48 protein-coding genes (2 of these 48 running past the window's edge) are annotated in these 57,671 nt (G+C 70.0%); 30 read left to right on the top strand and 18 right to left on the bottom strand.

Annotated elements, in window-relative coordinates:
- Positions 1–138: the 3' portion of a hypothetical protein gene (locus ABD810_RS28755; protein ID WP_344947244.1), read on the top strand. 198 nt of this gene lie to the left of the window's left edge; 138 of the gene's 336 nt are visible here — the last part of the coding sequence; its start codon lies off the left edge, out of view; its stop codon occupies positions 136–138.
- A 79-nt stretch (positions 139–217) separates the two neighbouring features.
- On the opposite strand, the gene ABD810_RS28750 is transcribed toward ABD810_RS28755, so the two are convergent.
- On the bottom strand, positions 218–1,318 hold the full coding sequence (locus ABD810_RS28750) for a S1C family serine protease (RefSeq protein ID WP_344947241.1): 1,101 nt from the start codon (positions 1,316–1,318) through the stop codon (positions 218–220).
- 310 nt (positions 1,319–1,628) lie between these two features.
- On the opposite strand from ABD810_RS28750, the gene ABD810_RS28745 reads away from it, so the two are divergent.
- From ABD810_RS28745 to pgfA (ABD810_RS28715), 7 genes are all read left to right on the top strand, one after another.
- Complete coding sequence (locus ABD810_RS28745) at positions 1,629–2,792, top strand: hypothetical protein (protein WP_344947238.1); 1,164 nt, start codon at positions 1,629–1,631, stop codon at positions 2,790–2,792.
- 147 nt (positions 2,793–2,939) lie between these two features.
- Positions 2,940–5,138 (top strand): acyl-CoA dehydrogenase family protein, encoded by a 2,199-nt coding sequence (locus ABD810_RS28740; RefSeq protein ID WP_344947235.1) that lies wholly within the window; start codon positions 2,940–2,942, stop codon positions 5,136–5,138.
- A gap of 48 nt (positions 5,139–5,186) precedes the next feature.
- Positions 5,187–6,809: an MmpA family trehalose lipid delivery protein gene (locus ABD810_RS28735; RefSeq protein WP_344947232.1), complete on the top strand. Its 1,623-nt coding sequence runs from the start codon at positions 5,187–5,189 to the stop codon at positions 6,807–6,809.
- A 139-nt stretch (positions 6,810–6,948) separates the two neighbouring features.
- Positions 6,949–7,080: a hypothetical protein gene (locus ABD810_RS28730; protein WP_344947229.1), complete on the top strand. Its 132-nt coding sequence runs from the start codon at positions 6,949–6,951 to the stop codon at positions 7,078–7,080.
- Between the two features lie 184 nt (positions 7,081–7,264).
- Positions 7,265–8,572: a glycosyltransferase family 4 protein gene (locus tag ABD810_RS28725; RefSeq protein ID WP_344947226.1), complete on the top strand. Its 1,308-nt coding sequence runs from the start codon at positions 7,265–7,267 to the stop codon at positions 8,570–8,572.
- Positions 8,573–8,589: 17 nt separating this feature from the next.
- Positions 8,590–12,747, top strand: a complete 4,158-nt coding sequence (locus ABD810_RS28720; RefSeq protein ID WP_344947223.1) for an alpha-(1->3)-arabinofuranosyltransferase domain-containing protein — start codon at positions 8,590–8,592, stop codon at positions 12,745–12,747.
- Positions 12,748–12,752: 5 nt separating this feature from the next.
- The gene (gene pgfA / locus ABD810_RS28715) at positions 12,753–13,739 is read left to right on the top strand and encodes a cell envelope lipid trafficking protein PgfA (protein WP_344947846.1); all 987 of its coding nucleotides are present in this window, start codon (positions 12,753–12,755) and stop codon (positions 13,737–13,739) included.
- Here pgfA (ABD810_RS28715) and ABD810_RS28710 read toward each other — a convergent pair.
- Both ABD810_RS28710 and ABD810_RS28705 read right to left on the bottom strand, forming a co-directional pair.
- Positions 13,680–14,435, bottom strand: coding sequence for a class I SAM-dependent methyltransferase (locus ABD810_RS28710; RefSeq protein WP_425566969.1), 756 nt, complete (start codon positions 14,433–14,435; stop codon positions 13,680–13,682). The two genes, pgfA (ABD810_RS28715) and ABD810_RS28710, sit on opposite strands and share 60 nt — an antisense overlap.
- Before the next feature lie 1,958 nt (positions 14,436–16,393).
- The gene (locus ABD810_RS28705; protein ID WP_344947217.1) at positions 16,394–17,788 is read right to left on the bottom strand and encodes an acyltransferase family protein; all 1,395 of its coding nucleotides are present in this window, start codon (positions 17,786–17,788) and stop codon (positions 16,394–16,396) included.
- Positions 17,789–17,965: 177 nt separating this feature from the next.
- On the opposite strand from ABD810_RS28705, the gene pgfA (ABD810_RS28700) reads away from it, so the two are divergent.
- The 4 genes from pgfA (ABD810_RS28700) to dprE2 are packed head-to-tail and all read left to right on the top strand — an operon-like array spanning position 17,966 to position 21,892.
- A complete protein-coding gene (gene pgfA, locus ABD810_RS28700) occupies positions 17,966–18,910 on the top strand; it encodes a cell envelope lipid trafficking protein PgfA (RefSeq protein WP_344947214.1) in 945 nt (314 codons plus the stop codon).
- Entirely contained in the window at positions 18,907–19,824 is a 918-nt protein-coding gene (locus ABD810_RS28695; RefSeq protein ID WP_425566968.1) for a decaprenyl-phosphate phosphoribosyltransferase, read from the top strand. Before pgfA (ABD810_RS28700) ends, ABD810_RS28695 begins: the two co-directional genes overlap by 4 nt.
- Complete coding sequence (gene dprE1 / locus ABD810_RS28690; RefSeq protein WP_344947211.1) at positions 19,821–21,143, top strand: FAD-binding oxidoreductase; 1,323 nt, start codon at positions 19,821–19,823, stop codon at positions 21,141–21,143. The genes ABD810_RS28695 and dprE1 overlap by 4 nt, the downstream gene beginning before the upstream one ends.
- On the top strand, positions 21,140–21,892 hold the full coding sequence (dprE2, locus tag ABD810_RS28685; protein ID WP_344947207.1) for a decaprenylphospho-beta-D-erythro-pentofuranosid-2-ulose 2-reductase: 753 nt from the start codon (positions 21,140–21,142) through the stop codon (positions 21,890–21,892). The genes dprE1 and dprE2 overlap by 4 nt, the downstream gene beginning before the upstream one ends.
- A gap of 218 nt (positions 21,893–22,110) precedes the next feature.
- On the opposite strand, the gene ABD810_RS28680 is transcribed toward dprE2, so the two are convergent.
- Positions 22,111–22,866 (bottom strand): Clp protease N-terminal domain-containing protein, encoded by a 756-nt coding sequence (locus ABD810_RS28680; RefSeq protein WP_344947205.1) that lies wholly within the window; start codon positions 22,864–22,866, stop codon positions 22,111–22,113.
- A 173-nt stretch (positions 22,867–23,039) separates the two neighbouring features.
- Here ABD810_RS28680 and ABD810_RS28675 point away from each other — a divergent pair, with 173 nt between their 5' ends.
- Positions 23,040–23,429: a hypothetical protein gene (locus ABD810_RS28675; protein WP_344947203.1), complete on the top strand. Its 390-nt coding sequence runs from the start codon at positions 23,040–23,042 to the stop codon at positions 23,427–23,429.
- Positions 23,422–26,046: a maltose alpha-D-glucosyltransferase gene (gene treS / locus ABD810_RS28670; protein WP_344947199.1), complete on the top strand. Its 2,625-nt coding sequence runs from the start codon at positions 23,422–23,424 to the stop codon at positions 26,044–26,046. Before ABD810_RS28675 ends, treS begins: the two co-directional genes overlap by 8 nt.
- A gap of 119 nt (positions 26,047–26,165) precedes the next feature.
- On the opposite strand, the gene ABD810_RS28665 is transcribed toward treS, so the two are convergent.
- Positions 26,166–27,320 (bottom strand): S1 family peptidase, encoded by a 1,155-nt coding sequence (locus ABD810_RS28665; RefSeq protein ID WP_344947196.1) that lies wholly within the window; start codon positions 27,318–27,320, stop codon positions 26,166–26,168.
- Between the two features lie 345 nt (positions 27,321–27,665).
- On the opposite strand from ABD810_RS28665, the gene ABD810_RS28660 reads away from it, so the two are divergent.
- The gene (locus ABD810_RS28660) at positions 27,666–28,184 is read left to right on the top strand and encodes a hypothetical protein (protein WP_344947193.1); all 519 of its coding nucleotides are present in this window, start codon (positions 27,666–27,668) and stop codon (positions 28,182–28,184) included.
- 70 nt (positions 28,185–28,254) lie between these two features.
- On the opposite strand, the gene ABD810_RS28655 is transcribed toward ABD810_RS28660, so the two are convergent.
- Both ABD810_RS28655 and ABD810_RS28650 read right to left on the bottom strand, forming a co-directional pair.
- Complete coding sequence (locus tag ABD810_RS28655; RefSeq protein WP_344947190.1) at positions 28,255–29,742, bottom strand: S1 family peptidase; 1,488 nt, start codon at positions 29,740–29,742, stop codon at positions 28,255–28,257.
- Between the two features lie 85 nt (positions 29,743–29,827).
- The gene (locus ABD810_RS28650; RefSeq protein ID WP_344947187.1) at positions 29,828–30,787 is read right to left on the bottom strand and encodes a LysR family transcriptional regulator; all 960 of its coding nucleotides are present in this window, start codon (positions 30,785–30,787) and stop codon (positions 29,828–29,830) included.
- Positions 30,788–31,038: 251 nt separating this feature from the next.
- Here ABD810_RS28650 and ABD810_RS28645 point away from each other — a divergent pair, with 251 nt between their 5' ends.
- Entirely contained in the window at positions 31,039–32,154 is a 1,116-nt protein-coding gene (locus ABD810_RS28645) for an NAD(P)H-dependent flavin oxidoreductase (RefSeq protein ID WP_344947184.1), read from the top strand.
- A 69-nt stretch (positions 32,155–32,223) separates the two neighbouring features.
- Complete coding sequence (locus ABD810_RS28640; RefSeq protein ID WP_344947182.1) at positions 32,224–33,390, top strand: damage-control phosphatase ARMT1 family protein; 1,167 nt, start codon at positions 32,224–32,226, stop codon at positions 33,388–33,390.
- A gap of 33 nt (positions 33,391–33,423) precedes the next feature.
- Here the strand turns inward: ABD810_RS28640 and ABD810_RS28635 are convergent, their stop codons facing one another.
- On the bottom strand, positions 33,424–34,239 hold the full coding sequence (locus ABD810_RS28635; RefSeq protein WP_344947180.1) for a crotonase/enoyl-CoA hydratase family protein: 816 nt from the start codon (positions 34,237–34,239) through the stop codon (positions 33,424–33,426).
- A gap of 239 nt (positions 34,240–34,478) precedes the next feature.
- Between ABD810_RS28635 and ABD810_RS28630 the strand changes: the two genes are divergently transcribed.
- The 5 genes from ABD810_RS28630 to ABD810_RS28610 are packed head-to-tail and all read left to right on the top strand — an operon-like array spanning position 34,479 to position 40,719.
- A complete protein-coding gene (locus ABD810_RS28630) occupies positions 34,479–36,023 on the top strand; it encodes an acyl-CoA synthetase (protein WP_344947178.1) in 1,545 nt (514 codons plus the stop codon).
- Entirely contained in the window at positions 36,013–36,915 is a 903-nt protein-coding gene (locus tag ABD810_RS28625; protein ID WP_344947176.1) for a Zn-ribbon domain-containing OB-fold protein, read from the top strand. Before ABD810_RS28630 ends, ABD810_RS28625 begins: the two co-directional genes overlap by 11 nt.
- A gap of 9 nt (positions 36,916–36,924) precedes the next feature.
- On the top strand, positions 36,925–37,944 hold the full coding sequence (locus ABD810_RS28620; protein WP_344947174.1) for a thiolase domain-containing protein: 1,020 nt from the start codon (positions 36,925–36,927) through the stop codon (positions 37,942–37,944).
- Between the two features lies 1 nt (position 37,945).
- Positions 37,946–39,094: a thiolase domain-containing protein gene (locus tag ABD810_RS28615; RefSeq protein ID WP_344947172.1), complete on the top strand. Its 1,149-nt coding sequence runs from the start codon at positions 37,946–37,948 to the stop codon at positions 39,092–39,094.
- Positions 39,095–39,129: 35 nt separating this feature from the next.
- Positions 39,130–40,719 (top strand): acyl-CoA synthetase, encoded by a 1,590-nt coding sequence (locus ABD810_RS28610; RefSeq protein ID WP_344947170.1) that lies wholly within the window; start codon positions 39,130–39,132, stop codon positions 40,717–40,719.
- A gap of 49 nt (positions 40,720–40,768) precedes the next feature.
- Here the strand turns inward: ABD810_RS28610 and ABD810_RS28605 are convergent, their stop codons facing one another.
- The 3 genes from ABD810_RS28605 to ABD810_RS28595 form a co-directional block, all read right to left on the bottom strand.
- Positions 40,769–41,803, bottom strand: a complete 1,035-nt coding sequence (locus ABD810_RS28605) for a hypothetical protein (RefSeq protein ID WP_344947168.1) — start codon at positions 41,801–41,803, stop codon at positions 40,769–40,771.
- A 535-nt stretch (positions 41,804–42,338) separates the two neighbouring features.
- Complete coding sequence (locus tag ABD810_RS28600) at positions 42,339–42,545, bottom strand: DUF397 domain-containing protein (protein WP_344947166.1); 207 nt, start codon at positions 42,543–42,545, stop codon at positions 42,339–42,341.
- Positions 42,535–43,359 (bottom strand): helix-turn-helix domain-containing protein, encoded by an 825-nt coding sequence (locus ABD810_RS28595; protein ID WP_344947164.1) that lies wholly within the window; start codon positions 43,357–43,359, stop codon positions 42,535–42,537. Before ABD810_RS28595 ends, ABD810_RS28600 begins: the two co-directional genes overlap by 11 nt.
- A gap of 173 nt (positions 43,360–43,532) precedes the next feature.
- Between ABD810_RS28595 and ABD810_RS28590 the strand changes: the two genes are divergently transcribed.
- Positions 43,533–43,742 (top strand): hypothetical protein, encoded by a 210-nt coding sequence (locus ABD810_RS28590; RefSeq protein WP_344947162.1) that lies wholly within the window; start codon positions 43,533–43,535, stop codon positions 43,740–43,742.
- Between the two features lie 554 nt (positions 43,743–44,296).
- Here the strand turns inward: ABD810_RS28590 and ABD810_RS28585 are convergent.
- The 4 genes from ABD810_RS28585 to ABD810_RS28570 form a co-directional block, all read right to left on the bottom strand.
- Positions 44,297–44,935: a LysE family translocator gene (locus ABD810_RS28585; protein ID WP_344947160.1), complete on the bottom strand. Its 639-nt coding sequence runs from the start codon at positions 44,933–44,935 to the stop codon at positions 44,297–44,299.
- A 115-nt stretch (positions 44,936–45,050) separates the two neighbouring features.
- Positions 45,051–45,374: a hypothetical protein gene (locus ABD810_RS28580; protein WP_344947158.1), complete on the bottom strand. Its 324-nt coding sequence runs from the start codon at positions 45,372–45,374 to the stop codon at positions 45,051–45,053.
- A 70-nt stretch (positions 45,375–45,444) separates the two neighbouring features.
- Complete coding sequence (locus ABD810_RS28575; RefSeq protein ID WP_344947156.1) at positions 45,445–46,317, bottom strand: WXG100-like domain-containing protein; 873 nt, start codon at positions 46,315–46,317, stop codon at positions 45,445–45,447.
- Complete coding sequence (locus tag ABD810_RS28570) at positions 46,308–46,661, bottom strand: hypothetical protein (protein ID WP_344947154.1); 354 nt, start codon at positions 46,659–46,661, stop codon at positions 46,308–46,310. Before ABD810_RS28570 ends, ABD810_RS28575 begins: the two co-directional genes overlap by 10 nt.
- A gap of 132 nt (positions 46,662–46,793) precedes the next feature.
- Here ABD810_RS28570 and ABD810_RS28565 point away from each other — a divergent pair, with 132 nt between their 5' ends.
- Both ABD810_RS28565 and ABD810_RS28560 read left to right on the top strand, forming a co-directional pair.
- Positions 46,794–47,192 (top strand): YbaB/EbfC family nucleoid-associated protein, encoded by a 399-nt coding sequence (locus ABD810_RS28565; protein ID WP_344947152.1) that lies wholly within the window; start codon positions 46,794–46,796, stop codon positions 47,190–47,192.
- A gap of 81 nt (positions 47,193–47,273) precedes the next feature.
- Complete coding sequence (locus ABD810_RS28560; protein ID WP_344947150.1) at positions 47,274–47,675, top strand: YbaB/EbfC family nucleoid-associated protein; 402 nt, start codon at positions 47,274–47,276, stop codon at positions 47,673–47,675.
- Here ABD810_RS28560 and ABD810_RS28555 read toward each other — a convergent pair.
- Complete coding sequence (locus ABD810_RS28555; RefSeq protein WP_344947147.1) at positions 47,567–48,589, bottom strand: LysR family transcriptional regulator; 1,023 nt, start codon at positions 48,587–48,589, stop codon at positions 47,567–47,569. The genes ABD810_RS28560 and ABD810_RS28555 overlap by 109 nt on opposite strands.
- Positions 48,590–48,665: 76 nt before the next feature.
- Between ABD810_RS28555 and ABD810_RS28550 the strand changes: the two genes are divergently transcribed.
- From ABD810_RS28550 to ABD810_RS28540, 3 genes are all read left to right on the top strand, one after another.
- Positions 48,666–49,637, top strand: a complete 972-nt coding sequence (locus ABD810_RS28550; RefSeq protein ID WP_344947145.1) for a threonine ammonia-lyase — start codon at positions 48,666–48,668, stop codon at positions 49,635–49,637.
- A gap of 297 nt (positions 49,638–49,934) precedes the next feature.
- Positions 49,935–50,936, top strand: a complete 1,002-nt coding sequence (locus ABD810_RS28545; RefSeq protein WP_344947143.1) for a pectate lyase family protein — start codon at positions 49,935–49,937, stop codon at positions 50,934–50,936.
- Positions 50,937–50,984: 48 nt separating this feature from the next.
- Entirely contained in the window at positions 50,985–51,380 is a 396-nt protein-coding gene (locus ABD810_RS28540) for a hypothetical protein (protein ID WP_344947141.1), read from the top strand.
- Positions 51,381–51,558: 178 nt separating this feature from the next.
- On the opposite strand, the gene ABD810_RS28535 is transcribed toward ABD810_RS28540, so the two are convergent.
- Complete coding sequence (locus ABD810_RS28535) at positions 51,559–52,899, bottom strand: dipeptidase (protein WP_344947138.1); 1,341 nt, start codon at positions 52,897–52,899, stop codon at positions 51,559–51,561.
- A gap of 285 nt (positions 52,900–53,184) precedes the next feature.
- Between ABD810_RS28535 and ABD810_RS28530 the strand changes: the two genes are divergently transcribed.
- Both ABD810_RS28530 and ald read left to right on the top strand, forming a co-directional pair.
- On the top strand, positions 53,185–54,576 hold the full coding sequence (locus tag ABD810_RS28530) for an aspartate aminotransferase family protein (RefSeq protein WP_344947134.1): 1,392 nt from the start codon (positions 53,185–53,187) through the stop codon (positions 54,574–54,576).
- A gap of 80 nt (positions 54,577–54,656) precedes the next feature.
- Positions 54,657–55,769 carry an alanine dehydrogenase gene (gene ald / locus ABD810_RS28525; protein ID WP_344947131.1) on the top strand — a complete coding sequence of 371 codons (1,113 nt, stop codon included), beginning with the start codon at positions 54,657–54,659 and terminating at the stop codon, positions 55,767–55,769.
- 7 nt (positions 55,770–55,776) lie between these two features.
- On the opposite strand, the gene ABD810_RS28520 is transcribed toward ald, so the two are convergent.
- On the bottom strand, positions 55,777–57,671 hold the 3' portion of the coding sequence (locus ABD810_RS28520; protein WP_344947128.1) for a glycosyl hydrolase family 28-related protein. The gene runs 112 nt beyond the window's last position; 1,895 of the gene's 2,007 nt are visible here — the last part of the coding sequence; its start codon lies beyond the right edge, outside the window; its stop codon occupies positions 55,777–55,779.

The raw sequence follows: 57,671 nt of genomic DNA, 5'->3' as shown, positions 1-57,671 counted from the left end.
ATGGTGAGCGGACTGGGCATGGGCGGCTTCTTCGCCCTCGCCGGCGCGGCCGACATCCAGGTCGCGGCCGTGTTGTGGCTGGTGCTCGCGGTGGCCACGATCGCCTTCCTGCTCGGGAGATGGCGGTCCAAGTCCTGAGGGACCTGCTCGGGAGGGGTGAAGTCCATGATCCGGTTGATCGCCTCGGATCTCTGCGGTGCGGGGTCTGATCGCCGGTCTAGCTGCCCGAGAGGGTGCCCAGGGTCACGGTGACGGTGCTGGTCTTGCCGTTGGGGTGGAGAAGCTCCACCTTCGCCTGGGTGCCAGGTCTGAGGCCGGCGAGGACCTCCGAGAGCGCCGCGGCCGTGGGGGTCGGCTTTCCGTTGACGCTCAGGATGATGTCGCCGGGCTTGATGCCGGCCCTGGCGGCACCGCTGCCGGGGTCGACCATGGCGACGCCGACGCCGACCGGCTGCCCGTCGGATCCGACGACGGTGTTGACGCGAACGCCCAGGGCGGCGCGACGGGTGTTGACGACCTTGCCGTTCTTGATGATCTGGTCGGCGACGTCCTTGGCGGTGGCACTCGGGATGGCGAAGCCGATGCCCGGAGCCGCGCCCCCGCCCAGGTCGGGATTTATCGCGGCCAGCGTCGGCACGCCGATGACCTCGCCGGAGAGGTTGGTGAGCGCCCCACCGCTGTTTCCCGGGTTGATCGCGGCCGAGGTCTGGATGGCGTTGGTGATCGTGGCGCCGGGCGATCCCTCGCCCTGGGGTTCGGTGACCGTGCGGCCGAGCGCGGAGACGATGCCGTTGGTCACGCTGCCGGACAGGCCGAGCGGATTGCCCATGGCGAGCACGATCTGGCCCACCTTGAGCTTGCTGGAGTCGCCGAAGGTGGCGGGGGTCAGCCCTGACCGGTCGCTGACGCGGATGATGGCGAGGTCGCCCAGGGGATACGACGCGACGAGCTTGGCCTTGCGGGGTTTGCCGCCGGTGGCGAGGGTGACCTCGAAACTCGTGGACTTGCCCACTACATGGGCATTTGTCACGATATGACCGTCCGTGTCGTACACGACGCCCGAGCCCAGCCCTCCCGATGTGGTGATCTGCACGATCGACGGCAGGACCTGCGCGATGACCCGCTCGTACGCCTGCTCCTCGGCGATCAACGTGTTGCCCGGTGAGGTCGTGTCGGCATGCCGGGAGGCCGTGCTCGTCGAAGCGGGTGATCCGCTGAGGCCGCAGCCGCTGAACATCACCAGGACCCCGACCGCCCCCGCGGCGATGACGTGCCGGTTGAAATGTCCGGTCAGTCGATTACCTGGTGTCGTTCCCATGGACAAGGTGATTCCCGACCACGCGGAAGATACTCACTCACCGTCACCGAGACGCCGGTCCTGTGAACCGGCGACCGGTGGGCTCACTCCATGGGGAAGGTGATTTCTTCGAGCGGGCCTCAGGCTTCTCACCTGCGAAAACGGGCTGATGGCCGGTGAAATGACGGTTACCGGGCCGCATGGATCACGAATTGTGACGTAGTCTGCCGACATGGCGGACGGCGCTGGAAACTCCCCCAGCCGCCCTGGGTCGGGGCGGCCTCCGACGTATGTTCCTTCCTACGAAGCGCCGACGACCCCGATGCCCCGGGTGAGCCCTGAGCAGGCCCTGGCGATGGCCGAGGCCGCGAAGGCGGAGGCGGCCAAGGAGCGAGCGGCGAAGGGCCAGGCATCCAAGGGCCAGGCATCGAAGGGCCAGGCATCGAAGGGTCAGGCATCGAAGGGGCAGGCCGCGCGAGCGGCCAAGGGCGCGCGGACCTCGTCCCCGGATGCCGACACCTACGCGCCTTTCGGCGCTTCGGGCGTCGCCTCCGACTCCTCGGCGGCCACCGCCCACGCCAGGGCCGCCGCGGACGGCACGGCGCCGCCGGAGATCGAAGACGTCGAAGTGACGGCCAATGTCCGAAGGCCGGCTGGACCGTTCCTCCACCCGGACCGGCCCGTCGCTCGCGGCGATTGGTCGTCGCGCTCCCCGGCCTCCCCCGCCCCCGCCCCCCGGAGTGGGCGGTCGCGCTGGCTGGCGTCGGCGGTCATGCGCGTCGGGGACATCCCCATAAGAGCGGTGTACGGCATCGGCGCGGCCATCGTCACAGGCATCGTCGTGGTGCTGATCTTCATGCTGTTCGGCGGCGACGCACCCAGTGAGCCCGTACGCGTGGACCCGGTGCAGGCGGGCGGACCCGCCGCGACCAGCGCGGCTCCCAAGCCGACCCCGATCGCCGTCCCCCCGGTCCCCGCGGCCAGGGCCATGACGGTGTTCCCTGGCACGGGCACTCCGATCGCCGCCTACACGGTCGACCGCACCTCCGGCATCAGCTACGCCCAGTACGGCGCTCCCTGGGTCAAGACGTCACGCGATCCGTTCGCGTTCGCGCAGAAGGCCGGTCCGTCCAAGCAGTCGCAGGCGTTGATCGGGTCGGCGCCGGTGCCCGTGGCCGTGCGGAGCACCCCGGCGACGTTCGCGGACTTCCGCAAGCTGGCGGCCAAGGCGGCGAAGTGGACGCTGCGCTACCAGCCCGCCGGGGCGAAGTTCACCTGGACCGTGTCGCAGCAGGCGCGGTACAACCCCGGGTGGCTGCTCGGCTACAAGGTGAGCTACGTCCAGGGCGGTAAGAAGCACAGCTCGCAGGCCTACGTCATGGTCATCTCCACGGCCAGGAAGAAGCCCGCGATGCTGTTCGCCAACGTCCCCGACACCCGCAAGGCCCTCTACCGCGACCTGAACATGCTGTTCTGGACCGCCCGCGCGATCTAGCGCCCCCCACCGCGGTTCCGGCACGCTCGCCGGGCGCGATGGATAGCTTGGAGAGCAAGCCGGTCCGCCCCGGCCTTGGCTCGCGTTGGAAGCATCTTCTAGAATATGGTTCTGTACGTCATGAGGTCGAACCGCACGGAGGGTGTTATGGCGATCGGGTTGAGCGAGGAGCACGAGGCGCTCCACGAGTCCGTTGGCGGCTGGGCGGAGCGCAACATTCCCGCCGAGGTGATCCGATCGGCCGTCGGGGCGCAGGCCGAGGAGCGGCCCGGCTTCTGGGCCGGCCTCGCCGACCAGGGACTCCTCGGCCTGCACCTTCCCGAGGAGTACGGCGGTAGCGGCTTTGGGCTTCTGGAGACGGCCGTCGCCGTGGAGGCGCTCGGCGAGCGTGCCGCGCCCGGCCCGTACGTGCCCACCGTGCTCGCCTCCGCCGCGATCCTCGCCTCCGACGGCAAGGCCCGTGCCGACCTCCTGCCCGGCCTCGCCGAGGGGACGCTGACCGGTGCCGTGGCGCTCGCCGGCACGCTCACCGGCACGCGCGGGGACGACGGCGTCCTGACCGTCAGCGGCACGGCCGAGCCGGTGCTCGGCGCCGCCCTGGCCGACGTGCTCGTGCTCCCGGTGAGCGTCGGCGGCGGCGAGGAATGGGTCGTCCTGTCCGGCGACAGCGTGACGGTCACCCCGCTCAAGAGCCTGGACCTCACCAGGGGCGTGGCCAGGGTCGAGGCCGACGCGGTCGCGGTGCCCGGGGAGCGGGTACTCGACGGGCTCAAGAGCACCGACGTCCGCGATCTCGCCGCGATCCTGCTCGGCGCGGAGGCGGCCGGCGTCGCCTCGTGGTGCGTGCGCGCCGCCGCCGAGTACGCCAAGGTACGCGTGCAGTTCGGCCGCCCGATCGGCCAGTTCCAGGGCATCAAGCACAAGGCCGCCCGCATGCTGGTCGCGCTGGAGCAGGCCCGCGCCACCGTCTGGGACGCCACCCGCGCCACCGGCGACGAGCTTCGCTACGCCGCCGCGATCGCCGGGGTCATGGCCCCCGACGCCGCCGTGCAGTGTGCCAAGGACGCCATCCAGATCTTCGGGGGCATCGGCTACACCTTCGAGCACGACGCGCACCTCTACTTCCGCCGCGCGCTGACCCTTCGCGCGCTGCTCGGCGCCTCCTCCGAGTGGGCCGAGTCGGTGGCCTCGCACGCCCTCGCCGGAGTCGCCCGCGAGATGGAGCTCGACCTTCCCGAGGACGCCGAGGCGCTGCGCTCCTCGCTCCGCGAGGAGATCGCCGAGATCGCCAAGCTGGAGGGCAAGGAGCAGAAGCGGGCACTCGCCGGCAAGGGTTTCGTGATGCCCCATCTGCCCTCGCCGTGGGGCCGCGGCGCCTCACCGCTTGAGCAGGTGCTCATCTACCAGGAGCTGAAGGCCGCGCGCGTGCGGCTGCCGCAGATGATCATCGGCGCCTGGGTCGTGCCGTCCATCGCGGCGTACGGCACGGTCGAGCAGCAGGAGCGGTTCCTGCCCGCCACCCTCGCCGGGGAGATGATCTGGTGCCAGCTCTTCAGCGAGCCCGGGGCGGGTTCCGATCTCGCGTCGCTGCAGATGAAGGCCGAGAAGGTCGAGGGCGGCTGGAAGCTCAACGGGCAGAAGATCTGGACCTCCGTCGCGCACGTCGCCGAGTGGGGCATCTGCATCGCCCGCACGGATACCTCCAAGCCCAAGCACGACGGCATCACCTACTTCATCGTGGACATGAAGGCCCCTGGGGTCACCGTGCGGCCGCTCACCGAGATGACCGGTGAGAACCTGTTCAACGAGGTCTTCTTCGACGACGCGTTCGTCCCGGACGACCTGGTGGTGGGCGAGATCAACGAGGGCTGGCGGGTCGCGCGCAACACCCTGTCCAACGAGCGCGTGTCCCTGTCGTCCGGATCCGGTGGCACGGGGTCGTCGGTCTCCGACCTGCTCGGCCTGGTGTCCCGCCTCGGCCGCGAGCTGACCGCGGCCGAGCGGCTCGAACTGGCCCACGTGGTCTGCGAGGGCCACTCGATCAACGCGCTGAGCCTGCGGGTCACGCTGAAGCAGCTCGCCGGTTCCGAGCCCGGCGCCGACGCCTCGGTGCGCAAGCTCCTGTCCACCTCACACGCGCAGCACGTGTCCGAGTGCGCGGTGAGCCTGCTCGGCGCGTCGGCGACGGTGGCCGCCGACATGAAGCTGGGCGACGCCGGCTACTGGAACCGTGCGGTCCTCGCCACCCGGGCGATGACGATCTACGGCGGGACGACGGAGGTCCAGCTCAACATCATCGGGGAGCGCATGCTCGGCCTTCCTCGCGACCCGGAACCCGGCAAATAGCCGAATAACCACCATCCGCCCTGTTCCGGTAGCTTTGCGGAAATCACGGTGTCGGCCGACCGGGGGTGGGGCGAGGCCATGCGCGTTCACCAGTGGGCACGGTGGGCACCCGCGCCGGCGGGGCTGGTCGTGGGCGCGCTGGCCCTCGGCCCCGCGCTCGGGCCCGGATTCGTGCTGCGGTACGACATGGTGTTCGTGCCCGACCCTCCGGTGACGTGGCCGGTGGGCGGCTTTCCTCGCGCGGTGCCGAGCGATCTGGTGGTCGCGCTGCTCGCGCATGTCATGCCGGCCCTGGCCCTGCAGAAACTGATCCTGATCGGGATCTTCGTGCTCGCCGGGTGCGGTGCGGCGGCGCTGGTGCCGGGGGACCGCCTGGTTCCCCGGCTGGCGGCGGCGGTGTTCTACGCGTGGAACGCCTACCTGGCGCAGCGGCTGCTGCTGGGGCAGTGGGCGCTGCTTCTCGGCTTCGCCGGCCTGCCGTGGGCGGTGCGCGCGGCGGCGCGAGGAGGGCCCTGGCGGCTCGCCCTGGCGCTCGTCCCGGCGGCCGTGGGGGGGTTCCAGGCCATGCTCGTCTCCGCGCTGGCCGTGCTCCCCGTGGCCGCCACGCGGCCCTCCCGACGGCTGCGCGGAGTGCTGGAGGCGCTGGCCGTGCTCGGGACACTGAGCCTGCCCTGGGCGGTTCCTGCGCTGCTCAGCCAGGCCGCGACCGATCCCGCGGGCGTGGACGCCTTCGCGGCCAGGGCGGACGGGCCGTTCGGCACGCTGGGCAGCCTGGTGAGCCTCGGCGGGATCTGGAACGCCGAGGCCGAGGTCCCCGGCCAGGCCGCTTGGCCGCTCGCCACGGCGCGCCTGCTCCTCGCCGCGGTGGCGGTCGTCACGTTCGTACGGCTGCCCTGGACCCGGGACAGGGCAGGCGAGACCACGGATGACGGCGGCGTGGGGACGCCGTTCTGGCGGGGCCTGCTGATCGCGGCCGCCGTGGGTCTGGCGATCGCGTCGACCGGCGCCTACGCGCCGGGCGTGCTCAAGGCGATGATCGGCTTCTGGCCGGGCTTCGGGCCGTTGCGCGACGGGCAGTTGTACGTCGCTCCGCTGGTCCTGGTGCAGGCCATCGGGTTCGGTGTGTTCGCCGGCCGGTGCTCCCGCCCGAGCCCACGGGGCGGCAGAGCGGCGGTGGTCGTGCCCGGTGTCGTCGCCGTGCTCGTTCCCCTGCTCGTGCTGCCCGCCTTCGCGTGGGGCGCGTCAGGGCGGCTGGCGGCGGTGGAGTATCCGGACGAATGGCGGCGGGTACAGGCGATCGTCAACCGTGACCCCCGCCCCGGGGCGCTGATCTCCCTGCCGTGGGGAGCGCACCGCGCGTTCGCCTGGAACGGTGGCCGGGTGATCCTCGACCCGGCGACCAAGTCGTTCGCGCGGCGGGTGATCTGGAACGACGCGCTCGTGGTCGGGCTGGGGAGGCGGGGGAGCCTCCGGCTGCGCGGGGAGGACTTCCTGGGCCGGCGGATCGGGATGGTGATCACCGCGCGCAACGGCCCGCTGACCCAGGTGTTACGTGCGGCGGGAATACGCTACGTGCTCATCACTGGACGCAACGAGAACAGGTTCCGTTCTCGGCTGCCCGGCGCCGTCCCCGCCTTCGTGGGCAATGAGGTGCTCTTGCTGCGGTTGTGACCTAGTCAAAGCCCCGCAAGCCGTCCATACTGGACGGTAAGTCCATTTATCACGTTTTGACCAAGCTTCTGGCTTAGGACCTGTATCACGTTCTACTCTCGGTAAGCCCACAGCGTCCGTACTTGGAGGGAGAAGCCCAATGGTGCGAGTGCTCGCCGCGCTCGTCGTTGGGGTGGTTCTGGCGATCGGCGCGTCAGTCGGCGTCGTCAACGTTGTCGCCCCCAGCCCTCAGCCACCCAACAAGCCGCTGTACAACTACGGCAACAGGTGATCTTCAACGGGCGGGCCTCACACCGCGAAGGGTGAGCCCGTCCGGTCCCACCTCCACTGAGCAGGAGAGGTGGCTTCGCCATGCCCGCATATAACGCTCGACACCGTGCCCATGCTCGAAACCATGCCAGGAAACGCGGGTGGTAGCGCGTAGCCAGGGGGGCTCGAGAGAAGAAGGAGTGGTCGTGGTCGCACAGCAGGTGGGCCGGGTGCCGCACGATCCCGAGGACGTGCCGCCCCTTCGGCCCAGGCCTGACGGCCCGCCCCGGCTCACGGTCGAGACGGAGCGCGTTCCTGATCGGCTCCTGCCGGACGTCCGGGTGGCGCTGCTCAACTTCAGGGAGCCGTTGCAGTCGGTCGCCGGAGGAGCGGAGGAGTACGCCTGGCAGGTGGGCCGTTACATGGCCGGCCAGGGCGCCTCGGTGCACTTCCTCACCAGCCGCGAGCCGGGACAGCCCGCCAGGGAGCGGCGCGAGGGCATCGAGCTGCGGCGCATGGGCAACAGATACCTGGTCTACCTGCTCGTCCCCCTGTGGATCCTGCTACGGCGCCGCCGCTTCGACGTCGTCATCGACTGCATGAACGGCATCCCCTTCTTCGCCCCCCTGGTCACCGGCAGGCGCACGACGGTCATCTCCCTGGTCCACCACGTGCACGACCGGCAGTTCTACGCGTTCTTCCCGCGCTGGCTCGCCCGGATCGGCTGCTTCGTCGAAGGGCCGGTCGCCCGGTTGCTCTACCGCCACCGGACCACCGTGACCGTGTCGGAATCCTCGCGTGCCGAGCTGCGCGAACGGCTGGGCTGGCTCGCGCCCATCGAGGTCATCCCCAACGGCAGCCCGGTCGCACGTCCGGTGGCCACCCACGTCGGCGGTCGCGAGGTCGCAGGGAACCCGGTCATCGCCTACGTGGGACGGCTGGTCGGCCACAAGCGCGTCGAGCGCGTCGTGGAACTGGTGTCGGAGCTGGGGGAGACCTGGCCGGGGCTCACCATCCACGTCGTCGGGCGCGGCCCCGAGTACGAGCCGCTGGAACGCCGGGCCGTGGCGCTCGGGGTGACCGGCAAGGTCCACCTGCACGGCTTCCTGTCCGAGCCCGAGAAGAACGCGGTGCTCGGCGCCGCGCGGCTCAACGTCACGGCCTCGGAGTTCGAGGGGTGGGGGCTCACGGTCATCGAGGCCGCCGCCCTCGGGGTGCCGACGGTCGCCTACGACGTCGCGGGCCTGCGTGACTCGGTACAGCACGGGGTCACCGGCTGGCTCGTCCAGGACGGCGAGTCGCTGGCCGACGTGGTCGGCCGGGCGCTGAAGGAACTGGAAGACCCGGCCCGGCGCACCGAGATCCAGAAGGCGTGCCGGAGCTGGGCGGCGGAGTTCTCGTGGGGCAGGACGGGCGCTAGGATGACCGGACTCATTGCGGCCGAACTCCAGCAAAAGGGACACCCCAGTTCCCTGAGCCTCCGTCTTGTCACAGGTGAGAGCCATATTCCCTGAGCCTCCAAGAGCGCGTCTTGACCGTTGATGCCTGGTTCCGCCGCCTGCAGGTCGGCCACGCCGGGTCCGATGCCCCGGGATCCCGGTTGCGCCGGCGGCTCCGCCTGCTGGCGAGCTGCCTGCTCCTTGGAGCGATCGCCTTCAACACCTCGCCCGGTGAGGTGATCGCCGAGACAAAGCTGGACATGGCGGTCAACCCGATCGGTTTCCTCGAACGGGCCGCGCACCTGTGGGACGACGCCTTCTTCGGCCACCTCCAGAACCAGGCGTACGGCTACCTGTTCCCGATGGGCCCCTTCTACGCGCTGTTCAACTGGCTCGACATGCCGCCGTGGAACATCCAGCGGCTGTGGATGACCCTGGTGCTGTGCGCGGCCTTCCTCGGCACCGAGCGGATCGCGCGTGCGCTGGGGATCGGCACCCCGAACACCAGGATCCTGGGCGGCCTCGTCTACGCCCTGGCGCCGCACGCGCTCGCGCTCATCGGCGTCAACTCCTCGGAGTTCCAGCCCAGCGCGGTGCTGCCCTGGATCCTGCTGCCGCTCGTGCGCGGCACCCAGGAGAGCATCAGCCCCCGCCGCGCCGCCGCGCTGTCGGCCCTGGCGTTCCTGTTCGCCGGGGGCATCAACGCCGCCGCCGAACTCGCCGTCCTCGTCGTGCCGCTGCTGTACCTGCTCACCCGCCGGAACGGTCCGCGCAAACGGCGGCTGCTGATCTGGTGGCTCGTCTGCGTCGCGGCCGTCTCGATGTGGTGGCTGGTCCCGCTGGTGCTGCTCGGCCGCTACATCTTCTCCTTCCTGCCCTTCATCGAGACGGCGAACGCGACCACGGGCGTGACGTCTCTGCTCAACACGCTGAGGGGCACCTCCAGCTGGATCTCCTTCCTCCCCGTCGACGGCAGGCCGTGGCTGCCCGCCGCCTACGACCAGGCGACCCGGCCGTGGCTGATCCTCGTCACCGCCGCGATCGCCGCCCTCGGCCTCGCGGGGCTGATCCGCCGCTCCACGCCCGAGCGGACGTTCCTGGTGCTGTCCGTGCTCGCCGGAGTGGTGATCGTCACCGCGGGGCACGCGGGCGCGCTCACGTTCCCCTGGACCGAGCAGGTCAAGGGCCTGCTCGACGGCCCGCTCGCCCCCTTCCGCAACCTCCACAAGTTCGACGCCCTGCTGCGGCTTCCGCTCGCGCTCGGCCTGGCCGCCCTCCCGGCGTGGCGCCCGCAAGGGGCCCGGCTGCGGCTGGCGGCCGCGAGCGCCGGGCTGGCCGGGCTCGCCGTGCTGCCCGTCGCCACCTCCGGGATCACCCCGGCGGGCGCGTTCACCGACCTGCCCTCCTACTGGCGCGACGCCGCCACCTGGCTGAACGGCAACACCGGTCAGGGGATGGTGCTCGCGGTTCCCGGCTCCAAACGTGGCGAGTACCTGTGGGGACGGCCGCTGGACGAGCCCATGCAGTCGCTGCTGACCGTCCGCTGGGCCACGCACTCCAACGTGCCGTGGGGCTCGGCAGGGCTGGCGCGCCTGCTGCAGGCGGTGGACGAACGCTTCTCCAACGGCGAGGGATCGAAGGGGCTCACCCTCGCCCTGCGCCGCATCGGGGTGAAGTACCTGCTCGTCCGCAACGACCTGGCCCGGGACACCATCGGCTCGGCCTGGCCGGCCCGCGTCCACCAGACCCTGGAGGACTCCGAGGGGCTCCTACGGGTGGCGCAGTTCGGCCCCCTGGTCGGGCAGATCTCCAACACGACGGCCTCGAACTGGTTCGACCAGGCCTACCCGGCCCTCGAGGTCTACGCGGTGCCCGATCCCGCGCCGATCGTAGGGACCGTTCCCGCCGACGCCACGCTCCGGATGGCGGGCGCCCCCGAAGGCGTGCTGGCCATGGCCGAGCAGGGGGTGCTCGACGACGACGCGCCGGTCCTGGTCGGGGACGAGCCCGGAGCCTCGTCGGTGCCCGTCAAGAGGACGGTGGTCACCGACACGCTGCGGCGGCGGCAGATGGTCTTCGGCGACGTCCGCCGCAGCACCGGCCCCACCCTGTCCGAGAACGGGAGACTGGACCAGACCACGGACCTGCTCGACCCGGCCTGGGCCTCCGCCACCGCCTCCGCGCGCTACCTGGGCATCACCGACGTCCGGGCGTCCTCCTCGGACGCGGACACCACCGCCGCGTCGGGGGAGCGCGACCCGGGACGGCTGCCGTACGCGGCGTTCGACGGCGACGCGCGCACCGGCTGGCGGTCGGACGGGTGGAACGGCGCGCTCGGCGAGTGGCTGGAGGCGCGCTTCGTCGAGCCGATCCCGATGAAGGACATCACCCTCGCCTTCGAGCAGGGCCCGATCGGCCCGCCCGTCGCCGAGGTGGAGCTTTCGACCGCGACGGGAACCCGGCGCGTGCCCGTACGGCAGACCACCGATCCGCAGCTGTTCACCCCGCCGTCGGGGGACACCACGTGGCTGCGCATCAAGATCACCAAGCTGGCCTACCAGCCGGAGAACGCGTTCGGCAGCCGCGTGGGCATCACCGAGGTCGCCGTCCCGGGCGTTCAGCCCGCCCGGGCCATCGCCGCCCCCGGCCTGCCCGAGGGGCGCGCCGACGCGGGCACCGTGCTGCTCACCTCGCAGGGGAAGGCGCCGGCCTGCATGCGTGGCTCGTCCGCCTGGACCTGCTCGCGCCGGCTGGAGATCCTCGGTGAGGACGGCTACAGCTTCGAGCGGCTGTTCGCGGTCAACACCAACCAGACGCGCACGCTGAGCGGCACGGCGGTGCTCACCGATCCGCGGTCGGCCGACCTGCTCACCACGCTGCCGCACGCCTACCCCCACGTGACCGCGTCCTCCACCATCACCGACTATCCGGCCGTACTCGGGCGGTCGGCCATGGACGGTGACGTGCGGACGCTGTGGTACGCCCAGCCGTTCGACCGGCGCCCCACGCTGTCGATAGACCTCGGCAGGAACGTGCGGTTCAAGCAGATCAAGGTGCTGTTCCCCGACTCGTTCCTCGGCAAGCCGCCGGTGAAGATCACGATCCGCACGGGCGCGCGCACGGTCCAGGCGTGGGTGGGCGGCGACGGGCGCGTGGCGTTCCCGGCGATCACGGCACGGCGGTTCAGCATCGAGTTCACCGCGCCTGCCTCCAGGTCCATCGAGGTCACCGAGATCACCATCCCGGGCGTACGGTCGCTCGGTCAGCTCGGCGGCTTCCCGCTGCGGCTGCCCTGCGGTTACGGGCCGACACTGGAGGTCGACGGGAACACCGTGCCGACCCGCATCGTCGGCGGGACGCTCAACGACGTGCTCAGCGGCCGCCCGCTCACCTACGCCGGGTGCTCGCCGGTGCGGCTCATCCCGGGGATGACCTGGGTGAGCTCGGGCTTCAACGACGCCTTCCGCGTCAGGTCGGTCGTGCTGCGAGGGGAGTCCGCCGCCGACGACGGCACCACCAAGGTGCGGCCGGCCAGGGTCGACGCCTGGGGCGCGGAGGAGCGGAAGCTCACCGTCTCGCCGGGTGAGCGCTCCTACCTGGTCGTCAACGAGAACTACAACTCCGGCTGGCACGCCTACCTGAAGGGAGCCGAGCTGGCGCCGGCGCGCCTGGACGGCTGGCGGCAGGCGTGGGTCGTGCCCGCCGGAGGCGGGAGCGTGACGCTCCGCTACGAGCCCGACGCGCCCTACCGGACGGCCCTGCTGGTCGGGCTCGCCCTCATCCTGGCCGTCGCCGTGGCGGCGCTGATACGTGGCAGAGCCGGGCGCCGCCCGCCGGCGGTGGGCCCCGGAGGGCTCAGGGCCCGCTGGGTCCTGCTCGCCGCGCCGCTGATCGGGCTGTGGATCGGCGGGCCGGCCGGGGCCGTGCTGCTGTCGGCGCTGGGTCTGGTGGGGGTGTGGCTTCCCCGCGTGCTCGCCGCCCAGCACGCCGGCGGCAGCCGGTCCCGGCGCGTGGCCAGGGTGGCCCTGTCTCCCTGGGTGCCCGCGTCGGCGCTCGTGCTTGCGGGGCTGTGCGCCGCGCTGGGAACCGCGTTCCAGATCGAGCAGCTCACCGGCCCGGTGCCCCAGATCTGCTGCCTCGTGGTGGTCGCCCGGCTGCTGGTCGCCGTACCCGATGCCCAGCGTCTCCCGACCCCGCGGACCGCCGTCAAGCGGCCCCATGAACCCACGCTGAGCGAGGTGGGCGCGTGACGCCCATGCAGGCGCTCAGGGTCGTCCCCTACGTCGTGGTGGCGTTCCTGCTGACGATGGCGGTGCTGCTGCGGTACTACGTCTACGGCGACGGGCTGGTGCTGCCCCTGGAGCAGCGCAGGATCTCGCACCTCGCGGCCCCCGCCGCCACCTACCTGGACACCGCGACGCTCCAGGTGCGCACCGGCGTGCCCGTGACCAGCACCGTCTCGCTGTACGGGGACCCGGCGGCCGGTGACGCGCGTACCGCGGTGTGGGTGGAGTTCTCCTCGCTGGAGACGGGATACGGCCAGCGGATCGACTACCACGAGCGCCGCACCGCCTTCGACCGGCGCACCGGGCTGGCGGTCGACTGCTGCAACGGGTACATCGACGACGACACCGCGATCAAGCAGACGGGCCTGGCGTTCCGCCTGCCGTACGGGGCTGAGCCGCGTGGGTACCCCATCTTCGACCCGGTGCTCAAGCGCCAGGTCACCCTGCGCTACGAGCGGGAGGAGGCGGTCGAGGGCCTGCCAGCCTACCGCTACTCCTACACCGTCGGCCCGGCCAAGGTGGAGGACCTGCCCGACCAGATCCCGGGCACGGTGCTCGGCCTGCCGGAGAGGGGCCTGGTCGCCGTGGCCAGGTACGTGCGGATCACACGGACCCTGTGGGTGGAGCCCGAGAGCGGCCTGCCGGTCCGGGTCCGGGAGCAGCGGGTGGACACCCTGCGCACCCCCGACCAGGTCGACCGCGTGGTCAGCTTCCAGGCCGACCAGGTCACCGAGCCGGGGGACGTGGACGCGCAGGTGGCCGAGGCCGCCGGGTTCCGGCGGTGGGCCATCCTGATCCGTGACGTGTTCCCGGTCGTCTGCCTCGTCCTTGGGTTCCTGGTCATCCCGGTCACCGTGGCGGTGCGGATGCGCCGCCGCCGCGCGCGGGCGAAGAGGTCAGCGGCGGCGCAGGACGAGAAGCAGGTTCCAGGACACGATCTCGCGGATGCCGGGTAGCCGGACCACGCCCGTGGCCCACTCCGGGTGGTAGCGGGGCCGGGCGTCGAGCACCTCGGCGTCGGTGCGCGATCGGGCCCAGCGAAGGGCGCCGGCCACCGAGACGGGGTAGAGGCTCTCCCCGTACACGTTCTTGGGACGGTGGCCCTCGCGGCGCGTGTAGCGGCGCGCTGCCCTGTGCCCCCCGAGGTAGTGCCAGGGCGAGGTCTCGTGGCCGCCCCACGGCGAGAGCCAGTTGGTGAACGACAGGTAGATGACGCCACCCGGCCGGGTGACCCGGACCATCTCGGCCGCCATGCGCCAGGGGTCGGGGACGTGCTCCAGCACGTTGGAGGAGAAGCAGACGTCCACCGAGGCGTCCTTCAGCGGGATGTCCAGGGCGCTTCCGAGTACCGCGCCCTCGGGGACGGCGCCGTCCCGCGCCATCATCTCCCCGGCGTCGCAGTCGACGCACAGCGTCCTCGCGCCGTGCGCCCGCAGGACCTCGGTGAAGTACCCGGGGCCGCCTCCCACGTCGGCCACGAGCGCGCCCGAGAGGTCGGTGTAGGTGGACAGCTGGGCGGCCGTGTCCCGGGCGAGCATGCCGTAGAAGAAGTCCGGATCCGTCTGCTCTTTGCGGAAGGCGGCCAGCAGCCGGACCGACCGGGCGAGCGAGGCGCGGAAGGGCGCGTTCGAGGTCTCCACGTCTGCTTCCATTCGCCGGATTGGTGAATGTCCGGGAGCATAACACTGCGTTGCGCCTGATTTGCGTGGCTCGTAGGGTGTTCGTTACTCGGGGGTAGCAACCGAGACGTGATCGGAGGAACCGTTGCCGCGGACCATGGAGGTCGAGCAGCCGGAGCGACCGACCGTACGCAACGCCTACCCGGCATGGCCGGCACGCCTGGGGAACCCCGTGCTGCTGCTCGGCACGCTTCTGGTGGCCGCTTCGATGGCCCTGCGCGTTCCCATCCTGCGCAGTGCCTACTTCATCGAGGACGACCTGCTGTTCGTCGGCGACGCCTACGAGCACGACCTGACGTTCAACTTCCTGTTCCGCGTCCACAAGGGCCATCTGATGCCCGGAGCGCTCGGGCTGACGTGGGTGGAGTCCCGGCTCGCCGCCTACGACTGGCTGCTGGTCGCGTCGGTGACGTTCCTCCTCCAGGCGCTGGTCGCGGTGCTGATGTTCCGCCTGCTGTGGTCGATGTTCGGCCCGAGGGCCGGCATCCTGCTGCCGCTCGCGGTGTACCTGTTCTGCCCGCTCACGATCCCGGCCTTCAGCTGGTGGTCGGCGGCGATCAACGCGGTCCCGCTGCAGCTGGCGATGGTGCTCGCGTTGTCGGCGCAGCTCCGCCACGTGCGGGGCGAGGGCACCAGGCACGCCTGGAAGGCCCTGGCCTGGGTGGTGTTCGGCATGGCGTTCAGCACCAAGGGCGTCTTCCTGCCCCTGCTGCTGTTCGCGTTCACCACCGCCTACCTGCGGCCACGGCGTACGGACGAGGCAGGCTGGTTCACCTCCATGGCGCGGGAACTCCGTGAGCGCTGGCAGCTGTGGGCCGTCCACGTCCTGCTGATGGGCGGCTACACGGCGCTCTACCTGTCGCGCCAGTACACCGCGCCGGGAGAGGGCGCGGCCGTTCCCAAGCCGGGCGTCACCGCCGATCTGCTCGGCACGCTGCTGGGCCGTACCCTCCCCGCGGGCGTGGTGGGCGGTCCGCTGTCGTGGGGGCCGGTACCCCTGCCGTCCACGGGCGGCATGGCCGATCCCTCCCCGTTCCTCGTCGTCGCCGCCTGGGTGGTGATCGCCGTCCTGGTGGCCGCCACGCTCCTCTACCGCCGCCGGGCGGCGCGTGCGTGGATCATCGTCGCGGCCTACCTGCTGTTCGTCGACGCCATCCCCACGGTGATCGCCCGGGGCAGCGCGCTCGGGCTGGTCGGGGCGGAGACCCGCTACGTGGCCGACGCGGTGGTGGTGTTCGCGATCTGCCTCGGCGCCGCTCTGCTGCCGATGCGCGATGAGCCCGACGCGTACCGGAGGCCCTGGCCGGCCGGGAGCGCCGTTCCCGTCGTGGCCGGGCTGGCCGCCGGGGCGTTTCTGGTCATGTCGGTGGTCTCCATCGAGAACTTCCGCCAGACGCTGTCCGGAGACAAGGTCGAGAACTACCTCGGGAACGTGCGGACGGCGCTGGCCAAGGCCCCGGCGGACACGGTGATCTTCTCGCGGCCCCTGCCGGATGCCATCGTGCTGCCCTGGAACGGGGCGCGCCGCCTCAGCCACCGCCTGCTCGCCCCGCTCGCCTCGCCCGCGCTCCGCGCCGGGATGCGCGTGCCGGAGCCCTCGGACCACGCGATGGTCTTCGACGACTCCGGCCGGCTCGTCCCGGTGAGCGTCGCCCCCAGCTTCGCCCAGGTGCCCCCGCCGAAGAGAAAGTGCCTGCCGACCCTGGACGGCGCGGTCTACTACCCGGAGGCCGTGAGCTGGGGCGGTCCTGATGGCGTGGCGGGGCTCGCCTACTCGGCCAGGCGCCCGACCTCGGTCTCCATCGAGGTCAGCGGCCAGAGCCAGCAGCTCAACCTCTCGGCGACATCGGGACGGCTGGTGCACTTCCCGATCCTGACCCCGGGCAAGGGGCTGCTCCTCAGGATCGACGACCCCTCGGCGGGGGTCTGCCTCAGAGGGTTCGCCCTTGGGGCAGCGGTTCCGGTGAACGCGCCGCCGCCGCCGCAGGGGACGACGGCGACGACGGTACCGCCGACGACGGCACCGACGACGGCACCGACGACGGCGCCGCCACGGACGACGGCGCCGCCACGGACGACGGCGCCGCCACGGACGACTCCGACGCCGACGAGGAGCCCGGGCGCAGGAAGCGGATGAGGCCGCGTGCCGGCTCCTCGATGTACCGGTAGGTGAGCGCGGCGAGCCCGGTCGTCAGCGCCGCGACCATGACGAGGTTGACCAGGAAGTTCCCCGAGAACGGCCGCTGCTCGGTGAGGTCGTACCACAGGTAGAGCGCGACGAACTGCCAGAGGAAGACCCCGTACGAGATGCGCCCGAAGAAGCGCATCACCGGATTGCCGAGCAGGCGGCCGACGGGAGCGTCCGCGCGCGACAGCAGGGCGCACGGCGCCACCAGGCACGCGGCGATCGTGCTGTAGAGCACAAGCTCGAACAAGCCGCTCCAGACCCCGTCGACGCCGGAGAACCTGGTGCCGGTCACCGGGGAGGCCGCGACCGCGTACGCCAGGCCGGCGACCAGCCACAGCGTGCCGGGCGAGGCGTTCACGGCGCGGACGAAGCGCCCGGCAGGCCCGTCCTGCTCCTGCCGCGCCCACACAGACACCACGGCCAGGGCCATGCCGGGCGCGAAGAACGTCCACGCGCGCGGCAGCCAGGTGTTCATGTACGGCCGGTACTCGGGGTAGTAGCTCAGCACCGTCCACAGGTAGGAGATCGCGGCGAGCGCGGCGAGCCCGAGCAGCAGCCGCTTGGCCCGGCGCCCGGCGTCGGCCCCGCCCCGGCGCGCGAACATGGCGAGCCCGGCCGCCACGAGGGGAAGCACGATGTAGAACGCCGCCTCCACGCACAGGCTCCACATCTGCGCGAGCCCCTTGGGACCGAGACCGAACCACCAGGGGTTCGTCTCGTAGTTGTGGGCGAGGAACACCATCTGCAGCCAGGTCTTGACGTCACCGAGGTGGTCGCGCGACCACAGCAGCATGGCGACGACGACGACCAGCCAGTAGGCGGGCAGGATGCGCAGTGCCCGCTTGATCAGGTAGGTCCTGGTGCCGGGCGGCCGGGTCCCCTCCAGCACGGCTCTGGCGTAGGGCCTGTAGAGAAGCAGCCCGGAGAGCGTGAAGAAGATCGGGACGGCCACGTCACCGCGTGAGAGCAGGGCGCCGAGGAAATTGTTCTCCAGGGCGGTGGCCGACTCGATGGCGACGTGGAAGATCAGGACCGCGAAGGCGGCGACGGCGCGCATCCCGTCGAGCGCGTCGAGGTGTCCCGACGTCGACGGTGGTCCATCCGCGCGGGCGCCCAATGTAGAACCTGTTTCTGTCACTTTTCAGCATCCCTCGTGACGTGGGGTCACTCGCCCAACTAACATATCCCGAAATAGAACTTTGTTTCAGGACATATCGCCGCGCGGCCCGCCCCCGCGCGTACCGTCACATTGTCGTGATCAAGCACATCCCCGCCGGCCGGACCCACCGTCCGGCGGGCACCCCCAGGAGGAACGATGGGCCGCGTCGTCGGAATTGTTCTCTTAGGAGTCGGTACGTTCCTCATCGCCCTGGCTCCGCTCGTCCGGTTCCAGGTGGCAGAGAAGCTCATCGCCGCTCCCGCAGACCAGTACGGCATCACGAAGCTGACCGCCGACAACGCCCAGTACTTCAGTGCTGGTGATCTGAAGGTGCTCAACGCAACCCTGGAGATCACCGTCACGACCCGCGGGGACGTCACGGACGCCAAGGACGACAGGGTCGTCTGGGATCAGTTCACCTCGGTCAGTGACGTGACCAACAGCAGGCCCGGCATCTCCATGACGGAGTTCCGCAGCGCGTTCAACAAGTACACCGGTGCGGCGGTCAACTGCTGCGGGGCCAGCATCGACAAGCAGCCGGTGACGCTGGAGGGGCAGATCTTCCTGTTCCCGTTCGGCGCCGAGAAGAAGACCTACCGCGTGTTCAACTCCAGCACGGGCAAGGCCTACGACGCCAGGTTCGTCAGCGAGGACACGGTCAACGGCCTCGCGGTCTACAAGTACGAGCAGGCCGTTCCCCCCACCAAGACCCAGACCCTGACCGCTCCGGCCTCCGTGATGGGAATGACGGAGGCCGGTGACGTGCAGGTCGACCGCTGGTACGACGGCACGACCACCTACTGGGTGGAGCCGACCAGCGGCGTGCCCGTCAGGCAGGAGCAGCAGCGTCACGAGGTGCTGAAGACGCAGGACGGCGTCGAGCGCAAGCCCGCCCTGATCGCCACCGCCAGGTTCACCCCCGAGACCACCGCCGACCTGGTGAAGAAGGCCACCGACTCCAAGAACCAGATCGCCCTCATCAAGACCACCGTCCCGCTGGTCCTGTTCGTCGTCGGGTTGCTGGTCGTCCTCGCCGGAGCCTTCCTCGTCGTACGGAGGCGTCCCGCGCCGGCGCGGCGTGGGAGCGCCGAGGATTCGTGACGACGGGACACGCCGAAGTGCGGCCGCCGGACACCGTTCCGGCGGCCGTGGGCGTGGGTGCCCGGATCCGGGGATTCGCGCGCGCGTGCCGCCCGCGGCAGTGGCTGAAGAACGTCCTGGTCTTCGCCGCCCCGGCCGCCGCCGGGGTGCTGACCACCCCGGCCGGGCTGCTCGACGCCATGGTGGCGTTCATCGCGTTCTGCATGGCGGCCAGCGGGGCGTACCTGCTCAACGACGCCGCCGACGCCGAGGCGGACCGGCGCCATCCGCGTAAGCGCCTGCGCCCCATCGCCGCCGGCATCGTGCCGGTGAGGGTGGCGCGGGTGGCGGGCGCCCTGTTCATCGTCGCGGCGCCCGCGTTCGCGGCGCTCGCCGGGGGCTGGCGCCTGCCGGCGGTCGTGGCCGGATACCTGGTCCTGACGCTGTCCTACACCTACTGGCTCAAGCACGAGGTGATCGTCGACCTCGTCGCCGTCGCGGGATGCCATCTGATCCGGGCCTTCGCCGGCGCGATCGCGGTGAACGTGCCCGTGACGAGCTGGTTCCTCGTGGTGGTCTCGCTCGGCTCGCTGCAGGTGGTGGTGGGCAAGCGGGAGGCCGAGATGCGCAACCAGGGGACGAACGGCACCCGCGCGACCCTGGTGACCTACACCACCAGCTACCTCGCCCACGTCCGCTCCATGGCCTCGGGAGCCATGATCGTCACGTACTGCCTGTGGGCGCTCCAGATCCACGCCGACACCCTCTATGGTGTGAGCATCGTCCCGTTCGTCCTCATCGTGCTCCGGCACAACCTGCTGGTCGACCGGGGTATCGGGGAGGAGCCGGAGGAGCTCGCGCTGCGCGACCGCCCGCTGCAGCTCTACACCGCCCTGCTCATCGTCCTGCTCGTCGTCGGAATCTACGTGCAATGACCTTCCTGACCGGCTGGGGGCGTACCGCACCCACGCCCGCCACGCTCGCCACGCCCCGCACGCCCTCCGAACTGGCGGCCCTGGTCAGCGGAGCCCCCGCACGCGGCCTGATCGCGCGAGGGCTCGGCCGGGCCTATGGCGACGCCGCGCAGAACGCGGGCGGCCTGGTGGTGGACGTCTCGCGGATGGAGCAGCGCTGGTCGCTCGATCCCGCCACGGGCGTGGTGACCGCGTCCGCCGGGATGAGCCTGCACGACCTGATGGGCGCGCTGATCCCCCTGGGCTGGTTCGTCCCTGTCACCCCCGGGACCCGTTACGTCACCGTGGGCGGAGCCGTCGCCGCCGACGTGCACGGCAAGAACCACCACGTGGACTCGTCCCTCGGCGCGCACCTGCGGTCGTTGACGCTGGTCATGGCCGACGGGGCCATTCGCACGCTGCTGCCCGGCGACGAGCTGTTCTGGGCCACCGTGGGCGGCATGGGGCTCACCGGCCTCATCACCGAGGCGAGCTTCACCTGCGTTCCCATCGAGACCTCGCGCGTCCGCGTGGACGTCGAGCGCACCCGCGACCTGGACCACACGCTGGAGCTCATGACGGCCACCGACGCCGGGTACCGCTACACCGTGGCCTGGATCGACCTGCTCGCCCGGGGATCGCGGATGGGGCGCAGCGTGCTGACGCGCGGTGACCACGCCCGGCGCGACGAGGTCCCCGCCGGTGACCCGCTGGCATTCGCCCCCGCCTCGCGGCTGTCCGCCCCGCCCTGGGCGCCGAACGGCCTGCTCAACCGGCTGACCGTACGCGCCTTCAACGAGGCCTGGTACGCCAAGTCCCGCGAACGGCGCATGATCCAGGACCTCGCCCCCTTCTTCCACCCGCTGGACTTCGTCGCGGGATGGAACCGCGTCTACGGGTCGCGGGGGTTCGTGCAGTACCAGTTCGTCGTGCCGTTCGGCCAGGAGGCGACGCTGCGGCGGATCGTGTCGCGGCTCTCGGCGCGGGGGGTGGTGTCCTTCCTGACCGTACTCAAGCGGTTCGGCGCGGGCACGCCGGGCATGCTGTCCTTCCCGCTTCCTGGGTGGACGCTGGCGCTGGACATCCCCGCCGGTCAGGCGGGCCTGTCCGGGCTGCTGCGCGTGTTCGACGAGTGGGTTGCCGAGGCCGGAGGGCGCCTCTACCTCGCCAAGGACTCGCGGATGCGGGCCGAGTTGCTGCCCGCGATGTACCCGCGCCTGTCCGAATGGCGCAAGATACGCGAGAGCGCCGACCCCGGCGAGGTCTTCCGCTCCGACCTGGCAAGGAGACTGTCCCTGTGAAGAACGCCCTGGGCTCGGTGGATTCGGTGCTGCTGCTCGGTGGGCGCAGCGAGATCGGCCTGGCCATCGTCGAGCGGCTCGTCCGCGACGGGGCCAGGCGGGTCGTGCTCGCCGCGCGCGGGGAGGCCGAGGCGGCGTCCGTACGGCTGAAGGGCCTCGGCGCCGACGTGCACGTGCTCGAGTTCGACGCGGCGCGGCCGGAGACGCACGGCCAGGTCATCGCCGCCGCGGCCGACCTGGCGGGGGACCTCGACGTCGTGATCTCGGCCTTCGGCGTGCTGGGGAAGCAGTCCGCCTACGAGGACGATCCGGTGGCGGCGGCCGAGTCGGTGGCGGTCAACTTCGGCGGGCACGTCTCCACCGGCCTGTTCGCCGCCCGCCGCCTGCGCGAGCAGGGCCACGGGACGCTCGTCGTGCTGTCCTCGGTGGCGGGCGTGCGCGTGCGGAGGGCCAACTTCGTGTACGGCGCGGCCAAGGCGGGGCTGGACGGCTTCGCCCAGGGGCTGGGAGACGCTCTGCACGGCTCCGGCGCGCGGGTGATGGTGGTGCGCCCGGGGTTCGTCTCGGGGCGGATGACGGCGGGTATGGCGCCGGGGCCCATGGCCACGACGCCGGGCGTGGTCGCCGATGCCGTCATCGCCGGACTGCGTGCCGGCAGTGAGACCGTCTGGGCGCCGGGGAAGCTCCGCCCGGTGTTCACGGTGATGCGGGCGCTGCCCCGGTCGATCTGGCGCCGCATGCCTCGCTAGAACCTGTTCTCCTATGCGTCGCACGACGGGTTACTCGTGAGTAGACCGGTGCTCTCCCGGGGTCTCGCGACCGCTCAGGGTAGAACGTGTTCTACCTTGGAAACGGGGCTGTGCGGGGCCTTGGTGGTCTGGTGTCCATGGCCGGTCCACAGCCATCCGATGAAGACGCTCGCGCCGATGAGCGCGAGAAGGTACCTCCGCGGCCGGCGCAACGGGGATCAGCTCCCCGGCGCCGCGTCGAGGCGCTCCTCGATGCGCTCGATGCGCTGGGTGAGGGGCTGGAGCTCCTGGCGGACCACCGCCGCCAGCGCCTTGGCCGTGTCCGCCGGTACCGCGCCGGCGGCCTGGCCCTGCGCCCGCAGGTGGACGTAGCCGGCGAGCGCGGCCATGACCGCGCGCCGGGTCAGCCGGGGCTCGGCGCCGAGGGCGCGCAGCACCTGTCCGGCGGTGCCGTCGGGCTCGGTGACCAGGCCCAGCAGCAGGTGCTCGCAGCCGACGTAGTTGTGGCCGAGCGCGGTGGCCTCCGTCACCGCGAGCTCCAGGGCGCCGGCGGCGGGGACGCTGAAGTGCCGCGTCCCGCTCTCGTCGCCGGCCATCGGCTCTGACGTCTGGCGGGCGAGATCGCGGGCCACCTGCTCCGGCTCGATCTCCACGGCCCTGAGCACATGCAGGGCCAGGTTGCCGCCTTCGGCCAGCATGCCGCCGAGCAGGTGCTCGGTGCCCACGCGGGGAGCCCCGCCGGCCCGTGCCTGCTCGATGGCGAGCCTGAGCACCGTCCGCGTCCGCTGGGTGAAGTGCGTCAGGTGCCCGGCCGGGTCGTCCACGTCGAGATCGCCCAGGGCGGTCTCCCGGATGGCGGTGATCCGGCGCACCGCCTGCTCCAGAGCACGCTGGCAGATGGCCGAGACCGGCACCCCCGCCTCCTTGACCGCCTCGGCCAGCTCGTCCGGCAGATAAACGTTGATCTTCGGCATCACTAACGCCCTCCTTTGGGGTTAGCAAGGGGTTATGCCTCCTGTATACTCCCATTGGGGTTATGTTTGCAAGCACTGGTCGACCGCGACGATGCCGTGGCAGATCACATATCGCTACCTGCCCATGTCGAACGGGTACCCGGTCGGGGATGGTTTCGGGCAGAATTTCATTCATGGAGCCCCAGCCACTCATCGTCCGGCTCGAATCCATCGACCCCGTCGAGACCGAGGCCCTCGCGGAGAACGCGCGCCGCCTGCGTGACGAAATCCTGCAAGTCGAGGGAGTCGTCGGCGCGGAGCCGGTTCCCTCCACCGAGACGGCCGCCGGCACTCGTTCCCCGACGCTGCTGCAAGACGGCGCACTGGCCATTTCCATCTATATCTGGCTGGTGCGGCCGGCGATCGCGGTAATCCGCGACTTCCTCCGGCGAAACGCGGGGAACCGCGCGCAACTCGAATTCCCCAACGGCCAGAAGGTCACGATAGAGGGGCATTCCGAGGAGTCCGCCGAGCGGCTCGTGGCCATCCTCAAGGAATACGAGGACAGAGCCGACCGTGGTTGAAGCGCTTGGCGACGATCTCCGCCAGGGCGGGCAGCGGCGCGCCCTGGCCGTCGCCACCGGCCACTACCGCCACGAGTCCCTCCCCAACCTCGAATCACCCGCCAAGGACGCCGCGCTCATGCAACGGGTGCTCGCCGACCCGGCGCTCGGCGGCTTCGACCCGGTCGGCATCCTGTACGACGCCGATCTGCTGACGGTGCGGGAGCGCATCTACGACTTCTTCGCCACGGCCGAGCCCGACGCCTTCCTGTTCGCGTACTTCTCCGGGCACGGAGCCAAGGACGCCGACGGTCGGCTCCACCTCGCCACGATCGAGACCGACCCCGAGCGGCTGCTGCCCTCGGCCATCCCCGCCGAGTACATCCGCGACTGCCTCGACAGGTGCCGGGCGCGCCGGGTCGCCATCGTCCTCGACTGCTGTTACGCCGGGGCCTTCCCCCGCAGCCGGCAGCAGCGCGGAGACCTCGAACGTGTGATCATCGTCGCGGCGAGCGCGATCCAGCGGGCGCACGAGGCCGAGGACGAGTCGGGCCGGCCGCTCCCGTCGGTCTTCGGAAGCGCCTTCTTCGAGGGCATCGAGACCGGCGCGGCCGACGGTGACGGCAACGGGTGGATCAGCGTGCGCGAGGCCTTCGACCACGCGCGCGAGCGGCTCGGCTACAGCGGCCGCAACCAGACGCCCACGATCGACAGCAGGGTGGGCGGCGACCTGTGGATCGCCCGTGCCCCGGTCCGTCCCGGCGTGCTTCCGCCCGACGTGGCCGCGCTGATGCACAGCGGGCGCGTCGCCGCCCGCCTCCTGGCGGTCGAGGAGATCAGCCCGTGGCTCTCCTCGGCCGACGCGATCGAGACCGCGACGGCCGAGCGCGCGCTCACCGACCTGCGCGCCGATCCGGCCGAGGAGGTCGCGCTGGCCGCGCGCCGGGCGCTCGCCCGGCACCGGAGCACACCGGCCGGCGGCTTCGCCCCGGACACCGTGCGGGCGCCGCTCCGCGACCCCCTGTGGTACAAGAAGGCCGTCTTCTACGAGGTCCGGGTGCGGAGCTTCTCCGACTCCAACGGGGACGGCATCGGTGACCTGCGGGGTCTGATCGACAAGCTCGACTACCTGAGCTGGCTGGGCATCACGTGCCTGACCCTGTCCCCGGTCTTCGGCTCACCGCTCGACGACGACGGCTACGACATCGATGACTTCCTCGCCATAAATCCTGATTTGGGGACCAAGCAGGACTTCATCGAGCTGATCGACGCCGCCCACCGGAAGGACATCCGCGTCGTCCTCGACCTGGTCCTCAACCACACGAGCGACCGGCACGAATGGTTCCGCCTCTCGCGCGCCGACCCCGCCGGGCCGTACGGGGACTTCTACGTCTGGCGCGACACGCTGGAGTCCGACGTCCCCTACGCGCAGGGAGGCGGTGACACGCAGGGCTGGACCTACGACCCGGTCCGCCGCCGGCACTACTGGCACCGCTTCCTGGCCAACGAGCCCGACCTGAACTTCGACAATCCCGCCGTCCAGGAGGCCATGCTCGACGTCATGCGCCACTGGCTCGACCTGGGCGTCGACGGCTACCGCCTGGTCTCCGCGCCCTACCTCTACGAGCGCGAAGGCACCACGGGGGAGGGGCTCGCCGAGACACACGACTACCTGAAGACGCTGCGGGCCGAGGTCGAGAAGGTCTATCCCGGCCGCATCCTGATGGCGGACGCCAACCGCTGGCCGACCGACGCCGCGCCCTACTTCGGCGACGACGCGACCGGCGACGAATGCCACATGGTGCTCTACACCTCGCTGATCCCGCGTATCTTCCTGGCCATTCGCCGGGAGAACCACCAGCCCATCTCCGAGGTGCTCACGCGGCTGCCGGCCATCCCGCCGAGCTCCCAGTGGGGCGTCTTCCTGCGCAACAGCGACGAGCTCTCCCTGGCCTCGCTCGACGAGCGCGAGCGCGCGTACCTGTTCCGCGAGTACGCCCCGGCGCCGCGCATGCGCACCGAGACCGGCATCCGGCGGCGCCTCGCGCCCCTGGCCGACAACGAGCGCAGCCTGCTGGAGCTGTGCATGGCGCTCATGATGTCGCTGCCCGGCTCGCCGGTGCTCTACTACGGCGACGAGATCGGCATGGGCGACAACCTGATGCTGCGCGGCGGCGATAGCGTGCGTACGCCGATGCAGTGGTCTCCCGATCGCAACGCCGGGTTCTCGCACAGCGAGCCCGACCGGCTCATCCTCCCCGTCCTGATGGACTCGGTCTACGGCTACCAGGCGACCAACGTCGAGGCCCAGCGGCGGAGCCGTTCGCTGCTGCACTTCACGCGGCGCATCATCGAGCTGCGCCGGCACAATCCGGCCTTCGCCGTCGGAAGGTTCACAGAGGTCGCCTCCACCAACCCCGCGGTGTTCGCCTACGTCCGCTCCCACCAGGCCGACCAGGTGCTGTGCGTGGTGAACTTCTCCAGGTTCGCCCAGACGGCCCTGCTCGACCTGGCGGGCTACGCCAACCGGACCCCCGTGGAGGCCTTCGGCGGATCGCGCTTCCTGCCGATCGGCCACGAGCCCTATCCCCTCAACCTGGCCGGTCACGGCTTCTACTGGCTGAACCTGCCCGCCTGAGGCGGCGGCGCACACGGGCGAGCGCCGCCGTCCCGATGGGGACGGCGGCGCCGGGGGGTGCCTGACGGGCGGGCCGACCGGTCAGGAGGGAGGTCGCCGACCGGTCGATGGGACCGGCGTCAGCCGGTCACCAGTGTGAGGCCGTACACCGACAGGGCCTCATTGACGGGCTGGAAGAACGTCGTGCCGCCGGTGCTGCAGTTGCCGGACCCGCCGGAGGTCATGCCCTGGGCCTGGCTGCCGGAGATGTAGGAGCCGCCGGAGTCGCCGGGCTCGGCGCAGACGTTGGTGCGGGTGACGCCGCTGACGGTGCCCTGCGAGTAGCGGACGCTGGTGTTGAGCTGCTGGACGGTGCCGCAGTGCCAGCCGGTGGTGGAGCCGGAACGGCAGATCGAGGAGCCGACGCCGGCGACGGAGGAGCCGCTGACGGTCACGTTGCCGCTGCTGCCGCGCACCCATGGCCTGGGGGTCCAGTTGCTGTTGACCGCGACCCACGAGTAGTCGTTGCCCGGGAAGGACGAGCCCTGGAAGGTGCCCTGGGCGACCCGGTTGAAGCCGGTGGTGCTGTTGCCCGCCCTGCCGCAGTGGCCGGCGCTGACGAAGCCGGGCGTGGTGCCGCGCCGGACGGAGAATCCGATCGAGCAGCGTGCGCTGTTGTTGATGTAGTACGCGTCGCCACCGCGCAGGTCGTAGAAGGTCTGCGGCTGCTCGCTGGACAGCTCGACCCGGACCAGGCCCTTGTCCACGCCACTGGCCGCGATGAAGGACTCGGCCTCGGCGGGCTGGGAGGACTGGACGACGACACTGTTGGTCCGCGTGTCGGTGTACCACACGGGCACCGATACGGGGGCCTGGGCGGAGGCGTCGTCGAGGGCCTTCTTGGCGGCTTCGAGCGTCGCGAGACTGTGGGCGACCACCTTGACCTGGACACCGGTGCCGGTCACGGACGAAGCGGCGGAGGCGTCCGTGGTGGCGACGGTGAGCGTTCCCGAGGTCGGCCCGCTGAGCCACGAACCGGCGAAGCTGTCGCCGAGCCGCTCACGGGCGCTCGTCTCGACACCCATGAAGCGTGCCTCGTTGAGCAGGCGGGACTCGGCCTGCTCTCTGGTGATGCCGAGGTCGCGGCTCATGGCGTCGAGCATGGTGGGCGCGGGCTGGGTGGCGGACCCGGTCGCGGCGGCTGAGACGCGGTCTGCGGAAGCCGGGGCGGCCATGAGGGTGATGACGCTGATTGCGAGAGCGCATCCGGTGGTAACCGTGCGTCTGCGGAGCATGGGATCTCCTAGGTCTCGGGGGGGTGCCGCCACCGTAACTGCGCTCACGCCAGACGCGGAGCTATCGTTTAGCCCCTATCGCGGCGTTATGGAACCCGCGACCGCGTCATGGAACCCCGGCCGGCGCTAAGGGCGGTGGCGGCCGAAGCCGGTCGGCGGCGGGGGTGACGGCGCCGGTCTGCCGGAGAACTTCGGTGAATTTCATTCGTGACTTGCGTAGTGAATGCGTTTATGTCGCGAATCTGATCGTTGCCAGTGCGGAGGGTCGGCGGACACAATGTTCTGCCGCCGTAGAACGAAAGGCGGCCTCTCCCTCCGCATCCCCTCTCCCTATTTGGAGGAGAAATGTCAGGGTTCTCGCTCCGTCGTCGATCTGCCACGACCGCGCTGGTCATCGCCTTCCTGGGGGTATCGATTGCCATCGTTCCGCCCGATATGGCGTCGGCGTCGCCATTGGCGTCGACGTCCACATCCACGCCCGCCCCGAAGCGTAAGTCGACCGAGCTCATTTTCTACGCGGACAAGGTGGTCAACACCCAGCCCGGACAGATCAAAGCGGGCGATTCCTGGGTAACCTACCTCTCCCTTTTCGACGTGAAAAAGAAGAGGGCCGGAGACGGCAGCGCCCGCTGCTCGGCGGTCCAGGCCACCCCGCAGGGCGTCATCGCGCAGTGCACGCACGTGCTGCGCACCAAGCGCGGCCAGATCACGCTGCTCGGCATGGACGACTGGGCGGGCAACCCACCGTGGACGAGCAGTGCCGCGATCACCGGCGGCACCGATCACTACGCCGGCATGACCGGCTCGGCACGCATCACGGTCTCGGCGCAGCACGTCATCATCAAGATCCGCCCGATTGGCTGAGATCACGCTTCACGGCGCCGCCGTCCACGTCGGCCGGCGGCGCCACGCGCCGCTGTACGGGCGCCGGTGCTTACGGCCGGCTCAGACCCAGGGTGTAGGAGCCGGAGCCGCTGTAGGCGTGGACGCGGTAGCGGTAGTAACCGGCCGCGCCGGAGTAGCTGACGGTCTCGTCCGGGCCGGACGACGTGCCGCTCGCCACGTTGACCCAGGCAGAGCCGTTCCACTGCTGCAGGTAGAGATCGAAGTCGACCCCGTTGGGGCCGTCGAGACAGCCGGTGTGGGTGCCGGAGACGGTCGACTGGTAGTACGAGTTGTTCGGCTGGTAGGCGCTCGCGCCGCTGGTCAGGCTGCCGGTGAAGCTCTGCTGGGAACCGCTGCAGCCGGTGGGCGGCGGGGTGGTGCCGCTGGTCCTCAGCGTGAGGCCGTAGACCGACAGGATCTCGTTGACCGGCTGGAAGTAGGTGGTGCCGCCGGAGGAGCAGTTGCCCGATCCGCCGGAGGTGACGCCCTGGGCCTGGCTGCCGGAGATGAAGGAGCCGCCGGAGTCGCCGGGCTCGGCGCAGACGCTGGTGCGGGTGACCTCGTAGACGGTGCCCTGCGAGTAGGTGACGCTGGTGTTGCGCTGCTGCACCGTGCCGCAGTGCCAGCCGGTGGTGGAGCCGGACCGGCAGATCGAGGCGCCCTCGACCGCCACCGTGGAGCCGCTGACATTCACGTTGCCGCCGCTGCCGTTGTTGACCCACGGCTGCGGCGTCCAGTTGGTGTTGACCGCGATCCATGAGTAGTCGTTGGTCGGGAACGAGGATCCCTGGAAGGATCCCTGCGCGACCCGGTTGAACCCGCTCGTGCTGCTGCCCGTGCTGCCGCAGTGGCCGGCGCTGACGAAGCCGCCCTGGGTGCCCCTCGTCACCGAGAAGCCGACCGAGCATCGGGACGAGCCGATGTAGTACGCGTCACCGCCGCGCACGTCGTAGTAGGTCTGGGGCCGCTCGCTCGACTGCTCGACCCGCACCGCGGCCCTGTCAACGCCGCTGGCCGCGATGAACGACTCGGCCTCGGCGGGCTGGGAGGACAGGACGACGACGCTGTTGGTGCGCACGTCGACGTACCACACAGGGGTCGACGCGGGTGCCTGGGCGGCGGCCTGGTCGAGGGTCTGCTTGGCGGCGTCCAGCGCGCCGAGCGTGCGGGCGACGACCTTGGCCTGGACTCCGGAGCCGGTGATGGCGGAGGCCGCGGAGGCGTCGGTGGTGGCGACTGTGAGGGTGGCGGATGTCGGTCCGCTGAGCCACGAGCCGGCGAAGGTGCCGGTGAGCTTCTTGCGGACCTGCACTTCGACGCCGCCGAGGCGTGCCTCGTTGAGCAGGCGCGACTCGGCCTGCTCGGCGGTGATGTCCAGGTCCCTCTGCATGGCCTCGACCATGCCGGGCGGGGGCTTGAGTGCGGAGGTTCCGGTCGCGCCCGCCGGTTCGCGTTCCGCGATGGCGGGGGCGGTCATGAGGGTGAGGGCGCTGATGGCCAGAGCGCATCCGGCGGTGACCGTGCGTCTGCGGAGCATGGGCTCTCCTCGGTGTCGGGGGGTGCCGTCACCGTAGTCGGGCCCATGCCGGTCGCGGACATATTGGTTCGTCCCTACCGCAGTGTTATGGAATCGCCCCGAACTGGGGGTTGGCCACCAGCCAGTCGACGTAGCGTGTGCTGCGCCGTATGGCGTCGGCGTAGGCGTCCCGAGCATGATCCGCCACCAAGGGTGCCGCACGGGCGGCGACGGAGTCCGCATGCCAGCCCAGCAGGTGCCTCCAGCGCAGCGGAGCCCCGATGATCGGCATCATCACCAGCCCGGCGGTCAGCTCGAACGTCGCCTGGCACAGCGCCACGGCCTTGCCGACCTTCACCAGGTGCAGGCCCGTGGCCACGTCGGACTCGTACACGGTCTTCGGGACGAAGCCCGCCCGCGCACAGGCGCCGGCGAAGCAGTCGGCGAAGCAGCCGTCCCCGGGCGCGGCCGCCCATTCCTCGTCGGCGAGGGCGGAAAGCTCCAGTTCCTTCTCTCCGGCCAGTGGATGGTCCTCACCGAGCAGCGCGAAGACCGGGTCGGAGCCCACGGTGGTCCAGGTCATGACCTCGGCGGCCGGCGGCGGGGTGTCCCCGCAGGTGCCGATGAGCGCGAAGTCGAGCCGTCCGGCGCTCACCATCGTGGTGAGCTCCCGCGCCGACCACGATGTACGGGTGCTGATGGGCGTGGCCGGGTGGACGGCGATGAGGCGCTCGACAAGGCCGCCCAGGATCGGCCCGTGGGTGGCGCCGATCCGGAAACCGGGAATTCCTTCATAGGTGTTGGCGAACCGGACCGCCTCTTCCTGGAGGTTGCGTACGGCTGGTAGCAGAACACGCGCTCGGGTCAGGACGAGCTCCCCGAGGGGGGTGGGGCGGGCGCCGTTGCGGTCGCGCTCGAAGAGAGCGCCACCGAGCGTGCGCTCGATCCGTTTCAGCTGCGCGGTCAGCGATGGCTGGGCCAGCCCGAGTTGGGTGGCTGCCTTGGTGACGCTCCCGGCCTCGGCGACCGCGCGCACGATCTTGAGGTGACGGAGCTCCAGATCCATACCGTGAACGTACGACTACCGTGTTATGTCCGCAATGATGATTTGTCACGAAATCTGACTGTTACTGGTCGGATCTATGCCGAAGGGCCGACGCGTCAATCCTCGAAGACGAAGGCCATCCGCTGACTGGAACGTGTTCCTGCCGGGTGCCACGTGCGCTTCCTGCTCAGGTTACCCGCTGGTAGAACCGAGCGAAGGTTCTAGATAGAACGCGTTGCAGTTGTTTGCGCGTCCCCCGTACATTCGAAGTCATGCGGACACGTGTCACCGACATGTTCGGGATCGACTTGCCGATTTTCGCCTTCAGCCACTGCCGGGATGTCGTCGCCGCGGTCAGCCGCGCCGGTGGCATGGGCGTGCTGGGAGCCCTCTACTTCACTCCCGACGAGCTCGAGATGGAGCTCAAGTGGATCGACGACCACGTCGACGGTAAGCCCTACGGCGTGGACGTGGTCATGCCGGCCTCGTACGCCGGAGCCGACCTCGGCGTCGACTCGCCCGAGGAACTGGTCGCCAGGCTCCAGGGGATGATCCCCGACGGGCACCGGCGGTTCGTCGAGAACCTGCTCACCGAGCACGGGGTGCCCCCGCTGTCCGGTGACGCGGACGCGGGCAGGGTGCTGCTCGGCTGGACCGACGCCACCGCGCGTCCCCAGGTCGAGACCGCGCTGAAGCACCCGATCGCGCTGCTGGCCAACGCGCTCGGCCCGCCGCCCAAGGACATCGTCGACCTGGCCCACGCCAAGGGGGTCAAGGTCGCCGCCCTCGCCTCCACGCCACGCCACGCGATCAAGCAGGTCGAGGTGGGCGTGGACGTGGTCGTCGCCCAGGGCACCGAGGCCGGCGGGCACACCGGGGAGATCTCCACGATGGTGCTGATCCCGCAGGTCGTCGACGCCGTCGACGTCCCCGTGCTCGCCGCGGGCGGCATCGGATCCGGCCGCCAGATGGCCGCGGGGATCGCCCTCGGCGCCGAGGGCATCTGGACCGGTTCGCTGTGGCTCACCGTCGAGGAGGCCGACACCCCGGAACACGCCCGGCAGAAGATCCTGGCGGCCACCTCCCGCGACACCGTGCGGTCACGCTCCTGGACGGGGAAGCCCGCGCGGCTGCTCAAGAACGAGTGGACCGACGCCTGGGAGTCGGCCGAGTCGCCGGGCACGCTGCCGATGCCGCTGCAGTTCATGCTGATCTCGGGCGCGCTGCGCAGGATCGGCAACTCCGACGCCGCCGAGCTCGCGACGTTCCCGGCCGGCCAGATCATCGGTTCCATGAACCAGGTCAAGTCGGCCAAGGACGTGGTCTTCGGCCTGGTCGAGGAGTACGTCGAAGCGGTCGAACGAATGGACCGCCTCACGGCGGACTGATCGCGGCCCCGCCTCCACCGTGCGATTTACTTGCCGGGGTAGAACGCCGAGCGGAGGAGCTGGGGATCGATGCCGGAGAGCTTGGACGCGCCTCCCATCATGGGCAACGTGCCAGGATCGTACGCCCTGGGGGTCTTCCGCGACCGGCATCCGGTCCTGCTGCGCCAGGTCAGGGAGGCGTTGCCGTACACCCCTGACCGGCTCGCGGCGCTCGACCGGCTGGACGACGAGGTCGCGCGCGACGTGATGGAGCCGCTCGACGCCTCGGCGCACGACTTCGCCGCGTGGGCCGAGTGGGGCAGGGACAAGCTCGGGCGGCGGTGGGTCGACGTGCCGTTCCTGTGGGGCGAGGTCTACTTCTACCGCAAGCTGCTCGACGCCACGGGCTACTTCGGCGACGGCCCGTGGCGGGGCGTCGACCCGTTCGGGCCCGTCAAGCAGGCCGAGCTCCTGGGCGCGGCCGTCGACGACGAGCTCGCCGCGCTCGACAAGGCGGGCACGCTGCCGCGGGACGAGCGGGCGAAGGCGCTCCTGCTGGGATCGCTCTGGGGCAACCGCGCGGACCTGTCGTTCCAGGTCACGCTGACCGGCGAGCGCGAGCACGTCGCCGAGCTGGTCGTCGACGACAGCGCCCTGCTGTGGTCGCTGGTCCGTGACCGCCCGCCGGGGAAGATCTGCGTGCTCGCGGACAACGCCGGGCGCGAGCTGATGCCCGACCTGATCCTGATCGACCACCTGCTGGCCGAAGGCCTGGCCACCGAGGTGGTCCTGCACGTCAAGCCGCATCCGTACTTCGTGTCGGACGCCACGCCCGCGGACGTGGTGGCCTGCCTGCGGCGGCTGGCAGCCGCGCCGGGCCGGGCCGGTGAGGTGGGCGGGCGCCTGTGGCGGGCGATGGGCGACGGGCGGCTCACGTTGCGTGCCCACCCCTTCTCCTGCGCCCCGCTGCCGTACCGGGACATGCCCGGCGACCTCCGCGACGAGCTGGCCTCGGCGTCCCTGACCATCACCAAGGGAGACCTCAACTACCGCAGGCTGGTCGGCGACCAGGTGTGGCCGCCCACCACGCCGTTCGCCGCGGTCACGGCCTACTTCCCCGGGCCGGTCGTCGCCCTGCGCACGCTCAAGTCGGACGCGCTGGTCGGCCTGGACGAGCACACACTGGCCGAACTCGACGCGACCGGGGAGCCGTGGCGCACGACGGGCACCCATGCCATGATCCAGGCCCGGTCCTGACGTAGCTTGCCGCCCGCTCGCCGTCCGGTCAGCTCACCGGCCGCGATAGACGGCGGGGCGCTTCTCGCGGAAGGCGCGCGAGCCCTCCTTGGCGTCCTCCGAGCCGATCACCGGCCAGCCGAGGGCGTCGGAGACCTTCAGGGCCTCGGCCTCGGCCATGCCGAGCGTCTCGCGGTAGGTGCGCAGGATCGCCTGCACCGCGAGCGGCCCGCATTCGCAGATCTGGTCGGCCATCTCGCGCGCGGCGGTCAGCGCCTCGCCGTCGGGCACGACGCGGTTGACCAGGCCCATCGAAAGCGCCTCCCGGGCGGTGACGGCACGGCCGGTGAGCAGCAGGTCCATGGCGAAGGCGTAGGGGATCTGGCGCGGCAGCCGTATCGCGCTGCCGCCCATGGGGAACAGCGCGCGTCTGGCCTCGAACAGGCCGAGCGTCGCCGACTCGGCGACGACCCGCAGGTCGGTGCCGACGAGCAGTTCGGTGCCGCCCGCGACCGCGTAGCCCTCGATCGCGCAGATGATCGGCTTGGTGGGCAGGGCGTCGCTGTCGCGGAGCAGCCCCTTCCAGTGGAAGTCGGGGATCTCCTTGGCGCGCTTGAGCACGCGCGGGTCGGTGGACGGCGTGCCCATGGCCTTGAGGTCGGCGCCGGCGCAGAAGGTGCCGTTCGCACCGGTCAGGATGCCCACGCGGACGTCAGGCTCGGCGGAGATGTAGGCCCAGGCATCGGCGAGCCCGATCAGCATGTCCGAGGAGAGCGCGTTCTTGGCCTCGGGCCGGTCCATAGTCACCACGACGACATGGCCGTCACGCTCGACGCGGCAGTGCGGCGTGCTGATGGGCAGGAGCTCCATGGACACCCTCCTCTGTGATCAAGCGTTTGCCAGGCTAGCCGTACGGGCGTCGAAGTCAAATCAAGCGCTTGCTCGGCCAGCGCCGGGCGGGTTAGTCTGCGGCTTGCGAACTAGAACAGATTCTCGTTCGTAACCCTCCCGTAGCGCCAGGTCTTGCCGGGCCGTCAGGAACGTGCTTCACTGCGGCGGATTCGGGGGACGTTGCGGTCGTCAAAGCGGAACCGGACAAGGGAGTTCCGATGGGCTCGCTCGGCTTCTGGAGGCTTGCGCAGGCGGATCCCGGCTGGATCGCCGCGGTGGATCCCGATGGCACCGAATACACGGCGGGAGAGCTGCTCGCGAGAGCCGACCGCCTCGTCCACGGCCTGCGCGCCCTCGGCATGAAGGCGGGCGACGGGTTCTGCGGCCTGGTGCCGAACGGCGTCGACGGGCTCACCCTCTACCTCGCCGCGTTGCAGGCCGGCTGGTACTACACGCCGATCAACTGGCACCTCACCGGGCCCGAGATCGCCTACATCGTCGCCGACAGCGAGGCCAAGGCGTTCTTCGTCCACGAGCGGTACGCCACGGAGGGCACGCGGGGCGCCGAGGCGATCGAGGAACACCGGCGCTTCTCGTTCGGCAAGATCACCGGCTTCCGGCCGGTGGCCGAGCTCACCGTGGGACAGTCCGACGCGCTCCCCGAGGACCGTACGGCCGGTGCCACCATGCACTACACCTCCGGCACCACGGGCAGGCCCAAGGGGGTCAGGCGACCGCTGAGCGGGCTGGACCCCGACGACGCGGCCGAGCTGATGACCTTCCTGCTCTCGTTGTTCGGGATCACGGCGGGCAAGCCCAACGCCCACCTGGTCACCTCGCCCAACTACCACACCGCGGTCACCCAGTTCGGTGGCACGGCGCTGCACATGGGGCACACGCTCGTCTACATGGACAAGTGGGACCCGGAAGAGACGTTGCGGCTCTGCGAGAAGTACCGGATCACCAACTCTCACATGGTGCCGACGCACTTCAAACGGCTGCTCGGCCTGCCCGACGAGGTGAAGCACAAGTACGATCTCTCCTCGCTGAAGTGGATGATCCACGCCGCCGCGCCCTGCCCGGTCCCGGTGAAGTGGGCGATGCTCGAGTGGTGGGGCGACTGCATCTACGAGTACTACGCGGCCACCGAGGGCGGCGGCACCATCGCCACGCCGGATGGCTGGAAGAAGCACCCGGGCACCGTCGGCTCCGCGTGGCCGATCAGTGAGCTGCTCATCGTGGACGAGGAGAACGAGCCCGTCCCCACCGGAACGCCCGGCACGATCTACATGAAGATGGCCGGGGTCCGCTTCGAGTACAAGGGCGACCCGGCGAAGACCGCGGCGAACCGGCTCAGGGACTACTTCACCGTCGGGGACATCGGCTACCTCGACGAGGACGGCTTCCTGTTCCTCTGTGACCGCAAGGCCGACATGATCATCTCGGGTGGCACCAACATCTACCCCGCCGAGATCGAGAACGAGCTGATGGTCCACCCCAAGGTGGCCGACGTCGCCGTCTTCGGCATCCCGGACGACGAGTGGGGCGAGCAGATCAAGGCCGTCGTGGAGGCCGCACCCGGCTGCGCCCCCGGACCTGAGCTGGCCCAGGAGATCCTCGGCTCGCTGGACGGCCGGCTGGCGAGGATGAAGTGGCCACGCTCGATCGACTTCATCCAGGAGATGCCGCGTGAGCCGAACGGCAAGCTCCTCAAGCGCAAACTCCGTGATCCCTACTGGGAGGGCCGCGATCGTGCCATCTGAACCGCTCATCGCCGAACACGTGCTGGAGTTCCCCGGAGGGTACACCCGCACGACCGGACCGGTGATCGGGCGTTTCCTCACGGAGTTACGCGACGGGCGGATCGTCGGCGTGCGAACGGCGGAAGGCCGTGTGCTGGTGCCGCCCCTTGAGTACGAGCCGGGCACGGGGGAGCCGGTGACGGACACCTTCGTCGAGGTCGGCCCGGCGGGCACCGTGGTGACCTGGGCCTGGGTGGAGACGCCGCGCGAGGGACACCCGCTCGACCGGCCGTTCGCGTGGGCGCTGATCAAGCTGGACGGCGCGGACACCTCGCTGGTCCACGCCGTCGAGGCCGCCGCCGCCAAGGCCATGCGGCCGGGGCTGCGGGTGCGTCCTCGTTGGAAGCCCGAGGCGGAGCGGACCGGTCACATCACCGACATCGCCTGCTTCGTGCCCGAGGTCACCACGATGATCTCGCAGGTCCGCACCCGGTACCACATCCGGGCCGGGCGGTCGCTCGCCCGCTTCCTCGAGGGCGTCCGGGAGGGCGTCTTCCTCGCCGGGCGCTGCGCGCAATGCGACAAGGTCTACGTGCCGTACCGCACCACCTGCCCGCAGTGCGGCTCCACGATCGGCGAGGAGGTGGAGCTGCCCGACACCGGCACCGTCACCACCTTCGCGATCAACAACCTGCCCGACCCGCGCGCGCCCGAGGTGCCGTTCGTCTCCGCGTACATCCTGCTCGACGGTGCGGACGTCCCGATGATCGCGCTGATGGGCGACGTCCCCGCGCGTGAGGTACGGCAGGGCATGCGGGTGAAGGCCGTCTGGCTGCCCCCCGAGGAACGCACCCTGTCCATGAGCAACATCAAGTGGTTCGCCCCTACGGGCGAGCCCGACGCCGAGCTGTGAGGGGGTCGCGTGCGTGAGGTAGCGGTCGTCGCGTTCGCCCAGACGAAGCACACCGACCACGACGAGGGGCTGATCGAGCCTGAGCTGATCTCGCCGGTCATCCAGGAGGTCAAGAAGCGATCGGGGCTGTCCAGGTTCGGCTTCACCTGCTCGGGAAGCTGCGACTACCTGGCGGGCGCGCCGTTCTCCTTCGTCTCCGCGCTGGACGCCATCGGTGCCTGGCCGCCCATCTCGGAGAGCCACGTCGAGATGGACGCCGCCTGGGCGCTCTACGAGGCCTGGGTGCGCCTCCAGCACGGCGACGTGGACTCCGCGCTGGTCTACGGGTACGGCAAGTCCTCCCAGGGCGACCTCCGGGAGATCATGACGCTCCAGCTCGACCCGTACTACCTGGTGCCGCTCGGCCTGGACCAGGTCTCGTTCGCCGCCCTCCAGGCCGCCGCGCTCGGCGCCGACGAGGGCGACCTGCGCGAGATCGTACGGCGCAGCCGCGCCGACGGCCGGGCCAATCCGTACGCTCTGGACCTGCCCGATCCCGGCGAGGAGGAGTACGAGGTCCGCCCGCTGCGGGCGAGCGACGTCGCCCCGGTCACGGACGGAGCCGCGGCGATCGTCCTTGCGGCCGGTGACCTGGCCAGGGAACTGGTGGAACGCCCGGCGTGGATCACCGGGATCGCCCATCGAATAGAGCCCCACTACCTCGGGATGCGAGACCTCGCCCGCTCGGCGTCCGCGGCCGATGCCGCACGAGCGGCGGGGGTCGGCAAGGGTCCCGTCGAGGTCGCCGAGTTGCACGCGCAGTTCAGCCACGAAGAGCTCATCCTCCGTGAGGCGCTCGGGCTGCCCCCGGACACGGTGGTCAACCCCTCCGGCGGACCGCTCGCCGCCAATCCGGTCATGGCCACCGGGCTCATCCGCATCGGCGAGGCCGCCCAGCGGGTCCTCGACGGGAGCGCCGGCCGCACCGTCGGCCACGCCTCATCGGGCCCGTGCCTCCAGCAGAACCTCGTCACCGTCATGGAGGCCTGACATGGGGAACCGCTGCGCCGTCATCGGGATCGGACAGACCAAGTACCAGACCAAGCGCGGTGACGTCTCGATCGCCGGGCTCGTGCGGGAGGCCGCGCTGCGTGCCCTGGAGGACGCCGGGCTGACGTTCAAGGACATCGACGCGGTGGTCATCGGCAAGGCGCCTGACCTGTTCGAGGGCGTCATGATGCCCGAGGCCTATCTCGCCGACGCGCTCGGCGCCGCGGGCAAGCCGATGATGCGCGTGCACACGGCGGGCAGCGTGGGCGGCTCGACCGGGCTGGTCGGCGCCTCGCTGATCCAGGGCGGCGTGCACGACCGGGTGCTCGTGGTCGCCTTCGAGAAGCAGTCGGAGTCCAACGCGACGTGGGCGCTCTCCACCCACCTGCCGTTCAACGCCTCGCTGGTCGTCGGCGCCGGAGGGTACTTCGCCCCGCACATCCGCGAGTACATGCGCCGCTCCGGCGCGCCCGACCACATCGGCACGCTCGTCGCCGTCAAGGACCGGCAGAACGCCCTGAAGAACCCGTACGCGCACCTGAGGATCCCCGGCATCGACCGGGCGATGGTCGAGTCCACGCCGATGCTCTGGGAGCCGATCCGCTACCTGGAGACCTGCCCGTCCTCGGACGGGGCCTGCGCCATGGTGCTGGCGGCCGAGCACAAGGTCACCGGCACTCCCGCCTGGGTCCACGGCACGGCCATGCGGTCCGAACCGATCTTCCGGGCGGGCCGTGACACGGTGAACCCGCAGGGGGGCAAGGACTGCGTGGCCGACGTCTACCGCCAGGCCGGGGTCACCGACCCCCGGCGGGAGATCGACGTCGCCGAGGTGTACGTGCCGTTCTCCTGGTACGAGCCGATGTGGCTGGAGAACCTCGGCTTCGCGGGCGAGGGCGAGGGCTGGAAGCTGACCGAGTCCGGGGCCACCGCCCTCGACGGCGACATCCCCTGGAACGCCTCCGGCGGTGTCCTCAGCTCCAACCCCATCGGCGCCTCCGGCCTGATCCGCTTCGCCGAAGCCGCCCTCCAGGTCAGGGGCCTCGCGGGCGAGCACCAGGTGGACGGGGCGCGCCGCGCGCTCGGCCACGCCTATGGCGGAGGCGCCCAGTTCTTCGCCATGTGGATCGTCGGGAGCGACAAGCCATGAGCACCGGTAGGCGCGACTTATAAGGAGAGTCCCCGATGGAGTTCAACCATGCTGATCTGTTCGAGGGATTGGCCGACGCGATCGGGGACCGCGTGGCCGTCATCTGCGGGGACACCCGTATGACCTATGCCGGGCTGGAGGCGCACGCCAACCGGCTCGCGCACTTCCTGCTGGAGCGGGGCGTCCAGCCCGGCCAGCATGTCGGCATCCATCTCTACAACGGCATCGAGTACATCGCCGGCCTCCTGGCCACGCTGAAGATCAGGGCCGTGCCGGTCAACGTCAACTACCGGTACGTAGAGGCGGAGCTGTTCTACCTGTACACCGACTCCGACATCGTCGCGCTGCTGTTCGACGTGGAGTTCGACGACCGGGTGGCCGCGACCGCCCCGCGGTGCCCACGGCTGAAGACCCTCATCGCGGTCGGCGGCCCCTCGCGCGTCGAGGGCGCCGTGCCGTACGACGAGGCGCTCGCCGGGCGGTCCGAGGGGCGCGACGGCTTCCCGCGGCGGTCGGGCGAGGACGTCTACATCATCTACACCGGCGGCACGACCGGTATGCCCAAGGGCGTCATGTGGCGCACCAGGGACCTGTTCATGGCCTTCGGCGGCGGCAACCCGTACGGCGAGCCACGCAGCGAGCCGGGCGAGGTCATCGAGGCGGCGAAGAGCTCCACGCCCATCATCATGATGCCCGCCGCTCCGCTGATGCACGGAGCGGCGCAGATGGCCACGTTCATCTCCTGGTGGATGGGCTCCACGATCGTCTACACCCGCAAGTTCGACGCCGCGGAGGTCCTGCGCACGATCGAACGCGAGAAGGTGCTCACCCTCAACATCACGGGCGACGCCATGGCGCGGCCCCTCGCCGAGGAGATCGCCGCCGGATCGTACGACCTGTCGTCGCTGCTCGTCTTCAGCTCGACCGGGGCCATCCTGACGGGCACGGTGCGTGACCGGCTGCAGGAGCTGCTGCCGAACGTGATGATCGTCGACAGCTTCGGCTCGACGGAGTCGGGCTTCACCGCCTCGGCCGTCGCGGGTTCTTCGCCCGAGTCCGGCCTGAAGTACCAGCCCAACGCCACCGCCACGCTCGCGGTGCTCAACGACGCCATGGAACCGGTCAAACCGGGGTCGGGGGAGATGGGGACCGTCGCCAAGGCCGGCAACATCGCCTTCGGGTACTACAACGACCCGGACAAGACCGAGAGGACGTTCGTCACCGACGCGGAGGGGACGCGCTGGCTGCTCACCGGCGACCTCGCCCGCATCGAGGACGACGGCACGATCCTGGTCTTCGGGCGTGGCTCGCAGTGCATCAACAGCGGCGGGGAGAAGATCTTCCCCGAGGAGGTCGAGGCCGTACTGAAGGGACATCCGGCCGTCTTCGACGCCGTCGTGACCGGGATCCCGGACGAGCGCTGGGGCAGCCGCGTCGCCGCCGTCATCGAGCCGAGGGAAGGCGTGACGCTGACGGTCGAGGAGCTTGACGCCCACTGCCGGGACAAGCTGTCGGGCTACAAGGTGCCGCGCACGTATGCGTTCGTCGACCGCATGGTCCGCTCACCGGCGGGCAAGGCCGACTACCGGTGGGCCAAGGAGACCGCCCAGGCGGCCATGGCCTGACCCGGGCGGCGGCGGGGCCTGATCGATGGCCCCGCCGCCGGTCACGGGCTCACACCGTCACGGTCCGCGGGGCTGCCTGAGTGCCGGAGCCGCCTCGGAGTTTGTGGCTGATGTCGTGTAGCGCCGCCGTCCGACCGAGGTGGGCGGCGGCGGCGGCGAAGTCGTTCTTCAGCTCCCTGCGGCATCTGAGCACGTAGAGCAGCCACCACACCGCCACGGCCCCCTGGACCGGCGGGAGCCAATATGCCGCCGGGGTGCCGAGCAGCATGCTCACCGACGCCGCGGCGATGATCTGGTTGTTGAACTTCCGCTGCGCTTCGGCGGCGGCCATGGAGTAGAGGGCCATCTCGCCGGCGGCGTCGGCGAGGGTCTTGTTCGGGACGACCACGTCGGTGGTCACGAAGCCTCTGAAGGCGTCGCCGGCGTCTCCCCGCAGGTGGTCGCCGGTGGCGTCGGCCGCGTGGCGGATGGCGCCGGCGTGCTCGGTGAGGCCGTCTCTCAAGGACGCGGCCGCGTACCCGCGTTGTTCCCACACGTCCGCGTCACGTGTGTTCGCCACCACGATCATCGTCGCGACCATATTGAGGCCGGCGGCCGCCGAGCCGCCGACGAAGGCATAGAACGGGTCCCTCTTCAGGTTCGTGGCCCGGAGCAATCCGGTCAGCGACGAGATGGCCGAGGTGGCCTGGACGGCGAAGCTCATCCCCCTGGGGCCGACCGGCGGCTCTTCGTCCCAGTTCGCGCCCCCGGCCAGCGTTACCGCCGCCCCGGTGTCCGTCTCCTTGGCGAGCGTTGTCACCGCCCCGGTGTTCGCCGCTTCGGCCTGGCCGTAGTGAGACCCCATGGCGTTCACCTTGAGGGTCGTGTCGTGATGGCTCGCGCTCACCAGGCCCGCCGCCGTCACGGCCGCCGTCGACTGCTCATTGATCATCGTCTGGGAGTCCCCGGCGGCCTCGGGGAAGTCCGCCGGCTGGGGGTGTAACTGTTCGAAAGCGCGAACGAAGTCGTTCGCGGTCGACTGCCGTGCCGTGTGCTTTCGCTGGAAGTCGTTCAACCCACCGTAATCGACGAAGAATCCGTCCACTGCCGCCCCTCCGGGAGATCGGCCATCCGTCCCTGCGATCTTCCCAGAAGGACCCCGGCCCAGATGCACAATTGGGACAAAGGTTCCTGTGAACGTGCCAGACGCCGCCCCCGGCATCGGGCCCCGCATGCGGCCATTGGTGGCGTACGGCATGGGCCTCGCAGTCCCGCGCTTCGCGCAAACGCGCTCGGGCTGTGTTCATCGGGGGCAAGCCCCCGAACCCCCGATGAGGGGCCTGCCGGCCCCTCACACTCCCCGGACGTCAATGTCGCGGGGGACCTCCACTCGCCCAGCGGGGGGACTTCCACTCGCCAGCCTGTGTGCCCTTTGGGCGCCGGGGCGGGCGGGTGTGGTGCGGCGAATCCGGCGCCTTCTACGGCGGACCGCCTGGGGTGGGAAGCGTGGGCGTCGTGTTGGCTGATTGTGCGGGGCGCGGTAGCTGGGGCGCTCGGCTCCGTATGTGAGGAAAGCCCTCGCCGTGGCGAGGGCTTCCTTGTGTTGGCAGATCTTGGCCGAGGGCTTGTCGAGTGGTGTCTCAGGCGCCCAGGGTGCCAGTCTTGATGCTGGTCACAAATGCGGACCACTCGCCTGGGGTGAAGATCAATGCTGGACCGTCCGGATTCTTGCTGTCCCTGATGGCGAGCTGGTCGTACAGGTTCGATGCGACTTCGACACAGTTGCCGCCGTCAGATCCGCTGTGGGTGCTCTTACGCCACTGAGCGCCCCGAAGGTCAGGAGCCACGTTGGTTCACCGCTTCCTCTATAAGTCTTAGCGACTGACTGAACGGTACGGCCTCGGCCCTGATCGCGTCATATCGGCGTAGAAGCTTGCCGATGACGTTGCGGTCTTCAACGGTACGTCCGTTGGGCTGCCCTTCCACGTAGGCCGTATAAGGCACTTCGTTCCGCTCAGCGATGATGAAGCCGCCAAGGAGACCGCACATGGCTTGTGCGGAGTAAGGGATCACCTGAATGGTCACCTGTGGGTGGTTTGCCACCTCAAGCAGGTAGCTCAGTTGGTCCCGCATGACTTCCGCATCCCCTACAGGGCGACGTATCACCGCCTCATCCAGCAGGATCGAAATCAGAGGAGGGTTCTGTCGGTGCAGAATGGATTTGCGCTGCATACGACTTTTGACTCGCTCGTCCACTTCGCTACTGGTGGTGCCGGGCTCAGCCGCTAGAACCAGCCGAGCGTACGTCTCGGTCTGGAAGAGGCCGGGAACCAACATTGGCTCCCAGCTCCGCAGGCCGGTCGCCGCCTGTTCTTCGTCGAGCCACGGTCTGAAATACTCTGGCGCCTTGTCCCATGTGGTGGCGATGTATAGGCGCTTCATAGTGCCGTCCAGGCCGAGGGCCTCGTCGCATAGTTCCGCAAAGCGTTGAGAAGGAGGGCGTTTTACTGTTTCGATCATGGCGATCATGGCATCCGAGTACCCCATATGAGCAGCAAGCTGCCGTTGCGTGAGCTTCGCTGCCACGCGGTGCTGACGCAACTCGTAGGCGAACAGCGCTCGTGGGGACTGGGGCGGTTCGGTCTCAGTATCGGGGGGCATATCCTGACCTACCATCCGAAAAGAGCCGTTTCAGCCGCTTAACTAAATCGCTAACGGATCTGTGCTCGGGCTGTGAGCAGAAATCACTACCGACCTTAGCTCGCATTCGTCACCCTAGTGAAGCGAATTCGCCTCAAGGCACAGGCTTTCCGGCGGAGTGAAAAGGGGAGCGGATGAGGACTGGAAGTCTGCTCGGCGTTATCGATCTGACCGGTTCTCCGGAGTCGGTTGCACTGGCACGCGAGTATGTGCGGCGAAAGCTCGGCGCCGATCATCCGGCTCTGGACGACGTGACCATCCTGACTTCAGAAGTAGTCACGAACGCCACAGTTCATTCGAATTCACGGAATGGCGGAAGGATCACCGTCGCCATCGCGGAATGAAGACGTCGCCGGGCGAACCGTATGGTTCCAAGTGGCGTACAACCTCAACGCCATCGGAGAATCACTCTCGTATACAGCGCGACAGGAAGCCCCCGGCGTCGACGGCCGGGAGAGCGCCCTGCGAAGGACGGCGAGACTCGCGGCGGAGGCGATCGCTGATGCCGAGGGAGAACCGAGGTGACGCCATGGCGAATTCGCTGGACAGTAGGCCTGAAGGAGGGTACGTTCACGTCCCCACTGGAAAGGGGCACGCACGCCCGGCTTGAAAGGGCAGGCACGCCCGGCCCGAATGGGCACGCACGCCCCGTCCCAAAGGGCACACCTACTCCCGCCCGAAAGCACGCGCCCCCCTTCAGCGTCGATAGCTCTTCAGTGAGTGCCGCCGCTGAACGGACTGCTCTTGATCTCGGCTCGGGTCCGGGGAGTGTGAGGGGCCGGCAGGCCCTTCACCGGGGGTTCGGGGGCTTGCCCCCGATGAGCACAGCCCGAGCGCGATTGCGCGAAGCGCGGGATCGGGAGGCCCATGCCGTACGCCGGGCACCGAGAAGTTTCGATCAGGCCTTGCGTGCGGCTTCCCCGGAGAACGCGGCAAGTGCGCCCAGGCCGATGTAGACGAGGCCGCTGGCGATGTCCAGGCGCCGGGCGGCACGGGCGGAGCGGCGCAGGCGGCCGGCGAAGGCCGAGGAGAGCACGGCGTAGCCGCCGTCACTGGCCACGCCGAGGGCGATCCAGATGAGGCCGAGCACCGTGATCTGGGCCGCGACCGGGCCACGTGCGGGGTCGACGAACTGCGGGAGGAAGGCCAGGAAGAAGATCGCCGTCTTGGGGTTGAGGACGTTCACCACGAACCCCTCCCCGAACAGGCGCGAGCGGGACGCGGGCTCGACCTCCTTGGCCAGGTCACCCGCACGGGAGTAGAGCTTGCGCAGGCCGAGATAGACCAGATAGGCCGCGCCGAGGTACTTCACCAGGGTGAACGCCGTCGCCGAGGCCGCGAGCAGCGCGCTGATGCCGAGCGCGGCGGCCAGCACGTGGACCACCGACCCCGCGTGGATGCCCGCCACCGAGACCAGCCCGGCGGCCCGGCCCTGGGAAACGCTGCGCGTCACGATGTAGACGACGGCGGGTCCCGGTACGAGCAGTAGCGCGAGCGTCGCCGCGGCGAAGAGCGCGAGCGTGGTGACAGGTGGCATATCGCCGATGGTAGGAATCGCGCGGCGCACCGTCCATCGAGTTTCCCACCCCGCGCCTGCGCCCCCTGAAGGCCGCCGCGCGTGGAACCTCGACCCGTCAGGTCGTGCGGCCAGGTCAGGAATGGGGGCCGGGGGAACGGGGAGCCGGGTCTGACGGCTCGGGCTCCTCCTCGTCCACTTCGCCGGCCGTGTCGGCATCCGCGTGCTCGTCCATCTCCTCGGCCTCGTGCGCGTAGTCGAAGTAGACCGTCACCGAGGGCCAGTCGAGTCCTTCCTCGGTGATCTCGTTGTGCATGATCAGGTCATAGACCTGCACCTCGCCCAGCTTCTCGATCGACGCGGCGACCCGCCGGAGCAGCGCGGGCACGTCATCCTGCTCGGGACCCCGCGGGTTGCTCTGCGAGAAGTGGTGCATCTGGTACTGGATCGGCTTGGTCACACTGTTTCCTGGGTCGTCTGGGCCATGTGCTGGAGCCTGGGCGGCCTTACGGGCCGGCGGCCGTCCGCGCTTACTGGCTCTTGTTGTTCCCCTGCCGCTTCTGCTCGTTCCGGTCACCTTCGAACTTCTCACCCTGCTTCAGCTTCCGCTCCGCCTTGGTGACGACTCGCCGGTCGTAGGGCTCACCGGCCGCCTTCTTGGCGAGTTCCTCCTGCTCCTGCTTCGAAAGCCGCGGGGCCGTCTGCTTGCCGTAACGCTTGCCGCCACCCCGGCCCATGTCCAGTTTGAGGCCGCCGCGAGGGGGGCCGCCACCGGCGCCCGTCAGAGGATTGTGTCCGATGGGTATGCGGGCGGGGCCGCCGGCCCCCGCCAGAGAGGGACCGCCACCCCAGGGGCCGCGCGAGTTGCGGAGGATGCGCGCCAGCGGTTCGGTCACCCGCCGGGCGAGCCCCGGCGCCAGCACCCGGGCACCCCCCTCACCGGCCTCGCGCAGGATCTTCCCCATCGCGTACCTGGTGGCGAGGACCGTGGCCGTCGCCGTTCCGATGGCGAGCGGTCCGCCCGCGAGCAGGGTCGTCGCGAGCTTCACCGCGCTCACCGACGCCTGCGAGATCACCGCCACCTTGGTGCCGGTCACGACGTCGGCCGCGCCTTCGAGCACCACGGGCGCGAACCTGCCGGCCCCGGCGGCCTGGCTCAGATGCCCGTCGCCGCCCGTCTGCCGCCAGTGGTTCGCGAGGGCGGTCGCGGACGTTCCCTGGTAGTCGCCCGAGGTCTGCCGGAGGACCGTCCTGTCCGCGCCCTCGGCGGCCGGAGCGGAGGCGGCGAGGACGGTGCGCCATGCCCGCGCGTCCTTGCGGATCTCGTCCTCGTCGATGTTGGGCCAGGGGACGCCGGCCAGGTCGAGGATGCCGTCGGCCCAGGGCGGCAGGGTCACACCCACGAGCCGCCCGATTCGCCGTCCAGCGTTAAGAGCAGGTGCGTCGTGTCGTCCTCCACGTACGACACCTGCCGGCTCGCGGTGGAGAGAGCGTCCCCTGTGGCGCCGATCACGTTGCCCATGTGGGTGAAGGCGTCGAGCGCGGTGTGCGTGCATTCGGTGTACGCGGAGGCCAGGAAGCTCATCAGCCCGTCGTCGCCCCAGGACGCTCCGCCGTCGCGTCGCTCCCGCAGCCACTGCAACGCCGCCTGGTACTCCATCCCGTGGACCCTCAGGTGCGAGGCGGACACCTCCAGCGACCCGTGGGTCATCTCGAATCCCCCATCCATGTGCCGCAGGCTAGCCATGATCTGCGACATTCGCGATCTGTTCCGGCAAGTGATGCTTACTGCGTCTGTCACGGCATCTCCGGCGTGGCTGGACCGTTGGTAGTCTGACGAACCCTTCGTCCAGGTCCCGCACCCGGTAAGGAGAATGCGTTGCCGCCATCCGGACAATGGGCCGATGATCTCGAACGTCTGGAGCTGATCGTCCGCCAGACCGAGGAAGTGATGCGCGACCTCGGGGACGCCCAGGCTCAGATCAAGGAGATCACCGGTGAGGGAGAGGGCGCCGACGGCATGGTGCAGGTGGTCTCGGGGAGTGGCGGACGGCTCAAGACGATCACGATGGACCCCCGCGTCATGCGGCTCGACCCCGGCGACCTCGGCAGGGAGATGACCAGGGCGGTGCAGGCCGCGCAGGACGCCGCCGAGCGGAGCTCCCTGGAGATCATCGATCGTGTACGGGCCCGTGCCGCGACGCTGGAGGAGCCGCTCGACGAGACGTTCGTACGGCGCCGGGTGGAGCGGGTCGCCCGCGAGATCGATGCGGATTGACCGGCCTGGGACGCCGGTGGGAGCCGCCTTCGGCCGTCCGGTAAGGCGTGGCGTGTCAACCGCACGAGTTAGGGGTCATCGGTGTACAGCTTCGACGCCAATCCGGCCAACTGGCGCGACGGCGAGCTCGAGCAGGACGCTGAGCGGGCCGCGAAGATCCTGGCCTGGCTGGAGGACGGGGAGCGTGAGCTCGAAACGGTGGTCGGCGAAGGCGCCGCAGGTGACGGCCAGATCAGGGTCACCGCGACGGCGAGCGGTCGCGTGCGCGAGGTGACCCTCACCCGGCGGGCCATGCGCCTGGACAGCGTGTCGCTGGCCGAGGAGGTGCTGCTGGCCGTCCACCGGGCGCAGGACGACGCCGAGCGGAAGAGCCATCAACTGGTCGGCGACGCGCTGGGGGAGGTGCTCCCGGCCGGCGCGTTCGACCCCGGCACGCTCGAGGAGCGGCTCGGCCGCGTGGTCCGGTCCTTCGAACGCCCCTGAGCGGTCCCGGGCGGCGCGGCCTCCGATGGCTCGGCGCTCCCGGCGGTGCGTGCCAGCGCGTGCACCAGGGCCGAGGTCGCGGGCGGGTCGGGCGGCTCGCCGTAGGTGGCGGCGAAGACGTGCCTGGTGGAGCCGGGGATCTCGACGACGCGGACATCGGGGTGGCGGTGGGCCGAGAGGGCGAGGGCCGGTAACACGGTCACGCCCAGGCCGGCCGCGACCATCGCCTGCACCGCCACGTAGTCGTCGGTCGTGAACGCGATCGCGGGCTCGAATCCGGCCGCGGCGCACAGGTCGAGCAGGTGGATCCGGCACCGGTCACATCCCGCGATCCACCTTGCCCCGGCATGCGAGACGAGGCCGCCGTCCACCGCGAGCGCCGGTGGGGTGACCAGGAAGCCGGGATCGTCGAAGAGCGGAGTCAGGCGGGCACCGGCGTCGGGCGCCTCGCCCGTCGTCCCCCGGTGGTGGAACGTGACGGCCACATCGACCTGGCCCGTGCGGAGCATGCCGAGCGCCTCGGGCGGCTCGGCCTCGACGAGCCGCACGTCGAGCCCGGGGTACTCGCGGGCGAGCCGTACGACCGCCTGGGGCACGAAGGTGCCGAGAGCGGAGGGGAACGCGGCCAGGCGCACCCGCCCGGCGCGCAGGCCGACATGCGCGGCCAGCTCGGCGGAAGCGGAGTCGAGCCGCCCGATGATCTCCGCCGCCCGGTCGGCGAGCAGCCTGCCCGCGTCGGTCAGCCGGACGCCCCGCCCGGCCCGCTGGACGAGCTTGGCCCCCGTCTCGGCCTCCAGCCGGGCCAGATGATGGCTGACCGAGGGCTGGGAGTAGTGCAGCTCTCTGGCCGCGGCCGTCACCGAGCCGTGCCGGGCGACGGCGTCCAGCACGCGTAACCGCAGGACGTCGAGCATCCATCAACGATATCTATGGGTGGCTTCGGAGGTTGGCATTGGACCTATGGATGCCCGATGCCCGAGCGTGGTGACCGTGCATACGACGAAACAGGTCTCACCGTCCATCACCGACGTGCTCAGCGCCGCGCTGCTCATCGCTCCCCATCTGCCGGAGACCCCGATGTGGTCGTATCCGGTGCTCGACGATCGACTGGGGATGGAGACGTTCGTCAAGCACGAGAACGTCCAGCCCACAGGCGCCTTCAAGGTCCGGGGAGGGCTCAACCTCCTGTCCCGCCTGCCGGAGGGCCGGCGGACGGCGGGCGTGCTCACCTATTCGACGGGCAACCACGCTCAGTCGATCGCGTACGCCGCGCGCATCTCCGGCACGCCCTGCGTGATCGTCATGCCGGAGAACCCGAACCCGGCCAAGGTCGCGGCCGTCGAGGCCCTCGGCGCCACCGTCGAGGTCAAGGGCGCCACGATGGTCGAGGCCGGTGAGTACGCGCGCCTGCTCGCAGGGAAGGACGGACTCCGGCTGATCAGCCCGGCCGACGAGCCGGATCTGATCGCGGGCGTCGGAACACTGTACCTGGAGATGTTCCGCCGCCGGCCGGACCTCGACGCCGTCTTCGTCCCGGTCGGATCGGGGACGAGCGCGGCGGCCGCGTGCGTCGTGGCCCGGGCCATCGCTCCACGGTGCCGCGTGATCGGGGTGCAGTCCTCGCTCGCTCCCGCGGCCCACGACTCCTGGCGGGCGGGCGCGCCGGTCCGGCGGCCGGTGGAGACGGCCGCGGAAGGACTGGCCACAGGTACGGCCTTCGCCCTGCCGCAGGAGATCATGCGAGGAATGGACGACTTCCTGCTGGTCACCGATGAGGAGATCCGCGCCGCACAGGGACTGCTGTTGAAAGAGGCGCACACTCTCGGCGAACTCGCGGGCGCCGCCGCCCTCGCCGGTCTCATCGCCAGGAAGGAGGAGTTCGCGGGACGAAAGGTCGCGATCGTCTGCAGCGGCGCCAATGCCGGCCCCTCGGAACTCCACCACCTGCTGCGCGGCGCCTGACCGCACGGAAAGACGCACACGAGGCCCTGTCGCGCCTCCGCGGCGGGGCCTTGCCGTACCCCTGCGCGGTGAATGTTTCATCACGTTCACGTACATGAAACGCGTCCGCGCATCGGAAGGGGCCGATACCGCAGGTAGGCGCTGTTCTGTGGCCGGCATCCGAACAGGAATGTTTCGAGGATGTCACCTGTGCTGTTGACAGGCGTTAGTGCTGTTCTACCTTAAGCGTGTTCGGTTACATGGATGGCGTCCACATATATGAACGAGGCGCCGAGTTAGCGAACCGAGGAGATCATCATGACTCTGATCGTCAGCAGGAGAAGGACGGCGGCCGCGCTCGCCCTCACCGCGGCCGCGGGTGTGGCCATGGCGGGCGGCCTCCTGAGCGGCGTGTCCGCCGCCACCCCCACCGGTGCGGCCAGGCTCGCCATGGCGGACCCCTACGCGCTGGTCGGCTGGGCCACCCAGGGCGGCGGTACGAGCGGCGGCGGCGGCACCCCCGCGACCACCGTGAACAACGCAACGGCGCTGACCAACGCGCTCAAGGCGAGCGGCGCCGCGGTGATCCGCGTCTCGGGGACGATCTCCTGCTCCGGGATGCTGAAGGTGGCCTCGAACAAGAGCGTCATCGGCAACTCCGGCGCCACCATCAGCGGCTGCGGCCTCAACGTCGCCTCGGCGTCCAACGTCATCATCCGCAACCTGACCTTCAGGAACTGGAACGACGACGCGATCAACGTGCAGTACTCGACCCGGGTGTGGATCGACCACAACACGCTGACCAACGGCTACGACGGAGCGATCGACATCAAGCGCGCCAGCGACTACGTGACCGTCTCCTGGAACCGGATCTTCGACCACGACAAGAGCATGTTGCTCGGCCACAGCGACGGCAACGCCTCCGAGGACGTGGGCCACCTGCGGGTGACCTACCACCACAACTTCTTCGACGGCAGCAACCAGCGCCACCCGCGGGTGCGCTTCGGCAACCCGGTGCACGTCTACAACAACTACTACGCCAACGTCGGCTCCTACGGCGTCGCCTCCACCGAAGGCGCCGGCGTCCTGGTCGAGGGCAACTACTTCGAGAACACCGAAGACCCGTTCCACCGCGGCGAGGGCTCCTCCGACCCGGGCAACCTCGTGGCCCGCAACAACCACTTCGTGAACTCAGGAAGCGGCGACCAGGGCGGCAGCGTCGCGTCCATCCCCTACTCCTACTCGCTCGACAGTGCCTCCACCGTCAAGTCGGTCGTGACCGGCAGCGGTGGCGCGGGCGCGGGCAAGATCAGCGTCTGACCGAGGCCCTTCAAGGCGGCGCAGGTTCACTCGGACAACAGCAAGAACATGCACGACATCGCCGAATCCTCTGCCAGGTCCATCAACTTCCTGGCCGACACATGGGGCTCAGGCGCGGATGCCGAACTGTGTCGGGACGCGTTCGACCACCTCCGCGCCAAGGCCTATCTCCTGTCCCAGGAGGGAGAGGACATCTCCCGCACCTTGCGGCACGTGGCCGATGACATCGAGCGCATCAAAAGCAATTTCGATGACACCGTGAAGCCATCGATCATCGAATGGGCGAACGACCTCAACAGCGCCGACGGCAGCGGCCCGCACACGCGGGCACGCGATTATCTGCGCCATATCAACGAGACGTTCCATTATCACTTCGACTCTTTCATGAGCATCTCCGAAGAACTCAGCCATGTATCCATCGCTTCCTTGGTCCCCAAGAAGTGAGCCGACACCAGAGATCGACGGTGGCCTCCATCGCGGATCGCCTACAGGTAGGCGGCTTTCGCGGCGAACCTGAGGTGACCGGCGTACGGCCCAGCGCTGATCGGCCCGCTGGGCCGTACGCTTGCGCGCCGGGCAGGGGAGGGGCGATACTCGCCCCTCCCGATCCATGCGAAGCGGGTCAGATGGTGCCGTAGTCCGCCAGGAACAGTGCTTCGGCGGTCGCCGCGCGGTGAAGCTCTTCGAGCACGAGCCGCTCGTTCGGCGCGTGGATCGCGGCGCCGTCGTCCTCGGCGCCGAACAGCAGGATCTCGGCGGCGGGGAACTGCTTGACCAGGGTGGCGACCAGCGGTATAGAGCCGCCCGCGCCGATGTCGCGAGGAGCCCTGCCGAACGCGCGCTCCATCGCGCGGTTCAGCGCGGTCCTGGCGCTGCCGCCGGTGTCGGCCAGGTAGCCGGAGCCGAGGACGCGGTCGGTCATCGACACCTGCACGCCCCACGGCGCGGCGCGGCGCAGATGCTCCACCACGTCGTTGGCGGCCGCGTCTGGATCACCGGCCGGGGGGACCCGGACGGTGACGCGGGCCCGGGCCACCGACTGGACGGCGTTGATCGCACCCTGGACCGTCGGCGCGTCGATGCCCGTGACCGTGATCGCGTACGAGGCCCAGAGACGGTCGGCCAGCGAGCCGGAACCGACCAGGGAGACGCCGTCGAGCACGCCGGCGGTGGCCCGGAACTCCTCCTCGGAGGGGCCGGTGCCGAGGAAGACACCGCGCGGCAGGCCGGGTACCCGGATGTCGCCGTTGTCGTCGTGCAGCGAGGCCAGCATGCGGATCAGCGCGGCGAGGGCGTCGGGGGCCGCGCCACCGAAGGAGCCGCTGTGCACCGACTCCGTCAGGGAGCGGACCTCGATGGTGAACGCGGCCAGGCCGCGGAGGGACGTGGTGACGGCTGCGTCGCCGACGGTGGGATTGCCGCAGTCGGCCACGACGATCGCGTCCGCGCGGAACAGCTCGGGGTTCTGCTCGACGAAGGCTTCGAGACGCTCGCCGGCGTACTCCTCCTGGCCCTCGATGATGACCTTGATTCCCACGGGGAAGTCGCCCTGGAAGGCGCGCAGGGCGAGCAAGTGGGTGATGACGCCCGACTTGTCGTCGGCGGCGCCCCGGCCGTACAACCGCCCGTCGACGAGAGTCGGCTCGAACGGAGGAGTGCGCCACAGCGCCAGGTCGCCGGCGGGCTGTACGTCGTAGTGGGCGTACAGCAGGACGGTGGGCGCGCCGTCAGGGGCGGGGGCCTCTCCGTACACGGCGGGGAAGCTGCCCTCGACGGGGATCTGCCGGACGTGCGGCAGCCCTGCGCTGCGCAACAGCTCCTCGGTCATCGCCGCGGCCGCGTGCACCGGCTCCTCCGGATGACCGGGGAAGGCCACCGAAGGGATGGCGACGAGCCGCTTCAGCTCGTCCACCGCCCGGGGCATCTCGGCTGCGACGGCGTTCTCGATCTGGTCAGGAGTCACGACTATCTGTTCCCCGCGTCGGCTGTGGTCTGATTCGACACATTGCACCACAGACATGGTGTGGACGGCGCGCCACCGGTGAGGGGAGTCCCAGGCGCGCAGGGGCGTCGGCCCCGGCCTGTCCGGGCCCGTCGGAGACGCGACACCCCAAACGGATTTCGTCGTTGTTACATAGCGATATCGCGGATTCCGAAGTTGTTGCATAATGTCGCCACGTAACCAGTTGTAATCCTTGGCGTGGAACATGCACACTGAGGACAGTCGAGATCACTGAGGAAGATAGCCATGACGCGACCTGAAACCGACACGGCCGCCGTCCTGAGGGCAGCGCAGGACAACCTGTGGATGCACTTCACCCGGCACAGCTCCTACGACGACGGCGAGGTGCCGACGATCGTCCGCGGCGATGGTGCCCACATCTACGACATCCACGGCAAGCGCTACCTGGACGGGCTCTCCGGGCTCTTCGTCGTGCAGATGGGCCATGGGCGCGCTGAGCTCGCCGAGGCCGCCGCGAAGCAGGCCCAGGAGCTCGCCTTCTTCCCCTTGTGGTCGTACGCCCACCCCAAGGCGGCCGAGCTGGCCCAGCGGCTCGCGGAGCTGACCCCCGGTGACCTGAACCGCGTGTTCTTCACCACCGGTGGCGGAGAAGCGGTCGAGTCCGCGTGGAAGCTCGCCAAGCAGTTCTTCAAGATCACCGGCAAGCCGGGCAAGCACAAGGTCATCAGCCGCGCCATCGCCTACCACGGCACCCCGCAGGGCGCGCTGTCGATCACCGGCATCCCGGCCTTCAAGGCGCCCTTCGAGCCGCTCGTGCCGGGCTCGATCCGCGTGCCGAACACCAACTACTACCGGGCCGACGAGATCACCGGCTTCCCGGGCCTGACGCCCGAGCAGTTCGGCCGGTGGGCCGCCGACCAGGTGGGCAAGGCCATCGAGATGGAGGGCGCCGACACCGTCGCGGCCGTCTTCGTCGAGCCGGTGCAGAACGCCGGTGGCTGCTTCCCGCCGCCGCCCGGATACTTCCAGCGCCTGCGCGAGATCTGTGACGAGAACGACGTGCTGCTCGTCTCCGACGAGGTCATCTGCGCCTTCGGCCGGCTGGGCACGATGTTCGGCGGCCAGAAGTTCGACTACGTCCCCGACATCATCACCTGCGCCAAGGGCCTGACCAGCGGATACTCGCCGATCGGCGCCATGATCGCCTCCGAGCGGCTGTTCGAGCCGTTCAAGTCCGGCGACACCTCGTTCTCCCACGGGTACACCTTCGGCGGGCACCCGGTCTCGGCGGCGGTGGCGCTGGCCAACCTCGACCTGTTCGAGCGCGAGGACATCCTCGGCCACGTCCAGAAGAACGAGCCCGTCTTCCGCGCCACGCTGGAGAAGCTGCTCGACCTGCCGATCGTCGGCGACGTGCGCGGCGCCGGGTACTTCTACGGGATCGAGCTCGTCAAGGACAAGACGACCAAGGAGACCTTCAACGAGGAGGAGTCCGAGCGGCTGCTGCGCGGTTTCCTGTCCAAGGCCCTGTACGAGGCGGGTCTGTACTGCCGCGCCGACGACCGTGGCGACCCCGTCGTGCAACTCGCGCCCCCGCTGATCTCCGGTCCCGAGGAGTTCGACCAGATCGAGTCGATCCTCCGTTCCGTTCTCACCGAAGCGGGAAACCGGCTCTAGACACCCGGCGTTTCCGCGTTTGTGCTGGTACGGCTCGTGTCCGCATACCATCACTCGGGCCATTCTGAAAGGATTAAACGATGAAGATCGGCGTACCAGCCGAGGTCAAGAACCACGAATACCGTGTCGCCGCCACTCCGGCCGGCGTCCATGAGCTCGTCCGCCACGGCCATGACGTCTACGTCCAGCGTGACGCGGGCCTCGGTTCGCAGATCCCCGACGAGGACTATCTCTTCGCCGGAGCGAAGATCCTCGACAGCGCGGACGCGGTGTGGGCCGAGGGCGAGCTGATCCTCAAGGTCAAGGAGCCCATCGCCGAGGAGTACCACCGGATGCGCGAGGGGCAGGTCCTGTTCACCTACCTGCACCTGGCCGCCTCCCGTGCGTGCACCGACGCGCTCCTCGACCGCCGGGTCACCGCCATCGCCTACGAGACCGTGCAGACGGGCAACTCGCTGCCCCTGCTCGCCCCCATGTCGGAGGTGGCCGGACGGCTGGCGCCGCAGGTGGGCGCGTACAACCTGATGCGGTTCAACGGCGGCCGGGGCATCCTGCCCGGCGGGGTCCCGGGCGTCGCGCCCGCGAAGATCGTCGTCATCGGCGGTGGCGTGTCCGGCCTGAACGCCGCGCAGATCGCGGTGGGCATGGGCGCCGACGTCACGATCCTGGACGTCAACATCGACAGGCTCCGCCAGATCGACGCCATCTACCAGGGCCGTCTGAAGACCATCGTCTCCACGCGGTACGCCATCGAGCAGGCGGTCGTCGAGGCGGACCTGGTCATCGGCGCGGTCCTCATCCCGGGCGCCAAGGCTCCGACCCTGGTGTCCAACGAGCTCGTGTCCCGCATGAAGCCGGGCTCGGTGCTGGTCGACATCGCGATCGACCAGGGCGGCTGCTTCGAGGACTCCCGTCCGACCACGCACGCCGACCCGACGTACAAGGTGCACAACTCGGTGTTCTACTGCGTGGCGAACATGCCGGGGTCGGTGGCCAACACCTCGACCTACGCGCTGACCAACGCGACCCTGCCGTACGCGGTGAAGCTGGCCGACCTCGGGTGGCAGGAGGCGCTGCGCGGCGACGCGTCGCTGGCGCTCGGCCTGAACACCCACGCCGGTGCGCTCACCTACGAGCAGGTCGCCGACGCGCACGGGCTGCCGTACGTACGGGTCGCCGACCTGCTCGGCTAGCGGAGCGTCACCAGGGGGACGGTGCCGGCGGCGCGACGACCGGCGGGCGGTCGTCGCAGGTGATGGTGTTCGGCAGCTCCCACGGGGCGAGCCAGGGCCCGGTGGCGCCGCCCCCGTCGTTGCCGCCGAGGTCCGTCAGCGAGAACTCCGATCCCGCGGGCGTGAAGTGGAACGTCCCGCAGTTGTTGACGCCGACCGCGCCGACGTTGCGGGCGTCCACGTTCTCGAAGGACGCGGACCCCGCCACGCGTGCGCTGACCACCGAGGTGCCCGTGCCGTCGACCCTGATGTCCTTGAAGTGGACGTTCGTGATCGAGTACAGGTCCTTCACCGGCCAGTCGCTGACCAGCATGATCGCGTTGTAGGTGTTGTCGAGGAAATGGTCCCCGGTCACCTGGATGTCCGCGTCGATGTCCTTCTCTAGCGCGTAGAACCAGATGGCTCCCAGGCCGATGTTCCAGTTCAGCTCGTAGGTGCCGGCCCGGGCGGTGGTGTTGTCGATGATCCGCAGGTGCCCGGTGAACGCCTCGGCGCCGAAGCGGGACCCGACCTGGATGGCGCTGCCCTCACGGATCGGGTCGGCGACGAGGTTGTTCGAGATGGTGGTGTCCGTGCCGCCGTAGACGGCGATGCCGTTGGCGAGGACCGGCGTCTGCACGGTGTTGTGGTCGAAGGTGTTGCCGGCGTTCGCGGTCTTCTCCGACCACATCGCGAGGCCGTCGTCACCCGAGTTGCGGACGAAGTTGTCCGCCACGACCGAGTTCGTGACGGCGGTGTGGAAGTTGAGGCCGTCGGCGATCTGGTCGACGATGACGTTGCCGGTGATCCTCAGGTTCGTCATCGGGCCGTCGAACCACATGCCCACCTTGGTGTGGCGGATGTGGAGGCCCTCGATGGTCGAGTCGCTCATCGCGCCGCCGACGCCGTTGACCTGGTCGGTGTCGATTCGCTCGCGGACGTCGCCTTCGATGGCGAAGCCGGACAGGTGGACGTCGTGGCTGCCGCCGGCCGAGGCGTCCTTGCCGTAGAAGCCGACGCCGGTGTGCACCGAGCCGTCGGGGGCCGGGGTGCCGAGGGCGACCTCGTGGCCCTTGATGATCGTGTACCAGCTCCCTGCGCCCTCGATCGTCACGTCGTCGACGATGATGTGGCGGTTCACCTGGTAGGTGCCCGGCGGGATGTAGACCTTGAGGTGGGTGCGCCTGGCGAAGGCGATCGCCTTGTCGAAGGCGCTCGCGGAGTCGCGCCGGCCGAGCGGGTCGGCGCCGAACGCCAGCACGTTCGCCGCGACCGGCCTGACGTGCGGCGCGCCGACGAGTTCGGAGTCGAGCAGGTCGATGACGGTCCAGGCGGCGCCGCTCCCGGCGGGGGCCGTGAGCCGCACCCTGTCACCCGGGCGGTAGGTCTTGCCGAGCAGGAGGCGCTGCTCGTCGTAGAAGTGGTTCGGGCGGAACGGCTTGGTGATCGCCGGGGCGGGCGTCGTGGCGGCGGGCACGCAGGAGCACTCGGTGATCCACCAGTCGGGGTGCAGCAGGTCGGCGTTGGGATCGTTCGAGAACGGATACTGGTTGTACAGCCACGCGTACTGCGAGGTGAGCGTCATGGCCTTCTTGGCCCCGCCGTTCACCGTGACGGTGAGCGGCGCGGTGATGCCGCCGCCGCCGGGAGCGTCGGGGATGCTGTAGCGCACGGTGATCGCGTTGGCGGCTCTCGGCAGCGTGAACTCGACATGCTGCCCCGGAGTCAGCTTGACCGCCTTACGGCCGGACGCCTCGGCCGGCAGCGTGTACGCGGTACGGTCCGGGCCGATGATCGTGCCGTTCGTCGCGGCGTTCTCCGCCTCCTGCTCGGCGAAGCCGACGGCGGCGCCCCTGCCCGCGACGAGCGACGGGTCGAGGGCGG

The organism is Sphaerisporangium flaviroseum (assembly GCF_039537005.1).
Lineage (GTDB): Bacteria > Actinomycetota > Actinomycetes > Streptosporangiales > Streptosporangiaceae > Sphaerisporangium > Sphaerisporangium flaviroseum.
The sequence above is the reverse complement of the archived record's forward strand: the minus strand, read 5'-3'. Positions and strand labels throughout refer to the sequence as shown.

Bases quoted from the DNA above. Each gene is read 5' to 3' on its own strand.
- ABD810_RS28750 (WP_344947241.1), bottom strand. From the start codon at position 1,318: ATGGGAACGACACCAGGTAATCGACTGACCGGACATTTCAACCGGCAC.
- ABD810_RS28740 (WP_344947235.1), top strand. From the start codon at position 2,940: ATGGCGATCGGGTTGAGCGAGGAGCACGAGGCGCTCCACGAGTCCGTT.
- ABD810_RS28730 (WP_344947229.1), top strand. From the start codon at position 6,949: ATGGTGCGAGTGCTCGCCGCGCTCGTCGTTGGGGTGGTTCTGGCGATC.
- pgfA (WP_344947846.1), top strand. From the start codon at position 12,753: ATGCAGGCGCTCAGGGTCGTCCCCTACGTCGTGGTGGCGTTCCTGCTG.
- ABD810_RS28710 (WP_425566969.1), bottom strand. From the start codon at position 14,435: ATGGAAGCAGACGTGGAGACCTCGAACGCGCCCTTCCGCGCCTCGCTC.
- pgfA (WP_344947214.1), top strand. From the start codon at position 17,966: ATGGGCCGCGTCGTCGGAATTGTTCTCTTAGGAGTCGGTACGTTCCTC.
- dprE1 (WP_344947211.1), top strand. From the start codon at position 19,821: ATGACCTTCCTGACCGGCTGGGGGCGTACCGCACCCACGCCCGCCACG.
- ABD810_RS28680 (WP_344947205.1), bottom strand. From the start codon at position 22,866: ATGCCGAAGATCAACGTTTATCTGCCGGACGAGCTGGCCGAGGCGGTC.
- ABD810_RS28675 (WP_344947203.1), top strand. From the start codon at position 23,040: ATGGAGCCCCAGCCACTCATCGTCCGGCTCGAATCCATCGACCCCGTC.
- ABD810_RS28665 (WP_344947196.1), bottom strand. From the start codon at position 27,320: ATGCTCCGCAGACGCACGGTTACCACCGGATGCGCTCTCGCAATCAGC.
- ABD810_RS28660 (WP_344947193.1), top strand. From the start codon at position 27,666: ATGTCAGGGTTCTCGCTCCGTCGTCGATCTGCCACGACCGCGCTGGTC.
- ABD810_RS28655 (WP_344947190.1), bottom strand. From the start codon at position 29,742: ATGCTCCGCAGACGCACGGTCACCGCCGGATGCGCTCTGGCCATCAGC.
- ABD810_RS28650 (WP_344947187.1), bottom strand. From the start codon at position 30,787: ATGGATCTGGAGCTCCGTCACCTCAAGATCGTGCGCGCGGTCGCCGAG.
- ABD810_RS28645 (WP_344947184.1), top strand. From the start codon at position 31,039: ATGCGGACACGTGTCACCGACATGTTCGGGATCGACTTGCCGATTTTC.
- ABD810_RS28640 (WP_344947182.1), top strand. From the start codon at position 32,224: ATGCCGGAGAGCTTGGACGCGCCTCCCATCATGGGCAACGTGCCAGGA.
- ABD810_RS28635 (WP_344947180.1), bottom strand. From the start codon at position 34,239: ATGGAGCTCCTGCCCATCAGCACGCCGCACTGCCGCGTCGAGCGTGAC.
- ABD810_RS28630 (WP_344947178.1), top strand. From the start codon at position 34,479: ATGGGCTCGCTCGGCTTCTGGAGGCTTGCGCAGGCGGATCCCGGCTGG.
- ABD810_RS28615 (WP_344947172.1), top strand. From the start codon at position 37,946: ATGGGGAACCGCTGCGCCGTCATCGGGATCGGACAGACCAAGTACCAG.
- ABD810_RS28610 (WP_344947170.1), top strand. From the start codon at position 39,130: ATGGAGTTCAACCATGCTGATCTGTTCGAGGGATTGGCCGACGCGATC.
- ABD810_RS28595 (WP_344947164.1), bottom strand. From the start codon at position 43,359: ATGCCCCCCGATACTGAGACCGAACCGCCCCAGTCCCCACGAGCGCTG.
- ABD810_RS28590 (WP_344947162.1), top strand. From the start codon at position 43,533: ATGAGGACTGGAAGTCTGCTCGGCGTTATCGATCTGACCGGTTCTCCG.
- ABD810_RS28585 (WP_344947160.1), bottom strand. From the start codon at position 44,935: ATGCCACCTGTCACCACGCTCGCGCTCTTCGCCGCGGCGACGCTCGCG.
- ABD810_RS28570 (WP_344947154.1), bottom strand. From the start codon at position 46,661: ATGGCTAGCCTGCGGCACATGGATGGGGGATTCGAGATGACCCACGGG.
- ABD810_RS28555 (WP_344947147.1), bottom strand. From the start codon at position 48,589: ATGCTCGACGTCCTGCGGTTACGCGTGCTGGACGCCGTCGCCCGGCAC.
- ABD810_RS28545 (WP_344947143.1), top strand. From the start codon at position 49,935: ATGACTCTGATCGTCAGCAGGAGAAGGACGGCGGCCGCGCTCGCCCTC.
- ABD810_RS28540 (WP_344947141.1), top strand. From the start codon at position 50,985: ATGCACGACATCGCCGAATCCTCTGCCAGGTCCATCAACTTCCTGGCC.
- ABD810_RS28530 (WP_344947134.1), top strand. From the start codon at position 53,185: ATGACGCGACCTGAAACCGACACGGCCGCCGTCCTGAGGGCAGCGCAG.
- ald (WP_344947131.1), top strand. From the start codon at position 54,657: ATGAAGATCGGCGTACCAGCCGAGGTCAAGAACCACGAATACCGTGTC.